The organism is Azospirillum sp., from assembly GCF_050789165.1.
This window is the reverse complement of sequence record NZ_JBOZRT010000016.1, coordinates 1-56,076: the sequence shown is the minus strand read 5'-3', so window position 1 is coordinate 56,076 and position 56,076 is coordinate 1. Positions and strand designations below refer to the sequence as shown.

The 56,076-nt window shown below is 70.8% G+C and carries 48 protein-coding genes, 2 tRNA genes and 2 riboswitches (1 of these 52 only partly in view); of the genes, 21 read left to right on the top strand and 29 right to left on the bottom strand.

Annotation, left to right across the window (positions count from 1 at the left end; all coding sequences use genetic code 11):
* The 3 genes in view from folD to ACRWK7_RS02685 are tightly spaced (at most 10 nt apart) and all read right to left on the bottom strand, a layout consistent with a single transcriptional unit that may run on beyond the window.
* Positions 1 to 401 carry the beginning of a bifunctional methylenetetrahydrofolate dehydrogenase/methenyltetrahydrofolate cyclohydrolase FolD gene (folD, locus tag ACRWK7_RS02695; protein WP_431854626.1) on the bottom strand. The gene continues 505 nt to the left of window position 1, outside the view, so 401 of the gene's 906 nt are visible here — the first part of the coding sequence; the start codon lies at positions 399 to 401; its stop codon lies off the left edge, out of view.
* Between the two features lie 10 nt (positions 402 to 411).
* Positions 412 to 726, bottom strand: coding sequence for a DUF167 domain-containing protein (locus tag ACRWK7_RS02690; protein ID WP_431854625.1), 315 nt, complete (start codon positions 724 to 726; stop codon positions 412 to 414).
* The gene (locus tag ACRWK7_RS02685; protein ID WP_431854624.1) at positions 723 to 1,022 is read right to left on the bottom strand and encodes a YggT family protein; all 300 of its coding nucleotides are present in this window, start codon (positions 1,020 to 1,022) and stop codon (positions 723 to 725) included. Before ACRWK7_RS02685 ends, ACRWK7_RS02690 begins: the two co-directional genes overlap by 4 nt.
* A gap of 181 nt (positions 1,023 to 1,203) precedes the next feature.
* Here ACRWK7_RS02685 and ACRWK7_RS02680 point away from each other — a divergent pair.
* The 6 genes from ACRWK7_RS02680 to ACRWK7_RS02655 all read left to right on the top strand — a co-directional run bounded on the left by ACRWK7_RS02680 (position 1,204) and on the right by ACRWK7_RS02655 (position 9,252).
* Positions 1,204 to 1,279, top strand: a tRNA-Ala gene (locus ACRWK7_RS02680).
* A gap of 188 nt (positions 1,280 to 1,467) precedes the next feature.
* Positions 1,468 to 2,349 (top strand): DMT family transporter, encoded by an 882-nt coding sequence (locus tag ACRWK7_RS02675; protein ID WP_431854623.1) that lies wholly within the window; start codon positions 1,468 to 1,470, stop codon positions 2,347 to 2,349.
* Between the two features lie 65 nt (positions 2,350 to 2,414).
* Positions 2,415 to 3,446 (top strand): cobalamin biosynthesis protein CobW, encoded by a 1,032-nt coding sequence (gene cobW, locus ACRWK7_RS02670; protein ID WP_431854622.1) that lies wholly within the window; start codon positions 2,415 to 2,417, stop codon positions 3,444 to 3,446.
* Positions 3,447 to 3,450: 4 nt separating this feature from the next.
* A complete protein-coding gene (gene cobN, locus ACRWK7_RS02665) occupies positions 3,451 to 7,311 on the top strand; it encodes a cobaltochelatase subunit CobN (RefSeq protein ID WP_431854621.1) in 3,861 nt (1,286 codons plus the stop codon).
* Positions 7,308 to 7,949: a cob(I)yrinic acid a,c-diamide adenosyltransferase gene (gene cobO, locus ACRWK7_RS02660; RefSeq protein ID WP_431854620.1), complete on the top strand. Its 642-nt coding sequence runs from the start codon at positions 7,308 to 7,310 to the stop codon at positions 7,947 to 7,949. Before cobN ends, cobO begins: the two co-directional genes overlap by 4 nt.
* 145 nt (positions 7,950 to 8,094) lie before the next feature.
* The gene (locus ACRWK7_RS02655; protein WP_431854619.1) at positions 8,095 to 9,252 is read left to right on the top strand and encodes a DUF3095 family protein; all 1,158 of its coding nucleotides are present in this window, start codon (positions 8,095 to 8,097) and stop codon (positions 9,250 to 9,252) included.
* Here ACRWK7_RS02655 and ACRWK7_RS02650 read toward each other — a convergent pair.
* The 3 genes from ACRWK7_RS02650 to cobA form a co-directional block, all read right to left on the bottom strand.
* Entirely contained in the window at positions 9,249 to 9,647 is a 399-nt protein-coding gene (locus ACRWK7_RS02650) for a hypothetical protein (RefSeq protein ID WP_431854618.1), read from the bottom strand. The genes ACRWK7_RS02655 and ACRWK7_RS02650 overlap by 4 nt on opposite strands.
* Before the next feature lie 85 nt (positions 9,648 to 9,732).
* Positions 9,733 to 11,034: a cobyrinate a,c-diamide synthase gene (locus ACRWK7_RS02645; protein WP_431854617.1), complete on the bottom strand. Its 1,302-nt coding sequence runs from the start codon at positions 11,032 to 11,034 to the stop codon at positions 9,733 to 9,735.
* Between the two features lie 100 nt (positions 11,035 to 11,134).
* Positions 11,135 to 11,935 carry a uroporphyrinogen-III C-methyltransferase gene (gene cobA, locus ACRWK7_RS02640; protein ID WP_431854616.1) on the bottom strand — a complete coding sequence of 267 codons (801 nt, stop codon included), beginning with the start codon at positions 11,933 to 11,935 and terminating at the stop codon, positions 11,135 to 11,137.
* Between the two features lie 42 nt (positions 11,936 to 11,977).
* Here cobA and ACRWK7_RS02635 point away from each other — a divergent pair, with 42 nt between their 5' ends.
* A complete protein-coding gene (locus tag ACRWK7_RS02635) occupies positions 11,978 to 13,054 on the top strand; it encodes a cobalt-precorrin-5B (C(1))-methyltransferase (RefSeq protein WP_431854615.1) in 1,077 nt (358 codons plus the stop codon).
* Between the two features lie 3 nt (positions 13,055 to 13,057).
* On the top strand, positions 13,058 to 13,774 hold the full coding sequence (locus ACRWK7_RS02630; RefSeq protein WP_431854614.1) for a cobalt-precorrin-6A reductase: 717 nt from the start codon (positions 13,058 to 13,060) through the stop codon (positions 13,772 to 13,774).
* Positions 13,775 to 13,776: 2 nt separating this feature from the next.
* Here ACRWK7_RS02630 and cobM read toward each other — a convergent pair whose 3' ends face one another.
* The 6 genes from cobM to ACRWK7_RS02600 are packed head-to-tail and all read right to left on the bottom strand — an operon-like array spanning position 13,777 to position 20,009.
* A complete protein-coding gene (gene cobM, locus ACRWK7_RS02625) occupies positions 13,777 to 14,538 on the bottom strand; it encodes a precorrin-4 C(11)-methyltransferase (RefSeq protein ID WP_431854613.1) in 762 nt (253 codons plus the stop codon).
* Positions 14,539 to 14,542: 4 nt separating this feature from the next.
* Positions 14,543 to 16,339 carry a precorrin-3B C(17)-methyltransferase gene (gene cobJ / locus ACRWK7_RS02620; protein ID WP_431854612.1) on the bottom strand — a complete coding sequence of 599 codons (1,797 nt, stop codon included), beginning with the start codon at positions 16,337 to 16,339 and terminating at the stop codon, positions 14,543 to 14,545.
* Positions 16,336 to 17,019 (bottom strand): precorrin-2 C(20)-methyltransferase, encoded by a 684-nt coding sequence (gene cobI, locus ACRWK7_RS02615; protein ID WP_431854611.1) that lies wholly within the window; start codon positions 17,017 to 17,019, stop codon positions 16,336 to 16,338. The genes cobJ and cobI overlap by 4 nt, the downstream gene beginning before the upstream one ends.
* A complete protein-coding gene (gene cbiE, locus ACRWK7_RS02610) occupies positions 17,016 to 18,224 on the bottom strand; it encodes a precorrin-6y C5,15-methyltransferase (decarboxylating) subunit CbiE (RefSeq protein ID WP_431854700.1) in 1,209 nt (402 codons plus the stop codon). The genes cobI and cbiE overlap by 4 nt, the downstream gene beginning before the upstream one ends.
* Positions 18,224 to 18,874, bottom strand: coding sequence for a precorrin-8X methylmutase (locus tag ACRWK7_RS02605; protein ID WP_431854610.1), 651 nt, complete (start codon positions 18,872 to 18,874; stop codon positions 18,224 to 18,226). The genes cbiE and ACRWK7_RS02605 overlap by 1 nt, the downstream gene beginning before the upstream one ends.
* Entirely contained in the window at positions 18,864 to 20,009 is a 1,146-nt protein-coding gene (locus ACRWK7_RS02600; RefSeq protein ID WP_431854609.1) for a sirohydrochlorin chelatase, read from the bottom strand. The genes ACRWK7_RS02605 and ACRWK7_RS02600 overlap by 11 nt, the downstream gene beginning before the upstream one ends.
* A gap of 102 nt (positions 20,010 to 20,111) precedes the next feature.
* A riboswitch (cobalamin riboswitch) is annotated at positions 20,112 to 20,332 on the bottom strand.
* 64 nt (positions 20,333 to 20,396) lie between these two features.
* Positions 20,397 to 20,607, top strand: a riboswitch (cobalamin riboswitch).
* Positions 20,608 to 20,639: 32 nt separating this feature from the next.
* Between ACRWK7_RS02600 and ACRWK7_RS02595 the strand changes: the two genes are divergently transcribed.
* From ACRWK7_RS02595 to ACRWK7_RS02555, 9 genes are all read left to right on the top strand, one after another.
* Positions 20,640 to 20,822, top strand: a complete 183-nt coding sequence (locus ACRWK7_RS02595; RefSeq protein WP_431854608.1) for a CbtB domain-containing protein — start codon at positions 20,640 to 20,642, stop codon at positions 20,820 to 20,822.
* 10 nt (positions 20,823 to 20,832) lie between these two features.
* Positions 20,833 to 21,510 (top strand): CbtA family protein, encoded by a 678-nt coding sequence (locus ACRWK7_RS02590; protein ID WP_431854607.1) that lies wholly within the window; start codon positions 20,833 to 20,835, stop codon positions 21,508 to 21,510.
* Between the two features lie 106 nt (positions 21,511 to 21,616).
* Positions 21,617 to 22,594, top strand: coding sequence for a TRAP transporter substrate-binding protein (locus ACRWK7_RS02585; RefSeq protein WP_431854606.1), 978 nt, complete (start codon positions 21,617 to 21,619; stop codon positions 22,592 to 22,594).
* A gap of 114 nt (positions 22,595 to 22,708) precedes the next feature.
* Positions 22,709 to 23,218: a TRAP transporter small permease gene (locus ACRWK7_RS02580; RefSeq protein WP_431854605.1), complete on the top strand. Its 510-nt coding sequence runs from the start codon at positions 22,709 to 22,711 to the stop codon at positions 23,216 to 23,218.
* A gap of 5 nt (positions 23,219 to 23,223) precedes the next feature.
* Complete coding sequence (locus ACRWK7_RS02575; protein WP_431854604.1) at positions 23,224 to 24,525, top strand: TRAP transporter large permease; 1,302 nt, start codon at positions 23,224 to 23,226, stop codon at positions 24,523 to 24,525.
* A gap of 10 nt (positions 24,526 to 24,535) precedes the next feature.
* Positions 24,536 to 25,687 (top strand): OpgC family protein, encoded by a 1,152-nt coding sequence (locus tag ACRWK7_RS02570; protein ID WP_431854603.1) that lies wholly within the window; start codon positions 24,536 to 24,538, stop codon positions 25,685 to 25,687.
* Positions 25,684 to 26,433, top strand: coding sequence for an SGNH/GDSL hydrolase family protein (locus tag ACRWK7_RS02565; RefSeq protein ID WP_431854602.1), 750 nt, complete (start codon positions 25,684 to 25,686; stop codon positions 26,431 to 26,433). Before ACRWK7_RS02570 ends, ACRWK7_RS02565 begins: the two co-directional genes overlap by 4 nt.
* Positions 26,430 to 27,224: an SGNH/GDSL hydrolase family protein gene (locus tag ACRWK7_RS02560; protein ID WP_431854601.1), complete on the top strand. Its 795-nt coding sequence runs from the start codon at positions 26,430 to 26,432 to the stop codon at positions 27,222 to 27,224. The genes ACRWK7_RS02565 and ACRWK7_RS02560 overlap by 4 nt, the downstream gene beginning before the upstream one ends.
* Positions 27,221 to 28,435, top strand: a complete 1,215-nt coding sequence (locus ACRWK7_RS02555; protein ID WP_431854600.1) for a CynX/NimT family MFS transporter — start codon at positions 27,221 to 27,223, stop codon at positions 28,433 to 28,435. Before ACRWK7_RS02560 ends, ACRWK7_RS02555 begins: the two co-directional genes overlap by 4 nt.
* A 3-nt stretch (positions 28,436 to 28,438) precedes the next feature.
* On the opposite strand, the gene dapB is transcribed toward ACRWK7_RS02555, so the two are convergent.
* Entirely contained in the window at positions 28,439 to 29,236 is a 798-nt protein-coding gene (gene dapB, locus ACRWK7_RS02550; protein ID WP_431854599.1) for a 4-hydroxy-tetrahydrodipicolinate reductase, read from the bottom strand.
* Positions 29,237 to 29,395: 159 nt separating this feature from the next.
* Between dapB and ACRWK7_RS02545 the strand changes: the two genes are divergently transcribed.
* Positions 29,396 to 30,922, top strand: coding sequence for an ATP-binding protein (locus ACRWK7_RS02545; RefSeq protein WP_431854597.1), 1,527 nt, complete (start codon positions 29,396 to 29,398; stop codon positions 30,920 to 30,922).
* A 19-nt stretch (positions 30,923 to 30,941) separates the two neighbouring features.
* On the opposite strand, the gene ACRWK7_RS02540 is transcribed toward ACRWK7_RS02545, so the two are convergent.
* Positions 30,942 to 31,445, bottom strand: coding sequence for an AAA family ATPase (locus ACRWK7_RS02540; RefSeq protein WP_431854596.1), 504 nt, complete (start codon positions 31,443 to 31,445; stop codon positions 30,942 to 30,944).
* A 42-nt stretch (positions 31,446 to 31,487) separates the two neighbouring features.
* On the opposite strand from ACRWK7_RS02540, the gene ACRWK7_RS02535 reads away from it, so the two are divergent.
* Positions 31,488 to 33,068, top strand: coding sequence for a class I SAM-dependent methyltransferase (locus tag ACRWK7_RS02535; RefSeq protein WP_431854595.1), 1,581 nt, complete (start codon positions 31,488 to 31,490; stop codon positions 33,066 to 33,068).
* Positions 33,069 to 33,191: 123 nt separating this feature from the next.
* Here ACRWK7_RS02535 and ACRWK7_RS02530 read toward each other — a convergent pair whose 3' ends face one another.
* The 6 genes from ACRWK7_RS02530 to ACRWK7_RS02505 all read right to left on the bottom strand — a co-directional run bounded on the left by ACRWK7_RS02530 (position 33,192) and on the right by ACRWK7_RS02505 (position 43,744).
* On the bottom strand, positions 33,192 to 35,231 hold the full coding sequence (locus tag ACRWK7_RS02530; RefSeq protein WP_431854594.1) for a YgiQ family radical SAM protein: 2,040 nt from the start codon (positions 35,229 to 35,231) through the stop codon (positions 33,192 to 33,194).
* A gap of 108 nt (positions 35,232 to 35,339) precedes the next feature.
* On the bottom strand, positions 35,340 to 35,993 hold the full coding sequence (locus ACRWK7_RS02525) for a hypothetical protein (RefSeq protein WP_431854593.1): 654 nt from the start codon (positions 35,991 to 35,993) through the stop codon (positions 35,340 to 35,342).
* Between the two features lie 69 nt (positions 35,994 to 36,062).
* Positions 36,063 to 37,592 (bottom strand): class I SAM-dependent methyltransferase, encoded by a 1,530-nt coding sequence (locus ACRWK7_RS02520; RefSeq protein ID WP_431854592.1) that lies wholly within the window; start codon positions 37,590 to 37,592, stop codon positions 36,063 to 36,065.
* 63 nt (positions 37,593 to 37,655) lie between these two features.
* Positions 37,656 to 40,850 carry a carbohydrate-binding domain-containing protein gene (locus ACRWK7_RS02515; RefSeq protein WP_431854591.1) on the bottom strand — a complete coding sequence of 1,065 codons (3,195 nt, stop codon included), beginning with the start codon at positions 40,848 to 40,850 and terminating at the stop codon, positions 37,656 to 37,658.
* A gap of 163 nt (positions 40,851 to 41,013) precedes the next feature.
* Entirely contained in the window at positions 41,014 to 42,684 is a 1,671-nt protein-coding gene (locus ACRWK7_RS02510; protein ID WP_431854590.1) for a methyl-accepting chemotaxis protein, read from the bottom strand.
* Between the two features lie 286 nt (positions 42,685 to 42,970).
* On the bottom strand, positions 42,971 to 43,744 hold the full coding sequence (locus tag ACRWK7_RS02505; protein WP_431854589.1) for a substrate-binding periplasmic protein: 774 nt from the start codon (positions 43,742 to 43,744) through the stop codon (positions 42,971 to 42,973).
* Between the two features lie 407 nt (positions 43,745 to 44,151).
* Between ACRWK7_RS02505 and ACRWK7_RS02500 the strand changes: the two genes are divergently transcribed.
* The gene (locus tag ACRWK7_RS02500) at positions 44,152 to 45,525 is read left to right on the top strand and encodes a hypothetical protein (RefSeq protein WP_431854588.1); all 1,374 of its coding nucleotides are present in this window, start codon (positions 44,152 to 44,154) and stop codon (positions 45,523 to 45,525) included.
* 77 nt (positions 45,526 to 45,602) lie between these two features.
* Here ACRWK7_RS02500 and ACRWK7_RS02495 read toward each other — a convergent pair whose 3' ends face one another.
* From ACRWK7_RS02495 to ACRWK7_RS02465, 7 genes are all read right to left on the bottom strand, one after another.
* Positions 45,603 to 46,442, bottom strand: a complete 840-nt coding sequence (locus ACRWK7_RS02495; protein ID WP_431854587.1) for a hypothetical protein — start codon at positions 46,440 to 46,442, stop codon at positions 45,603 to 45,605.
* Positions 46,442 to 47,629, bottom strand: coding sequence for a homocitrate synthase/isopropylmalate synthase family protein (locus ACRWK7_RS02490; RefSeq protein ID WP_431854586.1), 1,188 nt, complete (start codon positions 47,627 to 47,629; stop codon positions 46,442 to 46,444). Before ACRWK7_RS02490 ends, ACRWK7_RS02495 begins: the two co-directional genes overlap by 1 nt.
* Positions 47,630 to 48,105: 476 nt before the next feature.
* Positions 48,106 to 49,035, bottom strand: a complete 930-nt coding sequence (locus ACRWK7_RS02485) for an SMP-30/gluconolactonase/LRE family protein (protein WP_431854585.1) — start codon at positions 49,033 to 49,035, stop codon at positions 48,106 to 48,108.
* Positions 49,032 to 50,957 carry a TRAP transporter permease gene (locus tag ACRWK7_RS02480; RefSeq protein WP_431854584.1) on the bottom strand — a complete coding sequence of 642 codons (1,926 nt, stop codon included), beginning with the start codon at positions 50,955 to 50,957 and terminating at the stop codon, positions 49,032 to 49,034. The genes ACRWK7_RS02485 and ACRWK7_RS02480 overlap by 4 nt, the downstream gene beginning before the upstream one ends.
* 28 nt (positions 50,958 to 50,985) lie before the next feature.
* Positions 50,986 to 51,999, bottom strand: coding sequence for a TAXI family TRAP transporter solute-binding subunit (locus tag ACRWK7_RS02475; RefSeq protein WP_431854583.1), 1,014 nt, complete (start codon positions 51,997 to 51,999; stop codon positions 50,986 to 50,988).
* A gap of 34 nt (positions 52,000 to 52,033) precedes the next feature.
* Positions 52,034 to 53,233 (bottom strand): CaiB/BaiF CoA transferase family protein, encoded by a 1,200-nt coding sequence (locus ACRWK7_RS02470; RefSeq protein WP_431854582.1) that lies wholly within the window; start codon positions 53,231 to 53,233, stop codon positions 52,034 to 52,036.
* A gap of 17 nt (positions 53,234 to 53,250) precedes the next feature.
* Positions 53,251 to 54,177 carry a hydroxymethylglutaryl-CoA lyase gene (locus ACRWK7_RS02465; protein WP_431854581.1) on the bottom strand — a complete coding sequence of 309 codons (927 nt, stop codon included), beginning with the start codon at positions 54,175 to 54,177 and terminating at the stop codon, positions 53,251 to 53,253.
* A 254-nt stretch (positions 54,178 to 54,431) separates the two neighbouring features.
* Between ACRWK7_RS02465 and ACRWK7_RS02460 the strand changes: the two genes are divergently transcribed.
* On the top strand, positions 54,432 to 54,788 hold the full coding sequence (locus tag ACRWK7_RS02460) for a hypothetical protein (RefSeq protein ID WP_431854580.1): 357 nt from the start codon (positions 54,432 to 54,434) through the stop codon (positions 54,786 to 54,788).
* 119 nt (positions 54,789 to 54,907) lie between these two features.
* Here the strand turns inward: ACRWK7_RS02460 and dmeF are convergent, their stop codons facing one another.
* Positions 54,908 to 55,852, bottom strand: a complete 945-nt coding sequence (gene dmeF, locus ACRWK7_RS02455) for a CDF family Co(II)/Ni(II) efflux transporter DmeF (protein ID WP_431854579.1) — start codon at positions 55,850 to 55,852, stop codon at positions 54,908 to 54,910.
* A 128-nt stretch (positions 55,853 to 55,980) separates the two neighbouring features.
* A tRNA-Met gene (locus ACRWK7_RS02450) sits at positions 55,981 to 56,057 on the bottom strand.
* Positions 56,058 to 56,076 lie beyond the last annotated feature (19 nt).

The window sequence follows — 56,076 nt, the reverse complement described above, 5'->3', positions numbered from 1 at the left end:
GTGGCCAGCAAGCCGGCGTTGACCACATGGAAGCCGTCGGCGTCCTTCTCCGGCGCGATGGCGGCCAGCACCTTGGTGGTGTCCATGTGCCGGGGCAGCGGCAGCTGCACCAGGATGCCGTGCACCGCCGGGTCGGCGTTGAGCTTGGCGAGGAGGACCAGCAGGTCCTCCTCGCTCATGTCCTCGGGGTGGTGGTGGTCGAAGGAGTTCATCCCCAACTCGACCAGCGCCTTCTCCTTGGAGCGGACGTAGACCTGGCTGGCCGGGTCCTCGCCCACCAGCACCACGGCCAGGCCGGGGGTGATCCCGTGGCTCTTCTTCAGGTCGGCCACGCCCTGCGCCACGCGGGTGCGCAGCCCGGCCGCGAAGGCCTTGCCGTCGATGATCTTCGCCTCAGCCATGGGAAACCTCCTAGTCCGCGCCGGCCGCCAGCCGGCGCATCAGATCGGCCGGATCCCCGGCCACGTGCAGGATCTTGTTGCGGTCGGTGTGGCCGGCGACCACGGCGATGCTGCTCTTCGGTACATGCCACAGCTTCGCGAGCAGCTTTATGACGGCCTCGTTCGCCTTGCCGTCCTCCGGCACGGCGGTCACCGCCACCTTCAGCGCCTTGCCTCCGTCCGCGGTGTCGGCCAGCCCGGTCACCGCGTTGCGCGACGCCTTGGGCGTTACCCGCAACGCGACCCGGACGCCGTCGGCGGTCGGCTCGAAAGGCCCGGCCGTCAAAAAGCGTACATCCCGTAGCGGACGATGAGGCTCTGCAGGAACCACACCAGCAGCAGCGCGACGATCGGCGAGAGGTCGATGCCACCGAGATTCGGCAGGATGCCGCGAATCGGCCGCAGCACCGGCTCGGTCACCCGATAGGTGAAGTCGCTGATCATATAGACGAAGCGGTTGCGGGTGTTGATGACGCTGAAGGCGATCAGCCAGCTCAGGATCACGGAAATCAGCAGGACCCACTTGAAGAGGTCCAGCACGATGTAGACGAGTTCGAACAGCGTCACGACGAGTGGCTGCATAAGGATGGGGCCTCCGGGATCGCGGTCCGCGCGCACCCTAATCCGGGACCCTGGGCGTGGCAAGAGCCGCGCGGACGGGGTGGCGCTACCCTGTTTTCGTGTCCGTATATGGGATGCGATTGAGGGCTTGACACCGGCATGCCGCCCGCCCTATATCCCGCCCACACCGGAGACGGTGCGTGGGGCCGTAGCTCAGCTGGGAGAGCGACGCGTTCGCAATGCGTAGGTCGGGAGTTCGATCCTCCTCGGCTCCACCAATCTCCCCCTCCCAGGGGGAACCTGAATGAAGCCGCCGCTGGCGGCTTTTTTCATGCCTGCCTTTCCGCCTTCTCTCTCGCCATTCCCGCGAAGGCGGGGATCCATAATTCCCAAAGCGAGCGGCTGTGGACCGTATGGATCCCCGCCTTCGCGGGGATGACGGCAAAAAAACAGGACTCCAGCCCCCATGCTCGCCAACCTCGCAGCCCTCGGCGCCGCGCTCTGCTGGTCGGCGGGCGGCCTGATCGCCATCGCGCCCGTGCGCGCCATCGGCTCGGTCGCCTTCAACCGCATCCGCATGGTCATCGTCTTCGCGATGCTCAGCATCGCCGCGACGCTGACCGGCGGCTGGGCGACGTTGGACGCATCGGCGGTGGCATGGCTGGCGCTGTCCGGCGCGATCGGCATCTTCCTGGGCGACACCGCGCTGTTCTGGGCGCTCGGCCGGCTGGGCCCCAGGCGGAACGTGGTGATCTACGCCACCAACGCGCCGATCACCGCGCTGCTCGGCTGGCTGCTGCTGGGCGAGGCCCTGGCGCCGCTGACGCTCATGGGAATCGGGCTGGTGACGGTCGGCGTCATGCTGGCGGTGGCGCTGCGCGGCGGTTCGCACGACCTGGAATCCGTGCGCGGGCCGCTGCTGGCCGGGGTCGGCGTCTGCCTCATCGCCGCGCTGTGCCAAGCCGGCGGCTCGATCCTCGCCAAGCCGGCGCTGGCCGCGGGCGCCGACCCGGTCGCCGGGGCGGCGGTGCGCGTCGGCATGTCCGGCCTGCTGCTGTGGCTCGGCGCCCTGCTGCCCGGCGGGCGGGCGGGGGTGTTCGCGGGGCTGACGCCGCGCATCGTCGCGCTGATCGCCGCCAACGGCTTCATCGGCCTGGGACTCGGCATGACGCTGCTGATGATCGGGCTGAAGTACGGCGACGCCGGGGTTGCGGCGACGCTGTCCGCCACCAGCCCGGTGCTGATCCTGCCCATGCTGTGGGCGCTGACCCGCCAAGCACCGCGCCCCGGCGCCTGGATCGGTGCGGCGCTGGCGGTGGCCGGGGTGATGCTGATCGTGAACCGGTAGCGCGGTGGCTCCGGGCTCTTTATAAAGACCGTCCAACGCACTCGGACGCTATCGGAGCCGCCGCCGTGAGCCGCAAGATCCCCGCCACCATCATCACGGGCTTCCTCGGGGCCGGGAAGACCAGCCTGATCCGCCACCTGCTGGCGAACGCCGGTGGCCGCCGGCTGGCGCTGGTGATCAACGAGTTCGGCGATCTCGGCGTCGACCGCGAACTGCTGGCCGGCTGCGGCGTCGAGGGCTGCACGGAGGACGACATCGTCGAGCTGACCAACGGCTGCATCTGCTGCACCGTCGCCGACGACTTCCTGCCCAGCATCACCGCGCTCCTCGCGCGGCCCGAGCCGCCCGACCACATCGTCATCGAGACCTCGGGCCTCGCCCTGCCGAAGCCGCTGGTGAAGGCGTTCGGCTGGCCCGAGGTGCGCACCCGCGTCACCGTCGACGGCGTCATCGCCGTGATCGACGCCGAGGCCGTGGCGGCCGGTCGTTTCGCTTCCGATACGGATGCGCTGGCCGCCCAGCGCGCCGCCGACCCGACGCTCGACCACGAAAGCCCGCTGGAGGAGCTGTTCGAGGAGCAGATCCTCTGCGCCGACATGGTGGTGCTGAACAAGGCCGACCGCGTCGACGCCGCCACCATGGCCCGCGTCCGCGACGAGGTGGCCGGCCACCTGCGCCCGCTGGTCAAGACCGTCACCTCCACCCAGGGCGGCGTCGATCCTGCCGTGCTGCTGGGCCTGGGCGCAGCGGCCGAGGACGACCTCGACTCGCGCCGCTCGCACCACGAGGAGGAGGGCGACGACCACGACCACGACGAGTTCGAGAGCTTCGTCGTGCCGCTCGCCACCGTCGCCGACCCGGCCGAGGTCGAGGCGCGCATCCGCGCCACCGCCGCGGCGCACGACATCCTGCGCGTCAAGGGCTTCCTGGACGTGGCCGGCAAGGCGATGCGCCACGTCATCCAGGGCGTCGGCGACCGCATCCAGGGCTACTACGACCGCCCGTGGAAGCCCGGCGAGGCGCGCCAGAGCCGCTTGGTGGTGATCGGCCAGCGCGGCCTGGACCGCGAGGCGATTTCCGCCGCGCTCGCCGGCTGACGCCATGCACCTCCTGGCCGCGCAGCCCGGCAGCCTGGGCGACGGCGGCGAGGCCGTCGACCTCGGCCAGTCGCCGGGCGACATCGTCTACCTGACGGCCGCCGACACCGAGCTGGCCTGTCTGGCGGCGGCACGCGACCGGCTGGGCGAGTCGGAACCGAGCCTTCGGCTCGCCAACATCCTCCAGCTCGGCCACAACCTGTCGGTGGACGTCTACGCGGAGAGCACCGTTTCGAAGGCGAAACTGGTGTTGATGCGCCTGCTCGGCGGCGAGCGCTACTGGCCTTACGGCGTCGAGCAGATCGCGGAGACCTGCCGCCGCCACGCCATCCCCCTCGCGGTGCTGCCCGGCGACGACCAGCCGGACCCGGAGCTGGCCCGCCGCTGCACCGTGCCGGCCGAGGCGGCGCATCGCCTGTGGCAGTACGGCGTGCATGGCGGCATCGACAACGCGGTGGAGCTGCTGCGCTACGCCTCCGCGCTGATCGGCGGCGACTCGGAGTGGCGCGAGCCGATGCCCTTGCTGCGCGCCGGCCTGTACTGGCCGGGCGCGACCCGACCGGGGCTGGACGAGGTGCGCGCGCATTGGACGGACGGTGCGCCAGTGGCGGCCATCCTGTTCTACCGGGCGCTGGTGCAGGCGGCGAACCTCGCGGTCATCGATTCGCTGATCGACGCGCTGAAAGCCGAGGGGCTGAACCCGCTGCCGGTCTACACCACCAGCCTGAAGGAAGGCGCCGCCGCGGCGGTGGTCGCCGAGCTGCTGGGCGCCGCCGGGCCGGACGTGATCCTCAACGCCACGTCGTTCGCGGTGTCGCAGCCGGGCGCGGCGCGGTCGGCGACGCCGTTCGACGAGTCGGACTGCCCGATCCTGCAGGTGGTGTTCTCCGGCGGCTCCGAGGCCGCATGGCGGGACGGCACCGCCGGCCTGTCGGCGCGCGACATCGCCATGAACGTGGCGTTGCCCGAGGTGGACGGCCGCATCCTCGCCCGCGCCGTCAGCTTCAAGGCGGAAGCCCGCCGGCATGAGCCGACGCAGAGTTGGATCCTCGACTACCGCCCGGTGCCGGACCGCGTGGCGTTCACCGCACGGCTGGCGGCGGGCTGGGCGCGGCTGCGGCGGACTCCGGCGGCGGAGCGGCGCATTGGCATCGTGCTGGCGAACTACCCGAACCGGGACGGCCGCTTGGCGAACGGCGTCGGGCTGGACACCCCGGCCGGGGTGGTCGAGGCGCTGAAGGCCATGGCCGCGGCGGGATACCGGGTAGCCGGCGCGCCGGACGACTCGGCCGCGCTGATGGCCGCGATGCAGGCGGGCGTCACCAACGACGTGAGCGCGCTGGATGGGCGCGTGGTGCGCGAAACGCTGAGCGTCGCGGATTACCGACGCTGGTTCGATACGCTTCCGGAATGGGTTCGCAGCGCCGTTGTTGATCGCTGGGGGGAGCCCGAAGCCGACCCGTTCGTTGCCGCAGAGGTCCCCCACCCTACCCCTCCCCCATCTTCGACGGGGGAGGGAACTCCGCCGCCATCCCCTCCGCCGCGCAGTGGGGAAGGGTTAGGGTGGAGGACCTCTGCGGAGACGTCTCCAGCCTTCCGCCTCCCCGCGCTCCGCTTCGGCAACGTCGCCGTCGCCATCCAGCCGGCGCGCGGCTACAACCTCGACCCGGCGGGCAGCTACCACGACCCGGCGCTGGTGCCGCCGCATGCGTACTTGGCGTTCTACGCGTGGCTGCGCCTGCGATTCGGCGCCCACGCCGTCGTCCATTTCGGCAAGCACGGCAACCTCGAATGGCTGCCCGGCAAGGCACTGGCGCTGTCCGAATCCTGCTTCCCGGAGGTCGCCCTCGGCCCCGTGCCGCACCTCTACCCGTTCATCGTCAATGACCCCGGCGAGGGCACGCAGGCGAAGCGCCGCGCCTGCGCCGTCATCATCGACCACCTCACTCCGCCGCTGACCCGTGCCGAGAGCTACGGCCCGCTGCGGGAACTCGAGATGCTGGTGGATGAGTATTACGAGGCGGCCTCCCTCGACCCGCGCCGCCTGCCGGAGCTGCGCTCCCGCATCCTCGACCTGTCGGCGACCACGGGCATCGCCGCCGACTGCGGCGTGGCGCCGGACGACGACCCGCCGACCGCGCTGTCCAAGCTCGACCGCCATCTCTGCGAGTTGAAGGAACTGCAGATCCGCGACGGCCTGCATGTCTTCGGCCTGTCCCCCGACGGGGAACAACGCGACTCGCTGCTGGTGGCGCTCGCCCGCCTGCCGCGCGGCAAGGGCGAGGGCAAGGACGCCTCGCTGATCCGCGCGCTGGCGGCCGACCTGGACCTGGACGGCTTCGACCCGCTCGACACCGACATGGCCGCCCCGTGGACCGACCCGCGGCCCGACGCCCTCGCAGGTAAGGATCCCTGGCGCACGGCCGGCGACACGGTGGAGCGGCTGGAAGTCCTGGCTCTGGCGCTGGTGGCCGGCGAGCGGCCCTGCAACCCGGCCTGGACGCGCACCCGCGCGGTGCTCGACTGGATCGCCGGGAAGCTGGCGCCCACCGTCGAGGCCTGCGGTCCTGCCGAGACCGACGGGCTGCTGCGCGGCCTTGCTGGCCGCTTCGTGCCGCCCGGCCCGTCCGGCGCGCCATCGCGCGGCCGGCCGGAGGTGCTGCCAACCGGGCGCAACTTCTACTCCGTGGACACCCGTGCGGTGCCGACCCCGGCGGCGTGGCAGCTTGGCTGGGCCTCGGCCGGGCGCGTCGTCGAGCGCTATCTGCAGGAGCACGGCGACTGGCCGCGCACGCTGGCACTGTCCGCCTGGGGCACCGCCAACATGCGCACCGGCGGCGACGACATCGCTCAGGCACTGGCGCTGATGGGCGTGCGGCCGACCTGGGACACCGGCACCGGCCGCGTCACCGGCTATGAGATCCTTCCCGCCGGCGTGCTCGACCGTCCCCGGGTGGACGTGACGCTGCGCGTGTCGGGATTCTTCCGCGACGCCTTCCCGGCGCAGATCGACCTCGTGGACCAAGCCGCCCGCGCCGTCGCCGCGCTCGACGAGCCGGAGGACGTCAACCCCCTCGCCGCCCGCGTGCGCGCCGACCGCGCCCGGCTGGAGGCGGCCGGCGTCGCGCCCGACGAGGCCGCCAGGCGTGCCGGCTTCCGCGTCTTCGGCTCGATGCCCGGCGCTTACGGGGCCGGCCTACAGGCGCTGATCGACGAGCGCGGCTGGCGGACCGACCAGGATCTCGCCGACGCCTACCTCGCCTGGGGCGGCTACGCCTACGGCACCGGCGCGGCCGGCGTCCCGGCGCGCGCCCAGTTCGCCGAGCGCCTCACCGCCGTCCAACTCGTCCTGCACAACCAGGACAACCGCGAGCACGATCTGCTGGACAGCGACGACTACTACCAGTTCGAGGGCGGCATCACCGCCGCGGTGCGCGTGCTGTCCGGCCAGCAGCCGGAAATCTTCCATAACGACCACTCGCGACCCGAATCGCCGCGCGTGCGCACGCTGAAGGAGGAGATCGGCCGCGTCGTCCGCGCCCGCGTGGTGAACCCGAAGTGGATCCGCGGCGCCATGCGGCACGGCTACAAGGGCGCCTTCGAGCTGGCCGCCACCGTGGACTACCTGTTCGCCTTCGCCGCCACGGCGCGCTGCGTCGGCGACCATCATTTCGACGCGGTGTTCGACGCCTATGTCATGGACGACGAGGTGCGCGCCTTCATGGAAGACGCCAACCCGGCGGCGCTCAAGGAGATGGCCGAGCGCCTGCTGGAGGCGCTCGACCGCGGCCTGTGGCGCCCGCGCGCCAACGCGGCCCACATCACGCTGAAAGAACTCAGCGGACACGGAGGGGAAGAGGAATGACCGAAGAGACGCATGAGGACGGCGGAGAGCCCGGTGGAGAGGACGTCAACGCCCGCCACGCCGAGAAGATGGCCAAGAAGAAGGCGGCCCGCGACCGCATGCTGGCCGGCAAGACCATCGAGAAGGGGCTGCTGATCGTCCACACCGGCAAGGGCAAGGGCAAGTCCACCGCCGCCTTCGGCATGGTCCTGCGCGCGGTGGGCCATGGGATGCGCGTCGGCGTGGTGCAGTTCGTCAAGGGCAAGTGGGCAACCGGCGAGCGCACGGTGCTGGAGCGCTTCCCCGACCAGGTGGAGTTCCACGCCCTGGGCGAGGGCTTCACCTGGGAGACGCAGGACCGCGAGCGCGACATCGCCTCCGCCCGCGCCGCCTGGGACGCCGCCAAGCGCCTGATCGAGGATCCGGAGATCCGCATGGTGCTGCTGGACGAGCTGAACATCGTGCTGCGCTACGGCTATCTCCCCCTGGAGGAGGTCGTGGACTACCTGCGCAACAAGCCCGCCGACACCCACGTCATCGTCACCGGCCGCAACGCCGCCGACGAGTTGATCGAGGTGGCGGACCTCGTCACCGAGATGACCATGGTGAAGCACCCGTTCCGCGACGGCGTGAAGGCGCAGGCGGGCATCGAGTTCTGATATGATCCTCCAAGCCGGAACCTTTCTGGCCGTCATCCCCGCGAAGGCAGGGATCCATACGTTCCACAGCCGCTCGCCTTGAGACTTATGGATCCCCGCCTTCGCGGGGATGACGAAAGGAAGGGCCTCCGCGGAAGGACCGCCCATGCACCTGCCGACCATCCGCGACTTCGCCCGCGAGGCCACCATGCCCGAGTGCTACACGGCGCTCGGGCCGGACTGGTCGCTGGCCGTCGCCGACGTGGTCGGCAGCACGCGGCTCGCCTCCGAGGGCCGGCATCGCGAGGTGAACTTCGTGGCCGGCGCGGTGATCGCCGTGCTGACCGAGGTGCTGCGCCAGCCCGGCGTCGAGCCAGCCTGCCAGTTCGGCGGCGACGGCGCGGTGGCCGCGGTGCCGCCCGGTTTCCGCTCGGTGGCGGCCGACGCGCTGGCGGCGCTGGCCGACTGGTCGGGCACCGAGATGGACGTGCCGCTGCGCGTCGGCATCGTGCCGGTGCGCGAGCTGCTGTCCGCCGGTCTCGACGTCATGGTGGCGGTGCAGGATTTCGGCGCCGGCAACGCCTTCGGCCACTTCCTGGGATCCGGCGTCGCCGCCGCCGAATCCTGGGTGAAGGCCGATCCCAAGCGGCGGATCGCCCCACGCCCCGGCCCGCTGCCCGGCCTGGAGGGCCTGTCCTGCCGCTGGCGCCCGGTTCCGGCGCGGCGCGGCACCATCCTCTGCGTCATCGCCGACCCGGTCGCCCCCGGCATGCGGGGGCTGGAGACCGTCGCCCGCCTGCAGGCCGACATCGAGCGCGTCGTCCCCACCGCCGCCGCCGCCCCGCTCGGCACCGGCGAAACGCTGCACCCCAAGCTGCCGTCCGCCGAGTCCCTGAAGCTGGAACTGCGCACCGAACCGCCGCGCCGCCGGCTGTCGCGGGCGATCCGCGCCGTCGCCGGCACCGGGCTGCTGTGGCTGGCCGACCGGACGGGGCTGCGCGTCGGCGCGCTCAACGTGCCGCGCTACCGCGCCGCGCTGGCCGAGCGCTCGGACTACCGCAAGGAGGCCAACGGCCCGCGCTACGTCCTCGACGTAACGGAGAAGGAGGCCCAGGCGCTGGAGGCGCTGCTGGAGCGCTACGCCCAGGCCGGCGAGATCGTCTATGGCACGGCGCGCGCCGACTCCACCACGATCACCTGTGTCGTCGGCGACTTCGCCGCCGACCGCCACGTGCACTTCGTCGATGGGGCCGAGCTGGGGTTCTGGCGCGCCTCGGTCCAGCTCAAGGCGATGCGCGCCCGCGCGGCGGAGCCGGCGGCCTAACGGCCCTGCAGGCAGCGCCCGTAGGCCTTCGGGTCGTTCTTGTAGAGGCGGGTGCAGCCCTCGACCAGCGAGTCCTCGCTCTTGCGGCTGCCGCTGACGCACTGGGCGTACTTGTTGGTGCCGGGGTGGAAGCGCTGCTTGCAGCCCTCGGCCAGCGCCGCCATGGAGCGCCCGCTCATCCGCCGCGGCTCGTCGTAATCGTAGGAATAGCGCGGCGGCCGGCGGTCGTAACCGCCCCAGCCGTAGGGAGACCCATAGGGGGACGCGTAGCCCGGCGCGGTGCCGTACCCCGAGGGCGCGTATTCGTAGGACTGGTAGGCGCCACCCTCGGTCACGCACCCGGCCAGCAGAAGCGCAAGGCCCGCCGCCACGACCACCGTCCGCCCCGTCCTCATCGCCGCCTCCGTTCGCCCGTCATGCTGGTGAGCACCTTCCATAAACGCGCGCGGATCAGGCTTTCATCCGAGGGTACCGCAAAAATCACGAACCGGCGCGGTCGACCACATGCAGGAAGGAGCCGCACACCGTCCCCCGCCGGCTGCCCAGCGCACCGAGGTCGGTCCCCCGCGCGTCGGACACCCGGAACAGCGGCTCGCCGGTCTCCGCCGAAACGATCCGCGCGTAGTGGAACTCGTGCCCCCGCAACGCCGTCCCCGCCGGCCCGAGCGCCGAGTCGGCCAGCGTCGCCGCGCGCCGGTAGCCGAGATGCAGCGTGCGCTTCGCGAACGAGGTCACCACCGGCAGCAGTCCGGCCATGGCATGGGCGACGCCGTCGGCGTCCTCCAGCGCCTCGCCGAGGACCATGTAGCCGCCGCACTCCCCATACACCGCCGCCCCGCGCGCCGCCGCGGCGCGCAGCCCGCCGAGGAAACGGCGGTTGCCGGCCAGCCGGCCGGCGTGCAACTCGGGATAGCCGCCGGGCAGGTAGACGGCGTCCGCCGCGGGATCCGGCGCCTCGTCGGCGAGCGGCGAGAAGGGCAGCAGTTCCGCCCCCTGCGCCCGCCAGTCCTCCAGCAGGTGCGGGTAGGCGAAGGCGAACGCCGCGTCCGCCGCCACGGCGGTCCGCTGCCCGAGCGGCGGCAGCGCGAAGCCCGCGCCCGGCACCGCGAAGCCCGCCGGCCGCGCCAGGGCGCGCAAGGCCTCCAGGTCCACCGCCGCGCCCAGCAGCGCGGCGGCGCGGTCGAGGAAGGCGTCGAGGTCGGCGTGCTCCTCCGCCTGGACGAGGCCGAGGTGCCGGCTCGGCAGGTCGAGCGCCGCGTCGCGCCGCACCGCCCCCAGCACCGGCACGCCCGAGGGCGCCAGCGCCGCGCGGATCATCGCCTCGTGCGAGTCGCTGCCCACCCGGTTGAGGATGACGCCGGCCACGGCCACGTCGTCGCGGAAGCGGCTGAAGCCGTGCAGCACCGCCGCCGCCGACTGCCCCTGCCGCGCCACGTCCATCACCAGCACCACCGGCCAGCCGGCCAGCGCCGCAAGGTCGGCGGTCGAGCCGGTGCCGTCCGCCGCCCCGTCGAACAGGCCCATGACGCCCTCGACGACCAGCAGCTCCGCGTCCAGTCCGGCCAGCCGCGCCAGCGTCTCGGGACGCATCGCCCACGGGTCGAGGTTGCGGCACGGCCAGCCGCTCGCCGCGGCATGAAAGCGCGGGTCGATGTAGTCCGGTCCGACCTTGCAGGAGGCCACCGCCACCCCGGCCCAGCGCAGCGCGCGCAGCAGGCCCAGCGTCACCACCGTCTTGCCGCTGCCCGAATGGGGCGCGGCGATGACGAGGCCGGGGGTCATGCGTCCAGCCCCCTCCCTAGCCCTCCCCCGCTGCGCGGTGGAGGGAACACGGCCCCCTCTCCCGCGAAGCGGGGGAGGGATGGGGAGAGGGCAATCCCCCTCACCACGACAGCTGCGCCTTGCCCTGTCCCAGGACCGCGTGCAGGTCGACCACCGGCCCGATGACGATCATCGCCGGCGGCTCGATGCCGCTGGCCGCCACGTCGGCGGCGGCGCGCGCCAGCGTGGTGGTCAGCACGCGCTGCTCCGGCAGCGTGGCGTTGGCGACCACGGCAACCGATTCGTCCGGGCTGCGCCCGCCGTCGATCAGGCGGGCCGCGATGGTGCCGATGTGCTTCAAGGCCATGTACAGCACCAGCACGTGCGTGCCGCGGGCCAGCGCCGCCCAGTCGAAGGCGTCCGGCACGTCGCCGGTGGCGGAGTGGCCGGTGGCGAAGGTCACCGCCTGCCCGCTTTCGCGGTTGGTGATCGGGATGCCGGCGTAGGCCAGCCCGCCGATACCCGCCGAGATGCCTGGGATGACGCGGAACGGAACGCCGGCGTCGGCCAGTTCCAGCGCTTCCTCGCCGCCGCGGCCGAACACGAAGGGATCGCCGCCCTTGAGGCGCAGCACCCGGTGCCCGGCGCGCGCCAGCTCGATCAGCTGGCGGGAGATGTCCGGCTGCTTGGGGGACGGCTTGCCGCCGCGCTTGCCGGCGAAGATCCGCTCCGCGCCCGGCCGCGCCATCTCGAGGATGCCGGGGCCGACCAGCGCGTCGTAGACCACCACGTCGGCCTGCCGCAGCGCGTTCAGCGCGTGCAGAGTCAGCAGGCCCGGGTCGCCCGGCCCGGCGCCGACCAGCCACACCGTGCCCGGCTCAAAGGTGGGCAGGTTCAGCTCCGGCATCGCAGCAACGCTCATTTACCCCTCCCAAACGCTCCGTGCGGAGCCTATAACCCGATCATGAACAAACCGGAAGGACCGTTGCGCCGCGGCTGGACGACCGGGGCCTGCGCCACCGCCGCCACCAAGGCGGCGTACACGGCGCTGCTCACCGGCGCCTTCCCCGATCCCGTCGGCATCGTCCTGCCGCGCGGCGAACGGCCGGGCTTCCCGCTCGCCCACGCCACGCGCACGACCGACGCCGCCACCGCCGGGATCGTCAAGGACGCCGGCGACGACCCGGACGTGACGCACGGCGCGCTGGTCCTCTCCACCGTGTATCACGGAGCACCGGGCTCCGGTGTGATCTTCCGCGCGGGGCCGGGGGTGGGCACCGTCACCAAGCCCGGCCTGCCCATCCCGCCCGGCGAGCCCGCCATCAACCCGGTGCCGCGCGAGATGATGCGCGCGGTGGTCGCCGAGGTGGCCGCCGCCTTCGGCGGCAGCGGCGACGTGGTGGTGGAGGTCTCCGTGGAGAACGGCGAGGCGCTGGCGAAGAAGACCTGGAACCCGCGCCTGGGCATCGTCGGCGGCCTGTCGATCCTCGGCACCACGGGGGTGGTGGTGCCGTTCTCCTGCTCGGCCTGGATCCACTCGATCCAGCGGGGGGTGGACGTCTCCCGCGCGTTGGGGCTGACGCACGTGGCGGGCTGCACCGGATCGACCTCGGAGGCGCTGGTGCGGCGGCTGTACGGGCTGGACGAGTCGGCGCTGCTCGACATGGGCGACTTCGCCGGCGGGCTGCTCAAGTACCTGCGGCGCCACCCGCTGCCCAGGCTGACCATCGCCGGCGGCTTCGCCAAGATGGTGAAGCTCGGCCAGGGTGCCTTGGACCTGCACTCCGGCCGCAGCCAGGTGGACCTGGACCGGCTGGCGGACCTGCTGGAGCGGTGCGGTGCGGATCCCGCTCAGGTCGCCGCCGCGCGCACCGCCAACACCGCCAAGCAGGTGCTCGACAACGCCGCCGGCCTGCCCCTGGCCGACACGGTCGCCGAGGCGGCGCGGCGGACGGCCCTCGACGTGCTGGATGGCGCGCCGGTGGAGGTCGAGGTGCTGGTGGTCGACCGTGCCGGGCACCTCGTCGGCCGGGCGGGCTGAGCCGTGCGGGTGCTGATCCTCGGCGGCACCACGGAGGCGGCGGCGCTGGCGCGCGCGCTGACGGACGTAGACGTCGTCACCTCGCTGGCCGGCCGCACCCGCAGTCCTGCCACCCTGCCCGGCCAAGTAAGGATAGGCGGCTTCGGCGGGCCGCAGGGCTTGGCGGAGTACCTGGGCGCCGAAGCCATCGACGCGCTGATCGACGCCACCCATCCCTTCGCCGCGCGGATCTCCGCCAACGCCGCCGTGGCCGCCCGGCTGCGCCCGACGCCGCGCCTGATGCTGGTGCGCCCGGCGTGGGCGCCGCAATCCGGCGACCGCTGGACGACGGTCCCGAGCATTCCCGCCGCGTCCGGCGCGGTGCCCACGGGTGCCCGCGCCTTCCTCGCCATCGGCCGGCAGGAGCTGGCGCCCTTCGCCGGGCGCGCCGACGCGTGGTTCCTGATCCGCAGCGTCGAACCGCCGGACACGCCCCTTCCCCCACACCGCGCGGTCGTCACCGCGCGCGGCCCATTCCGGGAGGACGAGGAGGTGGCGCTGATGACGGAGCATCGGATCGACGTGCTGGTCGCCAAGAACAGCGGCGGCGACGACGCCAAGCTGGCCGCCGCACGGCGGCTGGAGATTCCGGTGGTGCTGGTGGAGCGTCCGGCGCTGCCGGATGGCGACCGCGTCGGTGCGGTGGCCGACGCGGTCGCGTGGATCGGCAGGCTGGGATAAAGCTACTTCCGCTCCGGCCGCAGCACGTGCACGTGCTGCGGGTCGTACAGCGCGCTGTCGCGGAAGCCGTGCGCGTCGAGCACGCGGCCGACCAGCACCAGCGCGGTGCGGGTCAGCTTGGCCTCGCGAACCTTGGCGCGAATGTCGGACAGCGTGCCGCGGATCACCCGCTGGTCCGGCCACGTCGCGCGGTAGACCACCGCCACCGGACAGTCGGCGCCATAGTGCGGCGACAGCTCGCTGACCACGTGGTCGAGGTTGCGCACCGACAGGTGGATCGCCAGCGTGGCCCGCGAGGCGCCCAGCGCTGACAGCTCCTCGCCCGGCGGCATCGGCGAGGACTTCATGGCGGTGCGCGTCAGGATGATGGTCTGCGCGACCTCGGGCAGCGTCAGCTCGGTCGCCAGCACCGCCGCGGCGGCTGCGAAGGCCGGCACCCCCGGCGTCACGTCGTAGGGGATGCCGAGGTCGGCGAGGCGCCGCATCTGCTCGGCGATGGCGCCGTAGATCGACGGATCGCCGGAGTGCACGCGCGCCACGTCCTTGCCCTCGGCGTGGGCGGCCTGGATCTCGGCGATGATCTCGTCGAGGTGCAGCGGCGCGGTGTCCACCACGCGGGCGCCCGGCGGCGCGTAGCCCACTACCTCCTCCGGCACCAGCGAGCCGGCGTACAGGCAGACCGGGCACTTCGCGATCAGGTCGCGTCCGCGCACGGTGATGAGGTCGGCGGCCCCCGGACCGGCGCCGATGAAATGGACGGTCATCGCGTTACCCCTCGCGCTTCGCGGCGTAACCCCGCGGCGTGTAGATCCAGGCGCCGCCATCGCCGCGCGGCACGGTGCGCGTCTCGCTGGAGCCGATCATCACCAGCGTCAGCATGTCGACCTGCGACGCATCGAGGTCTCCCAACGTCGTCAGCCGGATCGTCTCCCCCTCGCGCCCCAGGTTGCGGGCGAGGATGACCGGCGTCGCGGCCGGCCGGTGCTCCAGGAAGACGCGGCGAAGCTCGCCCAGCTGCGTGGTGCGGCGCTGCGAGACCGGGTTGTAGATGGCGACCACGAAGTCCCCCGCCGCCGCCGCGCGGATGCGCTGCTCGATCACCTCCCAGGGGGTGAGCAGGTCGGACAGCGAGATGGTGCAGAAGTCGTGCCCGAGCGGCGCCCCGGCCCGCGCCGCGGCGGCCTGCAGCGCCGAGATGCCGGGCGTCACCGCCACCTCGACGCGCTTCCAGGCGTCCACGCCCTCACGGTCGATCAGCTCGAAGACCAGCGTCGCCATGGCGTAGATGCCGGCGTCGCCACTCGACACCAGGGCGACGTTCAGGCCCTCGGCGGCGAGGTTCAGCGCGATGCGGCAGCGCTCGGTCTCCGCCCCCAGCTCGTAGCCGTGCCGGCGCTTGCCCTCGGCCGCCGGGCCGAGCAGGTCGAGGTACAGGTGGTAGCCGACGAGGTCGGTCGCCTCGGCCAGCCAGCGCTCCGCCTCCGGCGTGCGCCAGTCCGGCGTGCCGGGGCCCATGCCGACGATGGACACCCGCCCGCGCGCCCGGCCCGCCGCCGCGGGGTCGATGGGCAGCGGCGCCAGCGCCACGGCGCAGGTGGCGCGCGCCGAGCGGCGCTTCGGCACGACCAGCGCCGCGTGCGGCCCGGCGGCGGCAAGCGCCGCGCCCTCCGCGACGCCGTGGCAGCCGACCTCGGCGAACACGACCTCCGACGGGGTGGCGAGGCGCGGCGCCTCCTGCTCCAGCCGGGTGGCGTCGAAGAAGCGCGCCGGCACGCCCAGGGCGCGCGCCGCGGCGTGCACCGCCGGCTCGTCGGCCTTGAGGTCTAGGGAGGTCACCAGCGCCACCGCGCCCTCGGACAGACCGGCCTCGGCGAGGGTGGCGCGGACCAGGGCGACCACCTCGGCCGACTCCGCTCCGCGCTCGCAGCCCACGCCAACCGCCAGCACAGGCGGATGGTAGACGAGGGTGCGGGCGTCGCCGGCGACGGCGCGCTCGGTGACGCGCAGCACGTGGTCGGCATCCGGCGCGAACGGCAGCGTGGTGTCGCGCAGCCACGCGGCGTCGCCCTCCAGCCGGCACGACGCACCGGACAGCAGCGCCGCCATGAAGGGCTTGGCGTCCTGCGGGTTGGCGAGGCGCCAGCCCTCCGGCGGCTCGTCCAGCGCGACGCCGAAGGCGCGGTCGCCCGATGTCGTCACCGCCGCCACCACGCCGAACGCCTCGGCGATGCGGCGGGCCAGAACGTTGGCGCCGTGGTGGCCGCCCAGCAGCGGCACCACCGCCTCGCCGTCCTCGGCCAGCGCCAGCACCGGCGGCTCGGCGTGCTTGTCGGCCAGCAGCGGGGCCAGCGCCCGCACCAGGATCCCGGCGGCGCAGACGCCGACGATGGGCGTGCCGGCGGCGAACAGGGCGCGCAGGTGCTCCAGCGTGTCGGAGAACGCCTCGTCGGCGCCGTGGACGCGGCTGCCAAGGCCGTGCACGCGGGAGCCGGGCAGGACCGCCGCGGCGCTGCGCGCGGTGGCGAGTCCCTGCGGCGAGAGGACGACGAAGACCGGTGCTTTCATCGCGGGACCAGAATCATGGAGAAATAGGGAACCGGCGGCCGGACCTCGGCCAGCGGCAGCACGCGCTGCTCCGGCAGCCCGGCGCGCTCGACGTACAGCGCGCGCGCCGTGAGGCCCAGTTCGTCGACAACAGCGCGCACCTTGTCGAAGTGACGGCCGAGCTTCATCACCGCGGCGGCGTCGGTGGCGGCCAGCCGTTCCTTCAGGACGGCAGCGTCCAGCGGCGCCGGCAGCACGGTCAGCACATCGTTGCGCGACGTGAGCGGCACCGGCACCGCAGCGGCGGTCGCCATCAGTGAGCTGACGCCCGGCACGACCTGCACGGGGAAGCGCCCGGCCAGCCGGGTGAACAGGTACTGGAACGAGCCGTAGAAGAACGGGTCGCCCTCGCAGGGCATCGCCACGTCGCGGCCGGCGGCGAGGTGGACGGCGATCTCCTCGGCGGCACGGTCGTAGATGGCCTGCCCGTCCGACGCCGGGGCGCTCATGTCGATGCGGACGACGAGTTCGGTCTGCCCGCCCGGCAGGTGCCCGGCGACGATGGATCGCGCGAAACTGTCGCTGCCGTTGGCGGCGAGGTAGGCGATGACCGGGCAGGCGCGCAGCAGGCGCAACGCTTTCAACGTCACCAGTTCCGGATCGCCGGGGCCGACGCCCAACCCATACAGGGTGCCGGTCATGGCTTGACCACCGCCAGCTGCGTCACCGGGCGCAACGGCTTCCACCCGCTGAAACCGCCGAGATCGGCGGCGCGGCTCACCGACAGCTGCGTCAGGCCGCCACCGAGCTTGGCGTACAGGTCGATCAGCGCCCGCTCACCCTCCAGCGTAACGGCGTTGGCGACGAAGCGGCCGCCGGAAGGCAGCGCCTCCCAGCACGCCTCGGCAAGGCCGGGGACGGTGACGCCGCCGCCGACGAACACGGCGTCCGGCGCCGGCAGGGCGTTCAGCGCATCCGGCGCCGCGCCCTCGACGATCTTCAGTCCCGGCACGCCCAGCGCCGCGGCGTTCTCCGCGATCAGCGCCAGCCGGTCGGCGCGTGGCTCGATCGCGATGGCGCGGGCGCGCGGCGCGGCGCGCATCCACTCGATGGCGACGGAGCCGCAGCCGGCCCCAACGTCCCACAGCGTCTGCCCTGGCACGGGCATCAGCGCGGAGAGCGTCACCGCGCGCACCTCGCGCTTGGTGAGCTGGCCGTCGTGGCGGAAGGCGTCGTCGGGCAGGCCGGGCGTGCGCGGCAGCAGCGCGGCACCGGGCTCGGCGGCGCACTCGATGGCGATGGTGTTCAAGGCGGCGTGCGGCCGCTCCTCCCAGTCCGCGGCGGTCCCGGCGACGCGTTTTTCCAGGATGGGGTGGCCCATGCGCTCCAGCACCGTGATCCGGCTCGGGCCGTAGCCGCGCCCGCGCAGCAGCGCCGCCACCGCGGCCGGCGTGGTGCCGTCGGCGCTCAGCGCCAGGATGCGGGCGCCGGGAACCAGCGCGGGGTGCAGCAGTTCGACCGGGCGGCCGTGCAGCGTCAGGCACTCCACCTCCGCCCGCGCCCAGCCGAGCCGCGCGCAGGCCAGCGCGAAGGCGCTCGGCGCCGGCATCACCACGGTTTCGCCGACGGGGAAGTGCTTCAGCAGCGTCGTGCCGACGCCGTACAGCATCGGGTCGCCGCTCGCCAGCACGACGACCCGGACGTTGCGGCGGCACTCCAGCTTCTCGATCAGCGCGTCGAAGGGCGAGGGCCAGGCCAGCCGCTCCGCCTCGTGCTCGGGCAGCATGGCGAGGTGGCGCTCGCCGCCGACCAGCACTTCGGCCACGGTGATGGCGCGCAACGCCGCCTCGGACAGGCCGCCGACACCGTCCTCGCCGACGCCGATGATGGTCAGCCAGGGCTCCATCACGTGCCCAACCCCACCGCCAGTGCGTTGACCGCCGCTGCCGCCAGCGCGCTGCCGCCGCGCCGGCCGCGCACGGTGGCGAAGGACAGGCCGCGCGGGTTGCCGGCCAGTTCGGCCTTGGACTCCGCGGCGCCGACGAAGCCCACCGGGAAAGCCAGCACCGCCGCCGGGCGCGGCGCCCCGGCGTCGATCAGCTCCAGCAGGCGGAACAGCGCGGTCGGCGCGTTGCCGATGGCGACCACGGCGCCCTCCAGCTCCGGCAGCCAGCGGTCGACGGCGGCGGCCGAGCGCGTCGTGCCGATGGCGCGCGCCAGACCCGGCACCGCCGCGTCGTGCAGGTGGCAGAGGATGCGGTTCCTCGCCGGCAGCAGGCGCGCCGTGATGCCGGCGCCCACCATCTGCGCGTCCACCAGGATCGGCGCGCCGGCGCGCAGCGCGGCGCGGCCCTGCGCCACCACGTCGGCGGAGAACGCGATGTCGTCCGCCAGATCGACCATGCCGCAGGTGTGGATCAGGCGGATGGCCAGTTCCGCCACGTCCGGCGGGAAGCGCGCCAGGTCGGCTTCCGCCCGGATGGTGGCGAAGGACCGGCGGTAGATGGCGTCGGGATCGCGCAGGTAGTCCAACGCGGCGGGCTGATCAGTCGCCATCGGCGCCCGACCGCGTCAGGCTGCGCGGCCCCAGGGGATGGTCGGCGTGCGGGTACGGGTGGTGTCCGTGCCCAGGGCCGTGATCATGGCCATGCCCGTGATCGTGGTCATGGGGATGGTCGTGAGGATGGCCGTGCCCGTGATCATGATCGTGGTGGTGATCATGATCGTGGTCATGATGATGGTGGCCGTGACCATGGTGATGGTGATGGCCGCCGTGGTCGTGGTGGTGATCATCATGGTGATGGGCGCCGCCGTCCACGCCGATGCCCTCGACGTGATGGTGGTGGCTTTCCTGGCGCAGGCCAACCTCGTCCTCGAAGCCCAGGAAGGCCTCGCGGTACTTGCACATCTGACAGTTCATGTTGCCGGTGCCGTCCAGGATCTCCTGGACGCGGTCGCGCATGGTCTCCAGCACCATGGGGTGGTCGTTGAGGTAGGGCGCCTTGACGAACTCGATGTCCGGGTGGCGCGCCGCCACGGCGTCGGTGGCGTCGTAGATGCGGCGCACCAGAATGCCGGTGAACAGGAAGTACGGGAACACCACGATCCGCTTGTAGCCGAGGCGCGCGGCGTGCTCCAGACCCGGCTCGACCAGCGGGAAGGTGACGCCGGAGTAGGCGGTCTCGGCCCAGCCGAAGCCCATCCCTTCCCACAGCATACGGGTGACCTTGGCGACGTTGGAGTTGGCGTCGGGGTCCGACGAGCCGCGCCCGACCACCACCAGCAGCGTCTCGTGCCGCGGCACGCCGTCGCCGGCCGCCGCCAGCGCTTGCGCCACGCGGTCGCCGGCGGCGCGCAGCATCTTCAGGTCGATGGCCAGCTCGCGGCCGTAGTCGATGGTCAGTCCCGGCTTCTCGGCGGCGTAGGCGTTCAGCACCGAGGGGATGTCGTTCTTGGCGTGCCCGGCGGCGAACAGCATGGCCGGCACCGCCAGGATGCGGGTGCAGCCGGCCGCCACCAGCTTGTCCAGCCCCTCGCGCAGCACCGGCCGCGCGAACTCCAGGTAGCCGTACTCGACGTGCTCGTAGGGGAGCTGGTGGGCGAGCGTGTGCGCCACCGCGGCGAATTCGGCCACCGCCTGCGCGTCGCGGCTGCCGTGGCCGCAGATCATGACGCCGAGCTTCTCGCCCATGGACTCTTCCTTCACTGACCGGAAGCGCCTGGGGAGCGTGGGAGAGAACGAGCCGTACCATGGATCGCGCCCCGCCACCGGTGCACCCCGCCCGGAGCTTCGTTGACGTGTCGCGGCCGGGCAGGTCTCCTGGCTCGTGGGTCAGCGCCGCGGGACTGGCCTTCCCGGCCGGGATCGTCTCCGGCCAGTGGCATGCTTCGCCGTCGCGACTCGCCACACACAGTTGCGGGGGCAGCCGCGGCACCGGGCCGAAGCCCTTCCCGCGTTCCCTTTTCACCCGTCACCCCTACGGGGTGGCGGGAACCATGCCGCTGGGGGGCAGACTTAGGCCCCCGCAGCCCGCAAGGTCAACGACTTTATTCGGGCTTGCGGAGGCCGCGGCGCACTGCCAGAGTGTGCGCCGATGGTGCCCGGCACGGCCAAGCCACGCCGGGATAATAGGGAACACGGTGCGGTCGACCAAATCGAGGGACCAAGCCCGTGGCTGCCCCCGCAACTGTAAGCGGCGAGCCGGCTCATGCCACCGGATTCCGGGAAGGCATCGGCCACACGGCGACGACCCGCGAGCCAGGAAACCTGCCATCGAGGCTCAATCCAATCCGTCGGGTGTGACGGCACATGGAGACATCGATGACCAACACGACCGTTTCGTCCTCTTCCCGCAGCCTGTCGCGTTCGGAGACCCTGGTCGCCGCGCTGGTGGCGATGCTGCTCGGCAGCTTCCTGGTCTACGGCGCCGGCTTCGCCAACGCGCAGGCGCTGCACGACGCCGCGCACGACGCCCGGCACGCCTTCTCGTTCCCCTGCCACTAAGGCCGGGGCCATGTTGAGGCGGATTCTCTCCGCGGCGCTCGCCGCGGGGCTGCTGGCTGGCGTCCTCGTTTCCGTATTGCAGGCCGTCACCACGACACCGCTGATCCTCCAGGCCGAGGTGTTCGAGACCGGCGGCGGGGTGCATGACCACACCGGCCATGACCATTCCGCCCCCCTTCCCGCCGAACCCGAGGCGGAGGACGTCGTCACCCGCACCGCGCTGACGGCGGCGGCCAACCTCATCACCGGAGTCGGCTTCGCGCTGCTGGTCGTGGGGGCCTTCGCGCTGTCCGGCCGGCCGGTCGAGGCGCGCGAGGGAATGCTGTGGGGTCTGGGCGGCTTCGCCACCTTCACCCTGGCACCGGCCCTCGGCCTGCCGCCGGAGCTGCCCGGCACCATCGCCGCCGATCTGGCGTCGCGTCAGGCCTGGTGGGTCTTCGCGGCGCTGGGCGCGGCCGGCGGGCTGGCGGTGCTGGCGTTCGGCAAGGGGTGGTGGCGGCTTCCCGTGGGGCTGGCGCTGCTGGTCCTGCCGCACGCCGTCGGTGCACCGCACCCCGACGCCTTCGGCGGCTCCCCGCCGCCGGAGCTGGTGGCGCAGTTCGTCGCCAAGTCCATCGTGATCAGCGCCATCTTCTGGGCGGCGCTGGGCTGGATGGCCGGCGGCTTCTTCAAGCGCTTCGCATCCTAAAGTCTCGGCCGTGAAATGATTTGACGGCCGTCCGTTAACGCGGAAACCTGTCGTGCGTGCACAAGAACGTTCAACGTCCGCACGCACGACAGGGAGACCGAGACCGATGCTCACAAGCACCCGCTACCGTCTGGGCGCCGCCGCCGTGGCGCTCGCCCTGGCCTCGGGGCCGGCGCTGGCCGAGACCTGGGACATGCCGACGCCCTACCCCGACGGCAACTTCCACACCCAGAACGTCCGCCAGTTCGCGGACGACGTGAAGGCCGCCACCAACGGCAAGATCCAGATCACCGTCCATTCCAACGGCTCGCTGATCAAGCATCCGGAGATCAAGCGCGCCGTGCAGTCGGGCCAAGCGCAGCTGGGCGAGGTGCTGATCTCCTCCTGGGCGAACGAGGATCCGCTGTACGGCCTCGACTCGGTGCCCTTCCTGGCCACCGACTTCGCCTCGGCCAAGAAGCTCTACCAGGTCTCCAAGCCGTACCTGGAGAAGAAGCTGGAGCGGCAGAAGCTCAAGCTTCTGTACTCCGTCGCGTGGCCGCCGCAGGGCCTGTACGTGAAGCAGGAGATCGCCTCGGTCGCCGACCTCAAGGGGCAGAAGTTCCGCGCCTACAACCCGGCCACCACCCGCATCGCCGAACTGACCGGCGCCGTGCCCACCAAGATCGAGGCGGCCGAGGTGGCCCAGGCCTTCGGCACCGGCATCGTGTCGGCGATGATCACCTCGGCGGCGACCGGCGTGGACAGCAAGGCCTGGGACTTCGTCAAGGTCTACTACGACGTGCAGGCCTGGCTGCCGCGCAACATGGTGTTCGTCAGCCTGGACGTCTGGAACGGCCTGGACGACGCCACCAAGAAGGCGGTGCAGGACGCCGCGGCGAAGGCCGAGGCGCGCGGCTGGGACGGCTGGGAGAAGAAGACCGCCGACCTGAACAAGGCGCTGGCCGACAACGGCATGAAGGTGCTGGCCCCGCCGGCGGCGCTGAAGGACGGCTTCGCCGAGGTCGGCAAGACCATGACCGCCGAGTGGCAGAAGGCCGCTGGATCCGACGGCGAAGCGATCGTCGCGGCGTTCAGGAAGTAAGTTCGGCTGCCCCCTCCCTGCCCCTCCCCCGCTGGCGCGGTGGAGGGAACGAGCCCCCTCTCCCGCGAAGCGGGGGAGGGATGGGGAGGGGGCAAAATCCCTCCCGGAGTCCCCATGCGTCCTGCCCTGTCCGCGCTCTACCGGACCGCGGAGTTCCTCGGTGCGGTCCTGTTCGTGCTGATCGCAGTGCCGATCCTCGCCCTCGTGTTCGCCCGCCCGTTCGGCATCGCCATCCCCGCCGCCGACGAGTTCGCCGGCTACGCCATGGCCGGCTCCTTCGCGCTGATGCTCGGCCCCAGCCTGCGGCAGGGCGCGCACATCCGCGTCGGCATCATCGTGGAACGCCTGCACGGCGCGCCGCGGCGGGCGTTCGAGCTGCTGTGCCTCGCCTTCGCCACCGCTCTGACCGGCTACTTCGCCTTCCACTGGAGCCGCATGACCTGGCAGTCCTACGATTTCGGCGACGTCAGCCAGGGTGTGCTGCCGATCCCCTTGTGGATCCCGCAGACGATCATGGCCGCCGGCCTGATCGTGCTGGCCATTGCCTTCCTCGACGACCTGATCCGCGTCGCCAGTGGCCATCAGGCGACCTACGAAACCGCCGACGCACCGACCGAGGGCTGAGCCGCATGGATCCCACCACCGCTTCCATCGTCGTGGTCGTCGCCATGTTCGTCATGCTGGCGGCCGGCGTCTGGGTGGCGCTGGCGCTGGCCGGCGTCGGCTTCGTCGCCATGGCGCTGTTCACCTCGCGCCCCATCGGTCTGGTGATGGCCACCAACGTTTGGGGCGCCTCCACCTCGTGGACGCTGACCGCCCTGCCGCTGTTCATCTGGATGGGCGAGATCCTGTTCCGCACCCGCATCTCGTCGGACATGTTCCGCGGCCTCGCCCCCTGGATGGGCTGGCTGCCGGGGCGGCTGATGCACGTCAACATCGTCGGCTGCTCGATCTTCGCGGCGGTCTCCGGCTCCTCCGCCGCCACCGCCGCCACCATCGGCCGCATGACCATCCCGGAGCTGAAGCGGCGCGGCTACGACCCGATGATGATCGTCGGCTCGCTGGCCGGCGCCGGCACGCTGGGTCTGCTGATCCCGCCGTCCATCATCATGATCGTCTACGGCGTGGCGGCCGACGTCTCCATCGCCCGGCTGTTCATCGCCGGCGTGATTCCCGGCATCGTGCTGAGCGGGCTGTTCATGGCCTACGTCGCCGGCTGGTCGCTGCTCAACCCCGACAAGGTGCCGCCCAACGACATCCGCATGAGCTTCGGTGAGAAGATCCGCGAGACCGGCGCGCTGATCCCGGTGATGCTGCTGATCGTCGCGGTGCTCGGCTCCATCTACGGCGGCTTCGCCACGCCGACCGAGGCGGCGGCGGTCGGCGTGCTGGGCGCCCTGGTGCTGGCGGCGGTCACCGGCACGCTGAGCTGGGCGACCTTCCGCGACAGCGTGCTGGGCGGCGCGCGCACCACCTGCATGATCTCCTTCATCCTGGCGGGGGCGGCGTTCCTCACCGCCGCCATGGGCTACACCGGCATCCCGCGGGCGCTGGCCGAGTGGATCACGGCGCAGCAGTTCTCCACCATTTCGCTTCTGGCGGCGCTGACGGTGTTCTTCGTCATCATGGGCTGCTTCCTCGACGGCATCTCGATGGTGGTGCTGACCACGTCGGTGATCCTGCCGATGGTCCAGCAGGCGGGGATCGACCTGCTGTGGTTCGGCATCTACATCGTCATCGTGGTGGAGATGGCGCAGATCACCCCGCCCGTGGGATTCAACCTGTTCGTGCTGCAGCCGATGACCGGCTACGGCATCTTCACGATCGGCAAGGCGGCGATGCCGTTCTTCGTCGTGATGGTGCTGATGGTGGCGCTGCTGTGGGTCTTCCCGGGGATGGTGACCTGGCTACCGTCGCAGATGATGGGCTGACGGAGAACGGATGACAGGACGGGAGCAGGGCGGGCGCGACCTCCGGCTCGACTTCTTCCGGGGGCTGGCGCTGTGGTTCATCTTCGTGAACCACATCCCGGCCAACCAGTTCGCCTGGCTGACCTCGCGCAACTACGGCCTGAGCGACGCGTCGGAAGTGTTCGTCTTCATCTCCGGCTACACCTCGTCCATGGTGTACGCCAAGGTGTACGCGCGCAGCGGCTGGGGCTTCGCGTCGGCCAAGGTGCTGGACCGCTGCTGGACGCTGTACCTGACGTACATCTTCCTGTTCATCGCCTTCACCGCCCAGGTGGCGTACACCACGCGCGCCTTCGACAACCCGCTGTTCGCCGAGGAGATGGGCATCGGCAGCTTCTTCGCCGACCCGACGGTGGCGCTGGTGCAGGCGCTGCTGCTGAAGTTCCGCCCGGCCAACCTGGACATCCTGCCGCTCTACATCGTGCTGCTGCTGGTGGTGCCGCTGCTGCTGCCGGTGCTGGTGCGCGGCCCGATGCCGCTGCTGGCGGCGTCGGGCGGGCTGTACGTGCTGACCCGCCACTTCGGCTGGAACCTGCCCACCTACCCGGAGGGCGGCGAATGGTTCTTCAACCCCTTCGCCTGGCAGTTCATATTCGTGCTGGGCGCGGTGCTGCAGCGCTTCCCCGACGCCACCGCGGCGCTCACCCGGCCACGGCTGCCGGCGCTGCTGCTGGCGGCGGCGTACATCGCGGCGTCGATGCTGCTGGCGCTGTCCTGGCAGATCGCCTCGCTGGGCGCCTTCATGCCGCCGCGCCTGGGCGAGGTGCTGTACCCGATCAGCAAGACCGACCTCGACCCGTTGCGCGTCGTGCATTTCCTCGCGCTCGCCTACCTCGTCCTGCAGGTGGCGCGGCCGGGCAGCGCGTGGCTGCACTCCCGCCTGCTGGCGCCGGTGGTGCTGTGCGGCCGGCAGTCGCTGCACGTGTTCTGCCTGGGCATCTTCCTGTCCTTCGCCGGCCAGACGGTGCTGGTGCAGGTGAACGGCTCGCTTTTTGCGCAGTTTGCTGTCACAATTATCGGCATAACTGCCATGATTTTGACCGCACGCGTGCTCACGTGGTACCAGTCGGCCGGCCGGCCGCCCCGTCCGGCGGCCCCGGCGTTCGAGGACTCCGGCGCATGAAGCCTGCCGCTGCCCTGCTTCCGGCCATCCTGCTCGCCGCGACCGGCGCCCTCGCGCAGCAGCCGGCGGACGATCCCTGCGCGGTGCCGGAGAGCGTCCTGACCGTCGACGCACACCTGACCCGCGCGCAGAGCTGGCTGAAAAAGGCCGGCACCCTTCCCATCCTGGTCGTCAACACGGCGAAGGCGAACCCCGCGCGCGGCGAGGCCAGCTACCCCGCCCAGTTGGAAAAGGAGCTGGCGGCGCGCCTGCCCGGCCGCCGGGTGACGGTGGCGGTGCGCAACCTTCCGGGCGCCACGGCGCACGAGATGCTGCCCGCCATGGACGCGGCGGTGAAGGAGCAGCACCCGGCGCTGGTGGTCTGGCAGGTGGGCACCATGGACGCGATGCGCAACGTCGGCCCGGACGGCTTCGGCGCGGCGCTGGCGTCCGGCATCGCCCAGACGCACGCGCGGGGATCCGACATCGTCATCATGGACATGCAGTACAGCCCGCAGACCAGCCAGCTCATCACCTTCCAGCCCTACGTGGATTACGTGGAGTGGGTGACACAGAACAACGACGTGTTCCATTTCCCGCGCTATGAAATGATGCGCTATTGGATCGAGGAAGGGCGCGTGACCGTCGGATCGGAATCCAAGGAGGAGAACCTGAAGGCCTTCACCTTTGTGCATGGCTGCGTCGGCCGCCTGCTGGCGCAGACGATTTCCGCGATGCTCGACCGCACCGCGGAGAACGGTCAATGACGCGTCGTCTCGCCGTCCTCGTGTCCGCCGCGCTGCTGCTCTCATCCCCCACCCACGCCGCACCGCCCTCCTGCCCGGCCTCGGCCCAGCTCGCCGCGCTGTCGGCGCCGTTGCCGCACGTGGCCGAGAGTCTCGCCACCGGCGATCCGCTGCGCATCGTCGCCATCGGCTCGTCCTCCACCGCCGGGGCCGGAGCCAGCGACGCGGAGCACAGCTACCCCGCGCGCCTGTCCCACTACCTGCACCAGATCTTCCCGCGCGCCGACGTCACCGTGCTCAACAAGGGCGCCAACGGCGAGGTCGGCACCGACATGCTGGCCCGCTTCCAGCGCGACGTGATCGACCAGAAGCCCGACCTCGTGGTCTGGCAGGTCGCCGCCAACTCGGTGCTGCGCAACCTCGACCCGGCCGGGGCCGAGCGGATCATCCGCGACGGCGTGCGCCGGCTGAAGGCCGCCGGGCTCGACGTCGTGCTGATGGACCTGCAGTACTCCCCCGCCATGCTGGAGAAGCCGGTGCACACCGACATGCAGGCGCGCATCGCCCGCGTCGCGGCGGAGGAGGGGGTGGGCCTGTTCCGCCGCTTCGCGCTGATGCGCGGCTGGGTGCTGGCCAGCAACGCGGCCATCCCCGACCTCGTCGGGCCGGACGGCATCCACCACAACGACTTCGGCTACGACTGCATCGCCCGCGCGCTGGCCGGTTCGATCCAGGAGGCCGCAGGCCTCGGCTCGATCCAAAAGGCCGCCAGCCTCGGCCCGATCGGCCACGCCGCGCTGCATCGTCCATGACCGGTCACGCTGCGGGCCGCACCGCGTGGGCCGCGGTGGCGAGCGCCATCGGCATCGGCATCGCCGCGGCCATGAGCATCGGCAAGGTGCCCCCGGCCATGCCGCTGATCCGCAGCGAACTCGGCCTGTCGCTGGTCGAGGGCGGCTGGGTGATGTCGGTGTTCGCGACGCTGGGCGCCACCGCCGGCGTGGCGCTCGGCCTGCTGTCCGATTCCATCGGGCAGCGCCGCGGCATCTGGTTGGGCGTCGCCGCGCTGCTGCTCGGCGGCGTGCTGGGCGCGATGGCGGGAAGCGGCACGCTGCTGCTTCTGGCCCGCGTGGTCGAGGGCGTCGGGTTCATTTTCGTCACCGTCTCCGCGCCGTCGCTGATTCTCGCCGCCACGGCGCCGGCGGACCGCAGCTTCGCGTTCGGGCTCTGGTCGATCTACATGCCGAGCGGCAGCGCCATCGCCATGGTCCTCGCCGCCGGGGCGCTGCCGCTGGTCGGCTGGCGCGGGCTGTGGCTGGGGCTGCTGGCGCTGCTGCTGCTGGCGACGCTGGTGCTGACGCTGACCACCCGCCATCTGCCGGTGACGGCGCGCAGCACGCAGCATCCCGTCCGCCTGATCGCCGAGACGACCGGCCGTCCCGGCCTGTGGGGCTTCGCCCTGGCGTTCACCGCCTACGCGTTCCAGTGGATCTCGCTGATGGTCTGGCTGCCGAGCTTCCTGATGCAGGACCGCGGTCTGAGCGGCACCGCGGCGACGCTGCTGACGGCGCTGCTGGTGCTGGCCAACGTGCCGGGCTGCATCCTGGGCGGCTGGCTGATGCGCAAGGCGGTGCCGCGCGGCTGGCTGCTGGCCACCGCCAGCGCGGTGATGGCGCTGAGCGCGCCGCTGGCGGTGGCCGGGGTCGGGCCGGACGGGTTCCGCTACGCGCTGTGCCTGCTGTTCTCCTTCGCCGGCGGGATGCTGCCGGCGGCGAGCTTCTCGGGCGCCGCGGCGCACGCGCCGTCGCCGAAGCACCTCGCCTCGGCCAACGGCATGGTGCTGCAGGGCTCCAACCTCGGCCAGCTCCTGGGGCCCCCGCTGATCGCCCAGATCGTCTCGCAGGCCGGCGGCGACTGGCAGGCGGCCACCGTGACGCTGGCGGTGGCCGCCGCCTGCGCGGCGTCGCTGGGGCTGATGGTGGTAAGGATGGAGGGCGGCAAGGCCGCCCGCCGCACCGCCTGAGCCTCAGTCCATCAAGCTGTCCAGCCCGCGCCGCAGTCCGGCCTGCTCACCCACCTTGCGGACCGCCAGCAGCGTGCCGGCCACGTAGGGCGTGGCGCTGGAGCCGGCGTCGTGGCGGATGGTCAGGCGCTCGTCGGGCAGGCCGAACAGCGCTTCGCAGGACAGGATGAAGCCCGGCATCCGCACGGAGTGCACGCGGGTGCGGCCGATCTCGGCGCCGCGCGTCTCCTGCGGGCCGCGCAGCTCGCCCACCGGTTTGGAGGTCGGGTCCTGGCGCACGGCGCCAAGCCGCTCGGCCAGCTCGCGCCCGGTGCCGCTCGGCACGTCGGGCTTGGACGCCGAGGCGTAGTCGATGACCTCCACATCCGGCACGTACTTGGCCGCCATCAGGGCGAAGCGCGCCATCAGCGTCGCGGTGATCGAGAAGTTGCCGGCCGCCAGCACGCCCACGCCCTTCTCCCGCGCCGCCCGGTCGATCTCGGCGTAGTCCTCCGCCGTCAGGCCGGAGGTACCGACCACCACGTGCCGCCCGGCGGCGACCGCGGTCAGCGCGTGCCCCTTCACCAGGTCCGGCTTGGTGTAGTCGACCACCACGTCGCAGGATGCCCGCAGCGCCTCCTCCAGCGTGGCCGACACGGCCACGCCCAGCGGCGCCAGCCCGGCGACGCTTCCCGCGTCCTGGCCGGCGGCCCGGCGCGCCACGGCGCCGGCCAGCGTCAGGTCCGGCGCCGCCGCCACCGCGGCCACCAGCGCCCTGCCCACCCAGCCGGTCGCGCCGACGATGATCACGGATGTCGTCATGGAACTCTCCTCCCTTGGTTGGCATCACCCTACCTCTCCCGCCGGGGGTGGGGAACAGGTCACGCACACGAGCCATTCACTTCGGCGGCGCACGCAGATCTCGTGCCCACCGCCCGATCTGCGCTATAGGTTGGGCCGCCGTCAGGGAGAAGGGTCCGTATGAAGGTCAGCATCGACATGGGAGCGACGACGTCCGGGACGCCGGCGGCGCTCGACCTCGAGGAGCTGCTCGCGACCCGGCTGCTGGTGCAGGGCAACTCGGGTTCCGGCAAGTCGCACCTGCTGCGCCGCCTGATCGAGCAGAGCGCGCCATGGGTTCAGCAGGCGATCATCGACCCGGAGGGCGACTTCGTCACCCTGGCCGAGGCGTTCGGCCACGTGGTGGTGGAGGCCGCCGACCACACCGAGCCGGCGCTCCAGCGCATCGCCGGGCGGGTGCGGCAGCACCGCGTGTCGGTCGTGCTGAACCTGGAGGGGCTGGACACCGAGATGCAGATGCGGGCCTGCGCCGCCTTCCTGGGCGGGCTGTTCGATGCGGAGCGTGATTGCTGGTACCCGATGCTGGTGGTGGTGGACGAGGCGCAGCTGTTCGCCCCCGCCGCGGCCGGCGAGGTGTCGGACGAGGCGCGCAAGGTTTCGCTGGGCGCCATGACCAACCTGATGTGCCGCGGCCGCAAGCGCGGTCTGGCCGGCATCATCGCCACCCAGCGCCTCGCCAAGCTCGCCAAGAACGTGGCGGCGGAGGCGTCGAATTTCCTGATGGGCCGCACCTTCCTCGACATCGACATGGCCCGCGCCGCCGACCTCCTGGGCATGGAGCGCCGGCAGGCCGAAGCGTTCCGCGACCTGGAGCGCGGCCACTTCATCGCGCTGGGCCCCGCGCTGTCGCGCCGCCCGCTGCCGATCCGCATCGGCGACGTGCGGACGCACGGCCGCACCGGCAGCCCGAAGCTCATGCCGCTGCCGGACACACCGACCGAGGACGCCCGCGACCTGATCCTCCAACCCGGCGAGCCCGATCCGCCGACCCGCCCGGTGGTGGTGCGCCGCCCGCCGCCCCCGCCGCCGCCCAGCACCAACGACATCCTGATGCAGCTGGTGCAGGCCCGGCCCGCCGCCATGGCCGCCGCGGCCGAGGAGGAGCCGGCCGAGGACCAGGGTCCGGTCCTGGACGAGATCCTGCGCCAGGTGCTGGCCGACCCGGAGGCGTCGTTCCGTTCGGTGGCGGTGCTGTACCAGGACTTCCTGGTGCGCTGCCGGATCCACAACCTGCGCGGCAAACCGCTCGACCTGCCGGCCTTCCGCCGCCGCCTCGCCACCGTGCGCGCCGGCGTCGACGCGCAAGCCGGCGACAGCCCGGACTGGGAGAAGGCGACGGCCTGCGCCGCCGAGCTGGCGGAGGACCTGCAGGGCGTCTTCCTGCTGCTGGCCCGCGCCGCCATGGACCGCGCCGCCTGCCCGTCCGACGCCGAGATCGCGCGCGCCTGCGGCAGCCGCTCCACTGGGCGGGCGCGGCGGCTGGTGGCCTACATGGAGCAGCGCAACCTCGTGGTCAGCCGCAACGACCGCATGGGCCGCCGCATCATCGCCCTGCCGGCGCTGGGCTGGGAGACGGCCCCCGGCGACCCGAACGCGGCGGACGAGCGGCCAAGCGACGAGGGCGGCGACCTGTTCGCGGTGGCGTGACTCCCGCGGCGGCAGCCGCTCAGCCGCCCGGCAAGGCCGCCCGAAGCGCGGCGACGCAGGACTCCACGCTCCGCCCGGCGGTGTCGACCACCACGCGCGGCTCGCTCCAGGGACGGTAGTCGCGCCGGCGCACCTCTTCCCAACTCGGCAGCCGGAACTCCGCGATGTCGGCCCGGCGCTCTTCCACGCGCCGCCGATGCTCGCTCTCGTCGGAGCACACGATCTCGACATCGAACGCCCGCACGCCAACGCATGACGCCACCGCACGCCATGCGTCCCTGGTGACCGGCAGCGGATTGACCGAATCCGCCAGCACGCTCAGGCCGAGGCGGAGGTTGTCCCCGGCCACCGCGTAGCCGACCCGGTAGCCGGTGTCGCGCATGGACTCGAGCCCGGTTTCGGCGCTCCGGATCGCCTGCTCGATGGAATCGATTCGGAGGTGCACCGCGCCGATGCACCGCGCCAGCTCGCGCGCGATCGTCGTCTTCCCGCTTCCGGGCAAACCGCTGAAAATGACCAGCATGGCAGGCATCATCTTCCATCACCGGTGGTATAGGCGAGAATCATGCACCACCGCGCCCGCTTGACCAACAGTCTTGAGGCGGTGCCGGCGCTTCCCCTCACGCCCGCACGGCGCTATGTGGAGTGCATGCAGACCTGGACCGAGGGCTACGTCGGCGAGATCGCCTACGTCCACTCCTTCTACGCCGAGATGACGCCGGCGCACCTGAGCTTCGCACTGCTGCTGGCGGGCGTCCGCCCGCCCGACCTGTCGGAACCCTTCACCTACGCCGAACTCGGCTGCGGGCAGGGGCTGACCAGCAACCTGCTGGCCGGCGTGCACCCGCAGGCGCGGTTCGAGGCGGTGGATTTCCTGCCCGCCCACATCGCCGACGCCCGCGATCTTGCAGCCAAGGCCGGCAACGCCAACGCCACCTTCCTGGAGGACAGCTTCGCGGAATACGCGGAGCGCGGCGGCCCCGACCTCGACATCGTCGCGCTGCACGGCGTGTGGACCTGGGTGAGCGCCGACAACCGCCGCATTCTGCTCGACATCCTGCGCCGCCGGCTGAAGCCGGGCGGGGTGGTCTACGTCAGCTACAACTGCCTGCCCGGCTGGGCGGCGCACACGCCGCTGCGCAAGCTGCTGGTGGAGCACACCGCGTCCGGTTCCGGCCCGCTTCCGGACCGCATCGGCAAGGCGCTGGGCTTCGCCGCGCGCATGGCGCGGCTCGGCGAGGGCTGGTTCGACCGGGTGCCGGGCGCGCTCGCCCACCTGGAGAGCCTGGACGGCAAGTCCGACGGCTACATCGCGCACGAGTACCTGAACCGCGACTGGACGCCCTTCTACCACGCCGACGTCGCCCGCGAGCTGGCCGCCGCCAAGCTGGAGTACGCGACCTCGGCGACGCTGGCCGACCACGTGGACGACGCCATGGTCAGCGCACCGGGCCTCGCCCTGCTGAACGAGGCGGCGGACCCGGCGCTGCGCGAGACTCTGCGCGACTACCTGACCGACCGGCGCTTCCGCCGCGACGTGTTCGTCAAGGGCGCGCTCCGCCTGTCCGCGGCCGAGCGCGAACAGAGCCTGCGCGCGCTGCGCGTCGGCCTCCCGGTGCCGCGCGGCGAGGTGCCGGAACGGGTGAGCGCGCCGACCGGCCACATCGACCTCCCGGCCGCCGCCCCGCTGGCCGAGGCTCTGGCCGGCGGCCCGCAGACGCTGGACGCGCTGATGGGGGACCTGAAGGCGCACAGCCTTGAGGACGTGCTGCGCACCATCGCGCTGCTCGGCGGCGCCGTGGTGCCGGTGCCCGAGGGCATCGACGCACGGCGCGTGGCGCGCTTCAACTCCGCGGTGCTGGAACGCAACCGGTTCGATCCGGGGATCCGGCAGCTGGCCTCGCCCGAGTTGGGGACCGGCATGGTGGTCGGGCTGCTGGAGCGGCTGTTCCTGCTCGCCGAGGCGCGTGGGGAGGAGCCGGCGGCCTTCGCGTGGATGGTGCTGCGCGAGCGCGGCAAGAAGTTGCGGCGGGATGGCGAGGAACTGCAAACGGACGCCGAGAACGTCGCGGAGCTGGCGCGGCTGTACGAAGGGTTCGTCGGCGGGCAGCGGGGGTGGTTGAAGGGGCTGGGGATCGCAGAATAGTCCCTCCCCCGCCTCCGGCGGGGGAGGTTAGGTGGGGGCCAGTTGTTTCCGGGCAGGCCGTAGCCCCCACCCTTCCCACTTCGTGGGCCCCTTCCCTCCCCCACCAGAGGCGGGGGAGGGAGACTACCGCGCCTTCTGCGGCATCCGCCGCCGCCCCGCCCCGGCCTGCTGCGTGAAGAACGGCGTCCCGCCGCCCTTCCTGGCGCACGCACCCTTCCCCGTCCCCGCCGGCTGCCACGCCGGCACGAGGTGCTGCGGCCCCGGCCCGATCAGGTCCGTGCGGCCCATCGCCTTCAGCGCGTCGCGCAGCACCGGCCAGTTCTCCGGGTCGTGGTAGCGCAGGAACGCCTTGTGCAGCCGGCGCTGCTTCAGCCCCTTGGCCGCCTCCACGGTCTCGCCGCCGACGCGGCGGATCGGGCGGAGCGTGTTCCGCCCGGTGTGGTACATCGCCGCCGACACCGACATCGGGCTGGGAAGGAAGGTCTGCACCTGATCGGCCTTGAAGCCGTTCCGCTTCAGCCACAGCGCGAGGTTCATCATGTCCTCGTCCCTGGTGCCGGGGTGCGCGGCGATGAAGTAAGGAATGAGGTAGAGCTTCTTGCCCGCCTCCTTCGCCGCCTGCTCGAACATGCGCTTGAAGCTGTCGTAGGCACCGATGCCCGGCTTCATCATCTTGGACAGCGGCCCGGCCTCGGTGTGCTCCGGCGCGATCTTCAGGTAGCCGCCGACGTGGTGCTTCACCAGCTCCTTCACGTACTCCGGGCTCTTGACCGCGAGGTCGTAGCGCAGGCCCGACGCGATGGAGATCTTCTTCACCCCCTTCACCGCGCGTGCCTTGCGGTACAGCTCGATGAGATGGCTGTGGTCGGTGCCGAGATTCTTGCAGATGTCGGGGTAGACGCAGGACGGCCGGCGGCAGGTGCGCTGGATCGCGTCGTCCTTGCAGGCGAGGCGGTACATGTTGGCGGTCGGCCCGCCCAGGTCGGAGATGTGGCCGGTGAAGCCCTTGGTCTTGTCGCGGATCTCTTCGATCTCGCGCAGGATCGAATCCTGCGAGCGGCTCTGGATCACCCGCCCCTCGTGCTCGGTGATCGAGCAGAAGGAGCAGCCGCCGAAGCAGCCGCGCATGATGTTGATCGAGAAGCGGATCATCTCCCACGCCGGGATGCGGGCGTCGCCGTAGCTCGGGTGGGGGGCGCGGGCGTAGGGCAGGCCGAAGACGCCGTCCATCTCCGGCGTGCTCAGCGGGATCGGCGGCGGGTTCAGCCACAGTTCCTTGTCGCCGTGCCGCTGCACCATCGCCCGCGCGTTGCCGGGGTTGGCCTCCTGGTGCAGCACGCGCGACGCCTGGGCGTACAGCACCGGGTCGGCCGCCACCTGCTCGTAGGACGGCAGGCGCACCACGGTGTGCTCCGGCTCGTCGCGGCGCGGGTTCAGAGCCTCGCCATCCTCGACGGCCGCCGCGGCGTCCACCACGCTCCAGCCCTCCGGCACCGCGTCGCGCAGGAAGGCGGTGCCGCGGATGTCCTGCATGGCGCGCGGCGCCTCGCCCGCCGCGGCGCGGTGCGCCACCTCGACGATGGCGCGCTCGGCGTTGCCGTACAGCAGGATGTCGGCCTTGGCGTCCACCAGGACGGAGCGGCGCACCTTGTCCGACCAGTAGTCGTAGTGGGCGATGCGGCGCAGGGACGCCTCGATGCCGCCCAGGACGATGGGGACGTCCTTGTAGGCCTCGCGGCAGCGCTGCGAGTAGACGATGGCGGCGCGGTCGGGGCGCTTGCCGCCCTCGTCGTTCGGCGTGTAGCTGTCGTTGTGGCGCAGCCGCCGGTCGGACGTGTAGCGGTTGACCATGGAGTCCATGTTGCCGCCGGTGACGCCGAAGAACAGGTTGGGCTTGCCCAGGATCTTGAACGGCTCGGCCGTCTGCCAGTCCGGCTGCGCGATGATGCCGACGCGGAAGCCCTGCGCCTCCAGCAGCCGCCCGATGATCGCCATGCCGAAGCTGGGGTGGTCGATGTAGGCGTCGCCGGTGACGACGATGACGTCGCAGCTGTCCCAGCCGAGCGCGTCCATCTCGGCGCGCGAGGTCGGCAGGAAGGACGCCGTGCCGAAGCGGTGCGCCCAGTGCTGGCGGTAAGAGAAGATGTCCTTGGCGGTCGACATACGGCTTTCCGGTGGCGGAGAGGCCCCGTGGGGTACCTCGTCCGCCATCAGATAGCGCGTCCGCCGCCCGGTTCAAAAGATAACAGGAGGTATGGGGGCGATTTGTCCTCAGTTCGCCGCGAAGCAGTACAGCAGCCCTGCCCCGCCGGTGCTTTTCAGCGCGTCCTGGCTGCAGCCGCCGCGCGAGGCGTGCGAGGAATTCCAGGACTTGGCCGGCGGCGACTCGTCCAGGCCCCGGCGGTCGTGATGGCCGAGCATCGCCGCGCCTTCGGTCCCGCTCTTGGTCCAGTTGCCGCAGGTCATGTCCTGGCTGCCGGCGAAGGCGGTGCCGTCCGGCTGCGAGCCGGTAAGGATGTCGTGCGTGTTCGGCTGGTCGCCGCCGCCGTTGACCACCGCGCCCTTGTCGGTCAGCGCCGTCTGCTTGGTCAGGTTGTTGCTCGGCCCGTGCAGGTCCTCGACGCTCTTGGCGATCACCTCGCCCTTGGCGTTGGTCCACGGGCCCTTGCCGATGCGGTCGCGGGCGTTCACCGCCGGCTGGCCGCCCGTCGCCTGGGTGCTGAGGTAGGCGCGCCACGTCTTGCCGCCCGCCCCGGCCGCGGTGGCCAGCTGCTGGCAGTGGCGGTCCGCGCCCTCCAGCCCGCCGAGGTCGGCGCCCTTGCCGGAACCGACGCTGGTGACGAAGAAGCTCATGGTGCTCTGCTGCGCCTGGGCGCCGCCGGTGGCGGCGAGCAGCAGGGCCGCCGCGAGAATCGTCCGCTTCATGATTGTTTCCCCCGTTCGTCGTTGTCCGTCCCACGCAGGACGCCACACGGCGCCCACTTATTCCCCTGGTCAGATCATGCCAAGTCGCCGCCAAGCCGGCCACTCGAAGCGCGCCGCCCGGTCAAGCCGCTGGGCGAGTTGCGCGCGGCGCTGCGCGTTGGCCTGCAGAGCGGCCGGGTCGTTCATGAAGTCGGTCACCCGCAGGGGGCCGAGCAGGTGGTCGACCAGCAGCGGCGGGTCGGTCGGCGCACCCTCCAGAATCGCGCGGTAGAGCTGCGCCCCCGCCGCGTCGGTGTGCAGGCCGGCGCCGCCAACCGACGACGCCAGCCAAGCCACCGGGGCCTCCGCCGCAAGGGCTTCGGCGACCTGCGCGCGGTTGAAGCGCAGCACCGACTCCAGCGGTGCCGCGTCCAGCCCGCGCGTCGCCAGCGCTGCGCCGGCGCCGACCAGCGCCAGCGCCAGCTGGCGCGCCGGCGGTGGCCCGGCCACCCGCACCTCCGGCAGATCGAGCAGGTCGCCGATTCGGTGCGCGCCCCTGCCCAGCGCCGCGATGATCGGGCCGTAGACGCGCTCCTCCAGCACCAGCGGCGTACCCTTGCCGTCGATGGTGTGGGGAAAGCCGATGGGGCCGATCAGCGCCAGCCCGAAATCGCGCAGCCGCGCCTCGCGCAGCGCCGGGGGCAGCGGTCGGGCGCCGCGGACGAAGACATCGCAGCGGTGCCGCTCCACGTCGCAATAGTCGGCGAAGCTCTCGCGCAGCACCGGGTCGGCGATGCCGTCCAGCAGCGCGCGCTGCTCCGCGCTCAGCATCAGTGACGGCTCGTTCATGAACATGTGGGCGGAGCCGGCGTAGCTCAGCTTCGCCGCCGCCAGATCGCGCGCCACGTCGGCGTGCAGCAGCGGCTGCCAGCTGCCGTTCAGGTACTCGTGCGCGAGGTAGGTCGGGTGGGTGGACGGGTCGCGCAGGCGCTTGAACAGCTCGGCGTCGCCAGCCGCCCCGGCGCCGGTGCCGGACAGCGCCTCGGCAAAGTCGAGCGCCTTGAGCACGGCGTGGTCGCTGCGGCCAGGCATCGTGCGGGCGTATTCCAGCAGCAGGCGCTGCAAGGGGATCTGGTTCGACCAGCCGGGCAGCGTGTTGTAGGTGATGTAGGCCGCTCCACCCGGCTTCAGCGCACGGGCGAGGAAGCGGACGATCGCCCGCTTGGTCTCAGTTCCCACCCAGCTGTAGACGCCGTGCAGGGTGATGTAGTCGAAGGCCGGCAGGGCCGGCCCGGCGCCGGCCGCCAGATCCTCGAAGCTGGTCTCGTGGAAGGTGACGTTCCCCAGCCCGGCGGCCTTGGCCGTGGCCCGGGCGCGGGCGATGTGGGCGGGGTGGAAGTCGACGGCGTGGACCGTGGCCTTCGGGTTGGCGGCGGCGATGACGTTGGCGGTGACGCCCTGGCCGCAGCCCAGCTCGCACCACGCGAAGTCCTCGCCGGCCTGCGGCGGCTCCAGGCCGTTCAGCAGGCAGACGAGGTCGAGGTGCGCCGGGGCCTGCTGGCGGAACAGGCCCGGCTCGTACTCGATGTCGGCGACATAGCCCGCGCTCCACTCCGCCATGGATCCCCCCGGTTGTGATGGCCTGTCCTGACTATCACAAACCGGAAGGGTGCGCCGCACCGATCAGTGCAACAGGCCGATCTGGTCCATGGGGATCGCTTCGAACCCGTGCTGATACATCGGCGAGGCCGATGCCAGCGTGTAGTCGCCCGCCCCCGGGTTGGTGAACAGAGGGTTGAGCGTCAGCGAGTTGGCGTCGTACCCCGCCGCCTTCCACTCGGCCAGCGTGCCCTGCGTGCCCGCCATCGCCTGCGGCCACACCTGGAACAGCTTCGCCGCGGCGTCGAGGTAGGCGTAGTCGTTGTCGTGGAAGGTGCCGGCATTCTTCGGCCCGTCGATGGCGACCACCAGCCCCTGGTTGGTGGCGTCGATGACGTTGTGGTGGAAGTCGTTGCCGGACATCGGCGTGCCCTTCCAGCCGCCGTAGCCGACGCTCTGCTGCAGTCCGATCTCGCGGCCGTCGTTGCCGGCGATGATGTTGTTGGACACCGTGTTGTTCCAGCCGCCGTGCAGGAACACGCCGCCCAGGTTGCCGTGCACGTAGTTGCCCTTCACCGTGGCGCCGCTGGTCCAGTCGTCCAGGTAGACGCCCCAGCTGACCAGCTGCTTCGGGTCCAGCCACGTCGGCGAGACCGAGCCGTCCCAGCGCACGTTGCCGAAGGCGCTGGTGTCCGACACGTCGTTGTAGGCGACGACGTGGCCGGTGGCGGTCTGCTGGCGGTTGATCAGGTAGATGCCGCCGCCGTCGCTGGTCTCGCGGTTGGAGTCCACGACCTCGTTGTAGGTCACCGTCGCCCGGTAGGTCTCGTCGCCGGTGATCTGCACCGAGCCCACGGCGATCGCCTTGCCGGCGGTGTGCTCGATCAGGTTGTGGGAGACGGTCACGTCGGAGCTGCCGTTCACCCAGATGCCGTCGCTGCCGCGGTCTACCGCGCCGGCGTACTCGACCGTGTTGTTCGAGACGTCGGCGAAGTTGGACCCCATCTTGACGAACACCGCCTCGCGCCCGGTGTGGTCGAAGCTGTTGCCGGTCACCTTGGCGTTCGGGCTGGTCTGCACGGTGATGCCGTAGCCGGTGTTCAGCACCGTGTTGTTCTTGAACACCAGGCCGTCGGCGTTCTGGGCGTAGAGGCCATGGCCGGTCGGACCGCCGTCGGCGATGGTCAGCCCCTCGATGGTGACGTTCTTCGCGCCCCCCATGCCGAACAGCACGTCAAGCTGCGCCGCGACCACCTTGTGACCGGCCGGCGTACCGCCCTCCGGCCGGAACAGGATCTGGTTCGAGGCGGAGTCGTAGAACCACTCCCGGTTGGCGTCCAGCTGGTCCTTGGCGTTGTAGATATAGAAGCGGCTGCCCTCGCCGAAGCCGTCCCAGCTGCCGCTGCCCAGCGTGATCACGTTGCGCGTGTAGTCGATGCCGGTCACCGGCACCAGCACGTCGTCGTAGCCGTGCTGGCCGAAGGCGCTGACCATCAACCCTTTGGTGTCGGCGAAGGTGGGAACCGTGCCCGCCTTGAAGGTGATCTGGTTGGTGCCGGTGCCCGACGCCGCCTTGTCGGCGATCAGCCAGCCGCCGTCGATGGGGTGCGTCGGATCCTCGTTCGGCGTGCGCGCCAGCGTCTGGCGCTGCCCGTCCATGGAGAGGTCGAGCACCGGCTTCGAGCCGGCCGGCAGCTGCGCGCTCCACAGCCCGTTGCCGCGCGACACCCAATTGTCGATCAGCGTGCCGCCGTGGAACACCGGCTTCTCGGACCCGTAGGCGGCGAAGCGGACGCCGGAATCACTGCCGTCCAGCCAAAGCTGGTCCTTCATGTAGTAGTCGCCGCCGCGCACGTAGGTGGTGTCGATGTCGCTGGCGCGCATGGCGCGCTGCGCCGCCTGCAGCGTGGCGAACGGGCCGTCGGTGCCGTCGGCGTTGGGCGCCGCCAGCTTACCCGACCACGTGTCCTTGCCGTTCGTCGCCACGTAGAACGCCGGGCCGGTCGGCGCCGGGGTGGTGGGCGTGGTCGGCGTCGTGGTGCCGGTGGGAAAGTCGCTGGCCGGGGCGTTCACCACCAGCGTGCCGTTCCACCACATCCCGGACTGCCCGGCGACCACGTCCTTGCCATCCAGGGCACCCTTGTCGTAGGTCACCGCCGAGTCGGTCGGCGCGTAGGCGTGGCCGTTCACGGTGATCTTGTTGACGATCAGGTCGCGGCTGCCGGAATCGTTGTCGTACTGCACCTGTACCTTGTGGCCGGTGCCCAGCGCCGCGCTGGTGGTGAAGGTGAAGTCCTTGGCCGCGGTGCCGGCGGTGCCCTCGCCCACCTTCACGCCATCGACCAGCAGGTTGAAGTGCGCGTTGACGCCGTTGTACGGCGTGCCCAGCGCGTTGACCACGATGGTGGACGCGCCGGTGGTGGGCGTGGTCGGAGTCGTCGGCGTGCTCGCCACCGGGAAGAACGAGGAATCGGCGTTCACCACCAGCGTGCCGTTCCACCACAGGCTGGATTGGCCGGCGACCACATCCTTGCCGTCCAGCGCCCCCTTGTCGTAGCTGACGACGGAGTCGGTCGGCGCCACGGCCTTGCCGTTGATGGTGATCTTGTTGACGAACAGGTCGCGGCCGCTGGTGTCGTTGTCGTACTGCACCTGCACCTTGTGGCCGGCGCCCAGCGCGGCGTTGGTGGTGAAGGTGAAGTCCTTGGCCGTGGTGGTGGTCGTGCCCTCACCCACCTTCACGCCGTCCACCAGCAGGTTGAAGTGCGCGCCGACTCCGGCCGCCAGCGAGCCCGCCGCGTTCACCACGATGGTCGACTGGCCGGACGTCGTGGTCGGCGTGGTCGGGGTCGGGGAGGTCGGCGTGGTGGCCGCCGCCGGGTAGAAGCTGGCGGGCGTGCTGAAGTTCAGCGCCCCTTCCCACCACATGCCTTCCTGGCCCGGCACCGTGTCCTGCCCGTCAAGGGCGTAGCGGTCGTAGACGGCCTGGGTCGGCGACAGCGTGTTGCCGTTCACCACGACCGAGCGGACCAGCAGGTTGCGATCCTCGCCGTTCACGCTGGCGTCGTTGTCGAAATAGACCTGGACGGTGTGCGCCTGCCCGGCGGCGACCTGGGTGGTGAAGCTGTAGGCGCTCGGGTTCGTGGTGCTCACCGTCGCCTGGCCGGCGTCCTTGCCGTCCACCAGCAGGCGGAAGTGCGGCCAGATGCCTCCGGCGGACGTGCCATAGGCGTTCACGACGATCTTGGCGTCGGCGAGGCCCGTGGTGGTCGTAGCCATCGGTCAATTCCTTGCGTGGTTTTCAACGCAGGCGAGAATGATGGCGTTCGTCGGACATTTGTGCGTCATCGCCCCGCCGGCCGTGACCAGTGCGGGGCAATGGGGGGGACACGAAAACGCCCGCCGGGCATGCCGCCCGGCGGGCTTTCCCGAAAGCAGGGGCTCAGGCCGCGCGGACGTGGCTGATGAAGTTGCTCACCTGCTGGCGCAGCAGGTTGAACTGCTCCGACACCTTGCGGGTGGCGTCCAGCAGGTCCTTGGCCATGTGGCTGGCGTCCACCACCTCGCCGGTCACCAGGTCGATGTTGGTGGCGACCGCCTGGGTGCCCGTGGCCGCGTGGTTGGCGGCGCGCGAGATCTCGTGCGTGGTGATGTTCTGCTCCTCGACCGCGGCGGCGATGCCGGTGGCGATCTCGCGGGCACCCTCGGCGACCTTGGAGATGTACTTGATCTCGTCCACGGCGCGCTGGGTGGAGGACTGCACGCCGTTGATCTGCTGCGTGATGTCCTCGGTCGCCTTGGCGGTCTGGTTGGCCAGCTGCTTGACCTCCGAGGCGACCACCGCGAAGCCCTTGCCGGCGTCGCCGGCCCGCGCCGCCTCGATGGTCGCGTTCAGCGCCAGCAGGTTGGTCTTGCTGGCGATGTCGTTGATCAGCTTGACGATGTCGCCGATGCGCAGCGCCTGGTTGGCCAGCGCCTCGATGGTGTGGCTGGTCTGGTCGGCCGCCTCGGCGGTGTTGCGCGCGCCCTCCACCGACTGGGTGATGCGCTGCGAGATCTCCGCGGTGGTGGCCGACAGCTGCTCGGTGGCCGAGGCGATGCTGCCGACGTTCTCCATGGTGTGGGAGGTAGCGCTGGCGATCTCCACCGCGCCCTTCTCGGCCTCGGCCACGCGCTTGGCGAGGGTGTGGGCGAACTCGCCCATCTCGCTGGCCGCCATCAGCGCCCGTTCGACCAGGGTCGAGACGTTGGCCTCGAAGTCCTGCGCCAGTTGGGCCATCAGCGTCTTGCGGGCGGCCTCCGCCTCGGCCTTGGTGCGCTCCTGCTCTTCGTTGAGCACGCGGACCTTGGCGGTGCTGTCGCGGAACACCCCGACGGCGCGGGCGATGGTGCCGATCTCGTCGGCGCGCTTCAGGCAGCTCAGCCGGATGTCCAGGTTGTTGTCGGAGATCATCTGCATCGCCGTGCTGATCTCCAGCGTCGGCGTGATGACGATGCGGCGGACCAGCACGTACAGCGCCAGCACCAGCACCACCACCACCGCCAGCGAAATGATGACCGAGGTCTCGGTGTCCGACGCGATCTGATCGACCACCGCCTTGCGGCTCCACGCCGCGGCGAGATAGCCGACGCGCTCGCGCTGGGTGCCGGAGACGACCGGCGTGATCACCAGCGTCTGCGTGTCGGTGGACTGGACGACCGCGCCGCTCTCGGCGCGCGCGCGGGTTCCCTCGGCGAAGCGGGCGACCGCCGCGGCATCGACGCCGGCGCGGGTGTAGCTGTCGAGCGGCTTGCCGGACTTGTCCAGCACCAGCACGGCGTCGAGCCCGGCCTGTGCGTTCTGCGCCACCTCGGCGTAGGAGCCCTTGATCGCCTCGGTGCGGGCGTACTTGACCGCCGACGCCATGTTGTCGCCCAGGAGCCGGGTCACCTGCGTCGAACCCTGGTCGAAGACCGTCAGCGCCAGCTCGCGCACCTTCATCGCCTGATAGGTGATCAGGCTGCCGAGGCCCAGCGCCAGCAGGAGCACCACCCAGACGATGATCTTCTGGCTGATGCTGCGCATGAAGAACAGGCCTTTCGGGGCCGCTTCCGTCAAACCGTCCATCGACATCACAGACTTCCCCCAGGACAGAGTGTCACGGCCACGGCATCACAAAATAAACGCCCGGCCGGAACGAAGTAAGTACAGCATCGGCGCGATGATAATAAAACTCAATGCACCACGATAACACCCTCAATTACGAAAGCAAATCAGCACATATGGCCAGTATATTCTTGCAAGTCCGTCAGAAATTCTGAAAATCGAACAAACATCCGTTCATGCAACAGCATTCAGAGAGCCGGACAACCCGACGCCGGAAACGGAGACGGGCGGTCGAAACCGCCCGTCCGCTGCGTCACTCCATGCCGTAGAGCTTGAGCAGCTGCTCGAAGTCGCCGGCCTGTTCCAGGACCTTCAGCGCCTCCTGCCAGTCCGCCGGATTCAGGCTCGACGCCTTGTTGGCCGCGAGATAGGCGGCGGAACGCTCCTGCGGCTCGCCGAAGACCAGTGCGCCCTGGCCGCCGGCCGCCTTCCAGTCGGTCTTGCAGAACGGGTTGGGCTGGTAGGCCACATCGACCTTGCCGTCCAACAGACCCTGCATCAGCTCGCGCGAGGTGGGGAACTCGACGATGTTGGTCAGGCCCTTCTGCTTCAGGAAGGAGAGCGAGGCGCTGTTGACCGTGGTACCAACACCCTTCAGGCGCTTGGCGTCGTCCACCGTGTTGATCGGGGCGCTGCCCGGCCGCCCGACGAAGGAGCGGTCCATGTCGAAGATCTTGGTCAGCCAGAGGTACTTGTCCTCGCGGTCCTTGCTGCGGGTGACCGGGAAGAACATGGTGCCGGGCTTGGCGTCGGCTTCCGCCACCGCATCCGGCCACGCCATGAACTCGATGGGCTTATCGACCTTCTGGAGCTTCATCATCTCGCGGACGAGGTCGTGCAGCAGGCCCTTCTTGTCCGGCGACGAGTTGTCGGTCAACGGTGCGAAGTTGGCGGTGACGACGCGAGTCACCTGGGCCGACGCCGGTCCGGCCCCCAGCAGGCCGAGGAGCAGCGCACCGGCGGCCGCCACGCGGGCGACGGTGCGGAACGGGGTCGTCACACGGCCCAAGTCTTTCATCTCGAACATGCGGCTCACCTTCCGTGGCGTGTTTTGTCTGTTGGCGTACAATCAGCGAGGCCGTTCAGAATTGACGCGATCGCTGCACGGTTTTCGCAACTTTATGCGGTGCATGCGTACGTTCGCCACCCGAATTAGGAGACAAAACGTCGCGGTGTTTTCGCATTATCACGTCAGCAGCGGAACGGACCATCATTCCAAGGGAGAGCACAGACCTCCGACCTTCATCCGACCATCGCCCCCGCCGGCTCCGCCCCTCGCACCGAGGGAGCAAAATCCGCAAGAGATCGCCTACCATTACGACGAACGGGTTAAATCATTCTATATGAATGGATGCAATTCTATCTATTATGCTTCCGCTTGGGTTGCATACAGGAATATGCGATCGCTGCGAACGACAGACGGCCAACGACACCATGACCACGTCCGATAGGCAGACGGCGCTTCCCAGCGCCCAGCACGCGTCGCCGCTGCAGCGCGCCATCGTGCGGCCGATCCAGATCCTGCTGATCGGGCTGACGGCGCTGCAATTCGTCGCACTCCTGGTGCCGCCCTGGGCGGGGCCGCTGGGCGACCTCGCGGCGGTGCTGCTGGCGCTGGTCATCCCACCCGCGGTGGTGCGGGCGCGGCGCACCACGAGGGTGCTGTTCGCCCTGCTGGCCGCAGCGGTCGCCGCGGTGACCTGGGCGGTCGGGAACCCGTGGCCGATCTGGCAGGGGCTTCACAACGCCATGCTGCTGGGCGCCTTCCTGTGCGTGCTGCAGTTGCTGCGCACCATCGCGCACGCCGGCCAGGCGATCCGCGAGGTGCGCGCCCGGCTCGCCCCGCTCGATCCGCGGCAGGTGGAGGGCGGCTTCCTGGTCGGCGCCTTCGGGATCGGCAGCTTCCTGTCCTTCGGCGCACACGCGGTGCTGGCGCCGCTGATGCGAACCGACGTCCAGGAGCGCGGCCGGCGCGAGGCGGCGCTGGCCTCGGTGCGCGGCATCAGCTTCGCCGCGTTCTGGTCACCGTTCTTCGTCGGCGTCGCCTACGTCACCCACCAGATGCACGACGTGTCGGCGGGCTCGGTGATCCTGCTGGGCCTCGCCTGCGCGGTGCTGGCGCTGGCCGCCGACCTCGCGGTGGCCGGCACCGGGCCGCGCAGTCTGGTGCGCATCCTCTACGGCCTGCTGCCGCTGGTGCCGATTTCGGCGCTGATCGCCGCGGTGTTCGTCGCGATCATGTGGCTCACCGGCATCGGCGCCATGGGCGCGGTGGTGGTCGGCGTGCCGCTGCTGAGCGCGGTGCTCCTAGTGCCCATGGGCCGCGAGCAGGCGGAGCCGCTCCTGAAGACCAGCCTGGGCGGCATCGTCTACGGCAGCGACGAGCTGCTGCTGGTGGCGGCGGCCAACATCTTCGCGGCGGTGCTGACCGGACTGCCGGGCTTCGCGCCCACGGTGGCGCCGCTGCTGGTCGGGCTGCCGCCGTTCCCGCTGCTGCTGGCGGTGATCGCCATCATGCTGCTGGCCGGCGCGCTCGGGCTGCACCCGGCGATCTCCGCCTCGGTGTTGCTCGGCGTGTTCGGCAACCTGCCGGACGCGGTGGCACGGCTGTCGCTGGCCGAGGCGCTGATCATCGGCTGGAGCCTGGCGGTGACCATCTCGCCCGTCGGGGTGACGGTGATGGTGGCCAGCCAGATGTTCCACGTGCCCTACCCGAAGCTGGTGTTCAGCCGCAACCTGGCCACCGCGCTGCTGGTCGGCGCGGCCAGCGCCGGCCTGCTGGCGCTGCTCGACGCGGCGGTGCGGTAGGGCACACGGCGCGCGAAAAAAGCCGCCGGCCCCCTTGCGGAAGCCGGCGGCTCTTTTTCGTGACGACGCGCGCCGCGTCAGGCGGCGAGGCGCTGGCGGCGGTCGGTCAGCAGGCGGGCCAGCACGGAGCCGACCTCGGCCGGGCCGGACACCGTGGTATCGACCACCGCGGTGCGCTCCGGCGCGATGGCCATCAGCGTCTCGACCGCGCGGTCAGGATCGTAGTTGCGGCGCTCGGCGGCGATGATCTTGAACTTCGCCAGCACGTCGGCCGCCGCCAGCGTTCCCACGGCCACCTCGGCCCGCAGCCGGTCGACCTCCCCGTCGGTCAGGATGCCCTCGGCGCCCGGCAGCTCGAAGTCCGAGCCGGCGGCCAGGTCGGCGCCCGGCGCCGCACGGTCGAAGGCGTCACCGCGCTTCAGCAGGCGCATCAGGCGCACCATGTCCGGCGCGGTCAGCACCAGGAAACGCGCCCGCGGCAGCGCCTCGGCGGCATGCGCCACCTCGGCCTCGCCGCGCAGCCCGTCGAACACCAGCGGCAGGCCGCGCTTGGAAGCGTCGGCCGCCAGCCCGGCCAGCACCGCCGCCATGCCGCCCGGGCAGTCGCGCGTGAAGCGCTGGGTGATCGAGAAGCGCTGCACGCGGTCGGTCACCGGCCCGTCGGCGTAGAGCGGGATGATCGCCTTGTCAGTCACCACGCGGCGGTCGGGCAGCAGGCTGAAGCGGATGCCGCGCTGCTCCAGCGCGGCGATCGCCGTGGACTTGCCGGCGCCGGTGACGCCGACCAGGACCAGCACCTCGCTGTCGGCCATCGACCGCCAGCCGCCGGGCAGCGGGCCGCCGAAGCCGATGCCGGGGGCGATGGTGGTGAAGGGGGCGGTGGAGGGGCCAAGGGAGGCGGTGTGCAGCGTGCTCATCAGGCGGCCGCCTTCAGCTCGGTGACGTCGATGTCGTTGCCGTTCACGGCGGCAGCGCTGGCGATCAGCTCGTCCACGTCGCCGTTGGTGATGCGGCGGCGCGACGCGATGTCCTTCAGCGTGGCGGTGATGCGCTTCAGCGCCTCGGCGTCGAGGTCGTAGCCGAGCTGGCCGGCGCGCGCCTTGACCGCGTTCCAACCGACCAGTTGGTGGGCGATCATCACGTTGCGCTCCAGGCCGAAGTCGGCCGGATCGAGGATCTCGTAGGTCTTCGGGTTGGCGATGATCGCCTTGGAGTGCACGCCGGCCTTGTGGGTGAAGGCGCTGGAACCGACGATGCAGGCGCCGAAGGGCACCTCGACGCCGACGATGCGGGCGACCAGCTCGACCAGCGGCTTCAGCGCCGGCAGGTCGAAGCGCGCGCGCGCCGCCTCATGGTCCACCGCGTAGATGGCGGCGACCAGATCCTCCAGGCGGGTGATGCCGTTGCGCTCGCCCAGGCCCATGACGCAGGTGTCGATGTGCGTGGCGCCGCCCTCGACCGCCATCCAGGCGTTCGCCGTGGCGCAGCCCGTATCGTTGTGGCCGTGGAACTCGATGTCGATGTCGGGGCCCAGCGCCGTGCGGACGATCTGCAGCGTCTGCATGACGCGCAGCGGGCTGGCGGCGCCAACCGTGTCGGCGATGCCGAATCGCGAGAACAGCCCGGTCTTCGACAGCGGCACGTAGATGGACAGCAGGTCGTCGAGCGAGCTGCGGAACGCGTCCTCGCAGGAGAAGCGGACGATCGCCTCGGGGCGCTCGCGCTTGATGTAGGCGGCGACCTCGGTGGCTTGGCGGACGATCTCATCGACGCCGCGGCCGTGGCTGGAGGCGCGCAGGATCGGCGAGGAGGCCATGAACAGATTGAAGGCGGTGATGCCGCACTCCAGCGCCAGACGGACATCATCCATGTGGCAGCGCAGATGGGCGGCAACGTGGGCGCGCAGCCTCAGGCCGGTCAGCACCTTGCAGGCCTCGCGGGCGCTGGGGCTCACCGCGGGCGAGGAAATCTCGATGAAGTCAACGCCGAACGAATCGAGGGCGCGAGCGATCGCGATCTTGTCGGCGAGGGTGTAATGGCTGAGTTCGAACTGCTCGCCTTCGCGGAGGGTCGAATCGACGATGAAGCACTTTTGCAAAGACATGAGACCCGCTTCCTTTCGCATATCGGTAAGGCAAGCGTCCGCGCTCTGGAAAGCGATGCTCGCCCAGTGTCCAAATTCAAAACGAATGAGTGGTTTCCGCGCCGACGAGGATGCAGTCGCCGGCCGGTTAAACCCACAACGCGACCGCCCCGCCAGCCCCCTTGCAGGGAGCCCGGTGCTGCGAATCACGCTTTGATTTTTATGATTGCGACGTCCGGTGCCGTTTCACCCTTTTGGGTGGTGGCGTTCACGTCGTTGACTTCTTTTATGTCACGCTTTTAACAAATGCAACCTAGTTTTGGTGCATGCACAGGTATGCCCCTACCGCAAGGACATGTAACGAGCGGAAATTTCAAACCGCTTACGAACCCCTAATTCGCAACATCCGTGTTACACGCACGAAATAGGAGGGCAGCGCCGCATCGTGCGGCGCCGCTTGGACGCACACCTCGAAAATCTGTATCAGATCGGGAAATTCACCGATTCGATGGCCCAAACAAAGGCTTTCCGGCCACTGTGAGGCTGCATTTCAGCACCGTTCCGCTCTCGGATTCGGTGATGTAAGCCGTTTGGCCCAGATCTCCGCCAAAGGAGAGGTTCGTCGTGAACAATCCCTCGCCCGAAAGGATGCGACATTTTGGCACACCCAGGATGTCGAATCCCCAAACACAGCCATTTCCCGCATGCGCCACCCACAATCCGCCATCCGAATCGAGCGCCATGCCATCCGGCCCGGACAGCCCGCCCGACAGCTGAATGAACAGACCGACCTTCGAGGTGGAGCCATCGGCCGCCAACGGCACGCGCCAGATGGCGTTGGCACGGGTGACCGCGACGTAGATGGCGGTTTCCGCCTTGTTGGGAACCAGGCCGTTGGGACTGGGCAGCGTATCGAACAGGCAGGTCAGCCGGCCGTCGCTGCCCAGGCGGTACAATCGGCCGGTCGGGTCATGCAGGCCGGTCTGCCCCTGGTCGGTGAAGTAGAGGTCGCCGCTGGCGGCGAACACCAGGTCGTTTACACCCTTGAAACATTCGCCGCGGGCGCGCTCCAGCACCGGCTCGATTCGCCCGGTCTCCGGGTCGAGGACCAGGATGCCCTTCTTGTAGTCGGCGATGAACAGCCGGCCGTCGCGATGGAAGGCCAGCCCGTTCGGCTCGCCGTCGTACTCCGCCACCAGCGTGAACACGCCGTCGGGTGAGACGCGGAAGATGCGGCCCCAGGGAATGTCGGTCAGCCACAGGTTGCCCTGGGAGTCGAAGGCCGGCCCCTCGAGGAAGGAGTGCAGTTCCTCACCGCGCTTGTTGGCGTCGGCCCACGAACTGCGGCGGCCTTTGCGGCGGAACTCCTCGGGCAGGCGGGCGAAGACCTCCGCCTTCACGGTTTCGGGCGGCGGGTAGAGACTCACGGTGCGACCTCCTGCTCATGATCCGGGTGTTGGCGGCGGTAAGCCAGCAGCCGGCGCGCCAGGATGGCGCCGCCGACAGTGAAGCCGATGCCGGTGCTGAGCGCCCCGGGCACGTAGATCAGCGCAGCGCACACCGCCAGCACCAGCCGCTCGGCCCACGGCAGCCGGCCGCCGAAGTGGCCGACCTGCACCGCCGCCAGCATCACCACCGCCAGCGTCAGCGCCGCCAGCGCGCCAATCGTGGCGGGCAGCGTCGCCAGCGTCGGGTCCTGCAGCATCAGCTCGGGCTGGTAGACCCACAGGAAGGGGAACAGGAAGGCGACGGTGCACAGACGCAGGCTGTGCATGGCGATCTTGATCACCGGCTCCTGCGCGATGGCGGCGGCGGCGAACACCGCCAGCGCCACCGGCGGGGTAATCGCGGACATCACCGCGAAGTAGAAGACGAACATGTGCGTGGTCAGCACCGGCAGGCCGAGTTGGCTCAGCGCCGGCCCGGCGGTGAACACCACCAGCAGGTAGGACGCCGCCGTCGGCAACCCCATGCCGAGCAGCAGCGCGCACGCCGCCGCCGCGACCAGCGCCAGGAACAGGTCGGCCTGCCCCAGCGCGACGATGGCCTGGCTGATCTTGATGCCCAGGCCGGTGCTGGACACCGCGCCGATGATGATGCCGATGGCGGCGCAGGCGACGGCGACGCTCAACCCCTCCTTCCCACCGTCCACCAGCATGCGGCCCACCGTCGACCAGCTCGGCCGCGTCTCCGGGAACAGCACGGCGAGGCCGAGCAGCGCCGCGATGGCGCCCAGGCCGCACAGATCCACCGAATAGCCGGCGAACAGCATGACCAGCAGCACCGCGAAGGAGGCGACCATGACCGCCATCTGCGTCACCCGCAGCCGCGTCCAGGTGCCGTCCAGCCCCTCCGGCGGCTTGATGCCGAGCCGGCCGGCCTCCAGCGCCGTCACGCAGGACAGCGAGAAGATGAACAGGAACGACGGCACCAGCGCCGCCACCATGATGTTGGCGTAGGGGACGCCGGTGATCTCCGCCATGATGAAGGCGCCCACGCCCATCACCGGCGGCATGATCTGCCCGACCACCGAAGAGGAGGCCTCGACCGCCCCCGCGTAGGCCTTGGTGAAGCCGGCGCGGTGCATCATCGAGATGGTGATGGCGCCGTTCGCCACCACGTTGGCCGGCGCCGATCCGTTGATCGAGCCGAACAGCGCCGAGGCGATGATCGCGCACTGCGCCGAACCGGAGCGCCGCCCCATCGACAAGGCACCGGCGATCCAGTCGAAGAAGTCGCCCACCCCGCTGAGCCGCAGCACCACGCCGAAGATCACGAAGACATAGACGATCTCCACCACCGAGCCGAGCGCCACACCGAAGATGCCGTTGGAGCTGTAGGCCAGCTCGAACACCTCGGCCGCGCCCATGCCGCGGTGCCCCGCCCAGCCCGGCAGCAGGTTGCCGAACGCCAGGTAGGCGATGCCGGCCAGCACGACGCCCAGCAGCATCCAGCCCTCGGCACGCCGCGCCCCCTCCAGCACCACCAGCGTGCCGATCACGTAGGCGGTCAGATCCCAGCCGTTCGGCAGCCCCTCGCGATAGGCGGCGATGTCCTGGTAGTTGAGGATCATGTAGACGCCGGCCAAGGCGCCGGCGGTGGTCAGCGCCAGCGCCAGCAGCGCGTCCAGCGCCGGCCGCGCCGCCAGCGGCCCCGGCCGCAGCGCGAACAGGGCGCCCAGCGCCAGCATCAGGACCACCTCGTACTGCACCCAGACGGTCAGCCGGCCGTACAGGGTGGAGCCGATGATGAAGGCGGCGAGCGCAGCGCACAGCGTCGCCCCGACGCCGCGCCGCACACTCTCGATGGTCGGTGCGGCGCCGCCGGCGGCTTCGGTCAGGCTGGTCATGGCGCTTCTCCGTGACGTGAGGAAGGGATCAGAGCGCGCCGAGGTCGCTCAGGCAGCGGCGGGCACCGGGGTGCAGCTCGGCCGACAGGCCGGCCGCGGCGTTGGCAGGGTCGATCAGCGCCAGCGCGGCGGAGCTGGCGCGCACCCGGTCCACCCCACCCCAGAAGGTGCGGCACAACGTGTAGGCGGTCTGCTCCGGCATGTCGGCGCGCACCATCACCATGAAGGGGAAGGTCCAGAACACCACGTCGCCGTCGCTGGCCACGCGCTCGCCGTAGGCCTCCTTGATCCGCGCCGCCGGGATGGTGCGGTAGAGATAGTGGGCGCCGTTGCTGATCGCGCCCTGCAGCGCCGGCAGGCTGCCCGGGGCGGGCGAGAGGAAGCGCAGCGGCGTGTTGCGCGAGGCCTGATCGATGCCCGCCTGCGGCAGCCCGCCCCACACCAGCGTGGCGTCGATCTGCCCGTTGCCCAGACGGTCGAGCGAGGGGCCGTAGTCCAGGTACTCGGTGAGGACCTCGCCGCGCTCGGCATCGGCGCCGTGCACCTTGAACAACGAGACCGAAACGCGCCCGGCATTGCCGCCCGGCCGGCCGATGCTGACCCGCCGCCCCTTGAGGTCGGCCAACGTGCGGATCGGGCTGTCGGCGCGCACCACGTACTGGCCCATGCCGGTGTCGATGGCGAACAGCACCCTCAGGTTCTTGTAGCCCTCGACCATGCTCGACGGGTCTTCCTTGAAGCTGCCGTCGCGGTTCACCGCGTCCAGGTAGTGCGGCGCCCCGATCAGCGACAGGTCGGCGCGGCCCTGCGCCATGTTGCGCAGCCCCTTCACCGTGCCGGTGGCGACGGGAGTGATGCGCATGCCGGTGTTGCGCTGGGCCAGCAGGTCGGACCACGCCATGGCCAGCTGGAAGTCCTCGCTGGTCAGCGACACCGTCGCCATGACGAACTCGGCGGCGCCGGCCGGACGGAGCAGCGCAAGCACCGTAAGAGCCGCGAACCCCAAGGTGCGCCCCACCTTGCGCAAGATGGATCGGAACATGTCGGTCACTCCTGTCTCGGGCAGCGGCGCCGGCCTACAGGCCGACCACGCCCGCCCCCGCCAGCCGGTCGATGTCGTCCCCGCCGAGCCCCAGCTCGGCGAGAATCTCGCGGGTGTGCTCACCGGCGCGGGGCACGTCGCGATAGACGCCCGGCCGCGCGCCGCCGATCTCCACCGGCAGCGCCGGCAGCCGCGTGCGTGCGCCCGAGGGCAGCGTCACGTCCAGCAGCCCGCCGGACGCGTTGAGGTGCGGGTCGTCGAACAGCTCGTCCGGGCGGACGATGGGGGCGTAGGGCAGGCCCAGGCGTTCGAACGCCTCCATCAGTTCGGCCTTGCCGCGCGCGGCGCATAGCGCGGCGACCGCCGGGATGATGCGGTCGCGCGCGGCCACCCGCTGCGGGTTGCTGGCCAGCTCGGGGTCGTTCAGCAGGTCGCTCAGCCCGAAATGGGTGCAGAAGGCGCGCCACTGCGTGTCGGTGACCACGCCCAGGAACACCGGCGCGTCGTCCTTGGTGGTGAACACGTCGTACACCGCCCAGGCCGCCAGCCGGGCCGGCATCGGGGCGGCCGGCTTGCCGGTCACCGCGTGCTGCGCCATGTGCTGCGCCATCAGGAAGACGTTGTTCTCGAACAGCCCGGCGCGCACCAGCTGCCCCCGGCCGGTGGCGTCGCGCTGGCGCAGCGCAGCGAGGATGGCGGTGGCGGCGAACAGCCCGCCCATCACGTCGTTGACCGATGCACCGGCGCGCAGCGGCCGGCCCGGCGGGCCGGTCATGTAGGCCAGCCCGCCCATCATCTGCACCACCTCGTCGAGCGCCGTGCGGTTCTCGTACGGGCCGGGCAGGAAGCCCTTGAGCGAGCAGTAGACCAGACGCGGGTTGAGCGTCCGCAGCTCCTCCCAGCCCAGGCCCATCTTGTCGAGCGAGCCGGGGCGCAGGTTCTCGACCAGCACATCGGCGGTTTCGGCGATCCGCCGCGCCACGGCGGTGCCCTCCGGCGCGGTCAGGTCGACGGTGATCGAGCGCTTGTTGCGGTTGTAGGTGGCGAAGAAGCCGGCGCCCGACCCGGTCAGCGTGCGCGTCTTGTCGCCGCCGGGCATCGGCTCGACCTTGATGACGTCGGCGCCGAGGTCGGCGAGCACGAGGCCGCAGGTCGGCCCCATCACCATGTGGTCCAGTTCCAGCACCCGGATGCCGGCGAGAGGAGACGTGCGGTCGAAAGGGGTGCTGTTCATGCGGAGGTCCGGGAGGCTCAGGGAATGGGGGCCGATGCGGGGTGGAAGCCCTTCGGCACCCCGGCGTGGTGGAGATGGCCGACGAAGCGCTCGCCGGGCAGCGCGGCCGCGAGTTCGCGCCGCGCCGCGATGAGCCGGTCGAGGTCGATGCCGGTGCGCAGGCCCATCGCCTCCAGCATGTAGACGAGGTCTTCGGTGACGATGTTGCCCAGCGCCCCCGGCGCGAAGGGGCAGCCGCCCAACCCGCCCAGCGCCGCGTCGAAGGCGCGGATCCCGGCGTCCAGCCCAGCCAGCACGTTGGCCAGCCCGAGGCCGCGGGTGTCGTGCAGGTGCAGCGCGGTCAGCGTGTCGCCGATCTCCGCCTTCACCGCCGCGACCACGCGGCGGACTTGGAGCGGGTGCGCCGAGCCTGTGGTGTCGGCAAGGCTGACGTCGTCCGCCCCGGCTTCTGCCAGCGCCGACGCCAGCCGGCACACCGCCCCCTCATCCACCGCGCCCTCGTAAACGCAGCCGAACACGGTGGACAGCCCAGCCGACAGGAACGGCCGCATCTCCCTGGGCAGACCGCGCACAAAGCCGACGATGCGCGCGAACTCCGCCAGTTGCTCCTCCGGGGTGCGGCGCACGTTGGCGAGGCTGTGGCTGTGGCTCGCCGAGAGCGTGAAGGTGATCTTGTGCACGCCGGCTGCTACCGCGTCCTTGGCGCCGCGCAGGTTGGGAACCAGCGCGGCCACCGTCAGCCCTGGGATGGACAGGGCGTGCGCCACCACCTCCCTGGCGTCGGTGAACTGAGGCACCACCTTCGCCGGAACGAAGGAGCAGACCTCGATCTCCCGCACCCCGGCCGCCGCCTCGGCGGTGATCCAGGCGGCCTTCACCGCGGTGGGAACGGACGCCTTCAGGCCCTGTAGGCCGTCGCGCGGACCGACTTCGCTGATTTCCACGTCCACGGACATCATCACGCCCAATTCGCAGCGTTACATACGCGAGTATTATGCATTCCTGGGTATTTTCTTACGCCTTCCGGGTAGGCTTGTACGGCAGGGATGCAAAAGGTGTCAATGCGACCATGTTCTTCGCTTTTTAGCGGCTTTTGCAATTCACGCTGCAATTCCAAGCGGAAGCGGTATGACCAGCATACAGAAGTCCTGGTTCAACCCGACGGACGGCGCAACGGAGCGGCTACATAGAAAGTATAATGTGGCGCGCCAACAACAGCGTGCAGCTTTACCTCGCTGTTAACCAAGTCCCTATTTACGAGGGAGCCCCTTTGCGCAATTCTCATTTCACCGTCATTGCTTTTAACAATCCAGAGCGGGAGGGCGCCGACATGGCGCAAGAGGACGACTACGCCCTGAGCCGCTATATCAAGGCACTTCCGCCTGATCTTTGGCTGCTGGCCAGAGCGGCTTTCGAAGAACTATCGAACAACCCGTTCATCCCCATCCTGGACAAGGAGGAGATCGCCAAGCTCATCTGTTCCCCGGGGTTTCGCGACTATCTGGAAGGCGAACTGAAACTGCGTTCGCAGTCCCTCGCGTATCAATGTACTTAAGCGGCGCAAGTCGCGCCGGTCCTTTCAAAACATTCAAAGAGAACGACAAGGCGCCGCGCGCCGTCGCGGAGCCGCGTCCATTTGCCGCCCTCGCCGCGCTGACCGCCGGATCCCGGCGGTCACCGGCAGTGGCAGTGGTGGACCTCGATGCTGACGTGCCGGATCGCGAGATGCGCGGGAATGCGCGCGTGGTAATCCTCCGGTGACCGCGGCGCGTAGCTGACCAGCGAGATCACCGCCGCGTAAGTTCCCGGCCCGATCGACCAGACGTGCAGGTCAGCGACACGGTCGTCGCCCTGTTCCAGCGCCGCACGCACCCGCTCGCGCACCGCCTCCGGCGCCTGCCGGTCGAGCAGCACCCGCGCCGTCTGCGCCAGCAGCCCGCGCGACCACGCCGCCACCAGCACCGCGCCCACCATACCCATCACCGGATCCAGCCAGACCGCGCCGAAATGCTTGGCGCCGAGCAGCGCCACGATGGCCAGCACCGAGGTCAGCGCGTCGGTGACCACGTGCAGATAGGCGGAGCGCAGCGTGTGGTCCTCGCCCCCGTGCGCATGGTCATGCTCATGTCCGTGCCCATGCTCATGGCCGTGGTGGGCATGCTCGCCGCCGGCCAGGATGACCGCGCTCGCGGCGTTGACCACGAGACCGAGGATGGCGATCAGGATCGCCTGATCGTAGGCGATGGCGCCGGGCTCGACCAGACGGACAACGCTCTCCCACCCCATGCCGACCGCAACCACCGCCAGCAGCAGCGCGCCGGCGAAGCCACTCAGCGCGTTGACCTTGCCGGTGCCGAAACTGTAGCGCGGATCCCGTGCGTGCCGGCGCGCGTAGCCGTAAGCGAAGGCGGCGATGCCCAGCGCCAGCACGTGCGAGGCCATGTGCACGCCGTCGGCGAGCAGCGCCATCGACCCGGTCCACACCCCCGCGGCGATCTCCACCAGCATGGTGATGGCGGTCACCGCCACGACCAGGAGCGTGCGCCGCTCCCCCGCCGTCGGCTGATCTTGACCAAAGACGTGGTCGTGCGTCCAACGGTCGAAGGAATGGCTGTGCATGCGGTTTCCCCGGGTCCGAGGGAGAGGATGGCGTCTACGTGCCATCTTGGCCCGCTGGCCCACGAGTCCAAGAGCCGCGCGGGCACAAAAAAGCCCGCACGGCGTAGTGCCATGCGGGCTTTTTCGATTGGTTGCGGGGGCAGGATTTGAACCTGCGACCTTCAGGTTATGAGCCTGACGAGCTACCGGGCTGCTCCACCCCGCGTCAACACGCAGGCTTGGTG

Bases quoted from the DNA above. Each gene is read 5' to 3' on its own strand.
- ACRWK7_RS02685 (WP_431854624.1), bottom strand. From the start codon at position 1,022: ATGCAGCCACTCGTCGTGACGCTGTTCGAACTCGTCTACATCGTGCTG.
- ACRWK7_RS02675 (WP_431854623.1), top strand. From the start codon at position 1,468: ATGCTCGCCAACCTCGCAGCCCTCGGCGCCGCGCTCTGCTGGTCGGCG.
- cobN (WP_431854621.1), top strand. From the start codon at position 3,451: ATGCACCTCCTGGCCGCGCAGCCCGGCAGCCTGGGCGACGGCGGCGAG.
- cobO (WP_431854620.1), top strand. From the start codon at position 7,308: ATGACCGAAGAGACGCATGAGGACGGCGGAGAGCCCGGTGGAGAGGAC.
- ACRWK7_RS02655 (WP_431854619.1), top strand. From the start codon at position 8,095: ATGCACCTGCCGACCATCCGCGACTTCGCCCGCGAGGCCACCATGCCC.
- ACRWK7_RS02650 (WP_431854618.1), bottom strand. From the start codon at position 9,647: ATGAGGACGGGGCGGACGGTGGTCGTGGCGGCGGGCCTTGCGCTTCTG.
- ACRWK7_RS02645 (WP_431854617.1), bottom strand. From the start codon at position 11,034: ATGACCCCCGGCCTCGTCATCGCCGCGCCCCATTCGGGCAGCGGCAAG.
- cobA (WP_431854616.1), bottom strand. From the start codon at position 11,935: ATGAGCGTTGCTGCGATGCCGGAGCTGAACCTGCCCACCTTTGAGCCG.
- ACRWK7_RS02635 (WP_431854615.1), top strand. From the start codon at position 11,978: ATGAACAAACCGGAAGGACCGTTGCGCCGCGGCTGGACGACCGGGGCC.
- cobM (WP_431854613.1), bottom strand. From the start codon at position 14,538: ATGACCGTCCATTTCATCGGCGCCGGTCCGGGGGCCGCCGACCTCATC.
- cobJ (WP_431854612.1), bottom strand. From the start codon at position 16,339: ATGAAAGCACCGGTCTTCGTCGTCCTCTCGCCGCAGGGACTCGCCACC.
- cobI (WP_431854611.1), bottom strand. From the start codon at position 17,019: ATGACCGGCACCCTGTATGGGTTGGGCGTCGGCCCCGGCGATCCGGAA.
- cbiE (WP_431854700.1), bottom strand. From the start codon at position 18,224: ATGGAGCCCTGGCTGACCATCATCGGCGTCGGCGAGGACGGTGTCGGC.
- ACRWK7_RS02605 (WP_431854610.1), bottom strand. From the start codon at position 18,874: ATGGCGACTGATCAGCCCGCCGCGTTGGACTACCTGCGCGATCCCGAC.
- ACRWK7_RS02600 (WP_431854609.1), bottom strand. From the start codon at position 20,009: ATGGGCGAGAAGCTCGGCGTCATGATCTGCGGCCACGGCAGCCGCGAC.
- ACRWK7_RS02595 (WP_431854608.1), top strand. From the start codon at position 20,640: ATGACCAACACGACCGTTTCGTCCTCTTCCCGCAGCCTGTCGCGTTCG.
- ACRWK7_RS02590 (WP_431854607.1), top strand. From the start codon at position 20,833: ATGTTGAGGCGGATTCTCTCCGCGGCGCTCGCCGCGGGGCTGCTGGCT.
- ACRWK7_RS02585 (WP_431854606.1), top strand. From the start codon at position 21,617: ATGCTCACAAGCACCCGCTACCGTCTGGGCGCCGCCGCCGTGGCGCTC.
- ACRWK7_RS02580 (WP_431854605.1), top strand. From the start codon at position 22,709: ATGCGTCCTGCCCTGTCCGCGCTCTACCGGACCGCGGAGTTCCTCGGT.
- ACRWK7_RS02575 (WP_431854604.1), top strand. From the start codon at position 23,224: ATGGATCCCACCACCGCTTCCATCGTCGTGGTCGTCGCCATGTTCGTC.
- ACRWK7_RS02570 (WP_431854603.1), top strand. From the start codon at position 24,536: ATGACAGGACGGGAGCAGGGCGGGCGCGACCTCCGGCTCGACTTCTTC.
- ACRWK7_RS02565 (WP_431854602.1), top strand. From the start codon at position 25,684: ATGAAGCCTGCCGCTGCCCTGCTTCCGGCCATCCTGCTCGCCGCGACC.
- ACRWK7_RS02560 (WP_431854601.1), top strand. From the start codon at position 26,430: ATGACGCGTCGTCTCGCCGTCCTCGTGTCCGCCGCGCTGCTGCTCTCA.
- ACRWK7_RS02555 (WP_431854600.1), top strand. From the start codon at position 27,221: ATGACCGGTCACGCTGCGGGCCGCACCGCGTGGGCCGCGGTGGCGAGC.
- dapB (WP_431854599.1), bottom strand. From the start codon at position 29,236: ATGACGACATCCGTGATCATCGTCGGCGCGACCGGCTGGGTGGGCAGG.
- ACRWK7_RS02545 (WP_431854597.1), top strand. From the start codon at position 29,396: ATGAAGGTCAGCATCGACATGGGAGCGACGACGTCCGGGACGCCGGCG.
- ACRWK7_RS02540 (WP_431854596.1), bottom strand. From the start codon at position 31,445: ATGCTGGTCATTTTCAGCGGTTTGCCCGGAAGCGGGAAGACGACGATC.
- ACRWK7_RS02535 (WP_431854595.1), top strand. From the start codon at position 31,488: ATGCACCACCGCGCCCGCTTGACCAACAGTCTTGAGGCGGTGCCGGCG.
- ACRWK7_RS02530 (WP_431854594.1), bottom strand. From the start codon at position 35,231: ATGTCGACCGCCAAGGACATCTTCTCTTACCGCCAGCACTGGGCGCAC.
- ACRWK7_RS02525 (WP_431854593.1), bottom strand. From the start codon at position 35,993: ATGAAGCGGACGATTCTCGCGGCGGCCCTGCTGCTCGCCGCCACCGGC.
- ACRWK7_RS02520 (WP_431854592.1), bottom strand. From the start codon at position 37,592: ATGGCGGAGTGGAGCGCGGGCTATGTCGCCGACATCGAGTACGAGCCG.
- ACRWK7_RS02515 (WP_431854591.1), bottom strand. From the start codon at position 40,850: ATGGCTACGACCACCACGGGCCTCGCCGACGCCAAGATCGTCGTGAAC.
- ACRWK7_RS02510 (WP_431854590.1), bottom strand. From the start codon at position 42,684: ATGTCGATGGACGGTTTGACGGAAGCGGCCCCGAAAGGCCTGTTCTTC.
- ACRWK7_RS02505 (WP_431854589.1), bottom strand. From the start codon at position 43,744: ATGTTCGAGATGAAAGACTTGGGCCGTGTGACGACCCCGTTCCGCACC.
- ACRWK7_RS02500 (WP_431854588.1), top strand. From the start codon at position 44,152: ATGACCACGTCCGATAGGCAGACGGCGCTTCCCAGCGCCCAGCACGCG.
- ACRWK7_RS02495 (WP_431854587.1), bottom strand. From the start codon at position 46,442: ATGAGCACGCTGCACACCGCCTCCCTTGGCCCCTCCACCGCCCCCTTC.
- ACRWK7_RS02490 (WP_431854586.1), bottom strand. From the start codon at position 47,629: ATGTCTTTGCAAAAGTGCTTCATCGTCGATTCGACCCTCCGCGAAGGC.
- ACRWK7_RS02480 (WP_431854584.1), bottom strand. From the start codon at position 50,957: ATGACCAGCCTGACCGAAGCCGCCGGCGGCGCCGCACCGACCATCGAG.
- ACRWK7_RS02475 (WP_431854583.1), bottom strand. From the start codon at position 51,999: ATGTTCCGATCCATCTTGCGCAAGGTGGGGCGCACCTTGGGGTTCGCG.
- ACRWK7_RS02470 (WP_431854582.1), bottom strand. From the start codon at position 53,233: ATGAACAGCACCCCTTTCGACCGCACGTCTCCTCTCGCCGGCATCCGG.
- ACRWK7_RS02460 (WP_431854580.1), top strand. From the start codon at position 54,432: ATGTGGCGCGCCAACAACAGCGTGCAGCTTTACCTCGCTGTTAACCAA.
- dmeF (WP_431854579.1), bottom strand. From the start codon at position 55,852: ATGCACAGCCATTCCTTCGACCGTTGGACGCACGACCACGTCTTTGGT.